Genomic DNA, 57,421 nt, shown 5'->3' with positions numbered 1-57,421 from the left:
GCCGAGCACCTGTTCCTTCTCGTACGAGTACACGTCATTGGCCCAGCAGACGTGGTTGCAGGACGCTTCGAGGGCGGTGATGAACCGGGGGTCGTTGTGGATCGAGGAGGGCGCCTCGATGCCCGCGACGATCTCTATCAGGTCCATGCAGACGATGATCGCGCCGGTGTGGCGGCGCTTCTCTATGTACAGCTCCTCCGACGGCACCACGCCCGCGGCCCGGTTCCCGGCCTCCCAGGTGGTGGCGGTGGTGAGGTACTTCTTCAGGTGCCAGGCGAACCTGCGCCGCCAGTGCACCGCCGCGGTCGGCGTCGTGCGTTGCCACAGGTCGATGAGGGCCACCACGGCGGCGGGCAGCTCCTCGCTCTCCAGCACCCCGGTGCGGGTGCCCTCGACCACGGACAGCATCAGCGCGACGACATCCCGCACCCGCTCCGGGCTCCGGCCGAGGTGGCCGTCGTCGAGCTGGTCGTCCACGAGGAAGAGCCAGACGAACCAGTCGGCGACCAGGTCCAGATTCTCGCTGTCGGCGGTCGGGTAGACCATGCCGACGAACGCGCCGAAGTCCGCCTGCTCGAAGCGCTTCCTGGCCGAATCCCGGTGTACAAGACCGGTGTTGCGGGTCCAGGTGTCCAGATGCTCCCGTACGTGAGCGACGTGCGGGTTCATCCGCTGGGGGAACGGGCAGTAGATGTCCGGCAGTTCGATCTCCACGGGCGGGGCGTGATCCTCTCCGGTCGTACGGGTGACGGAAGTTGAGCATGATCCGTCCGTTCCTCCGGGGCGTTGTGGTGACCCACGGGACCTGCGGGTTTGAAGCTACCTGACCCCCTGTCACCAGGTCCAGGGCAGATGATCGGGAATGGTTGAAAGCTGTTCGGGTAAGGTCTCGGGGCAAGGCAGGTGGCACTTGCCCGGGACTCCCGCAGCGGTTCCTTCCTCTTCTTTCGTAGGAACATACGAGCGTGGGAGTCATTTGCTGTGTCTTCGTGGGAGCGACCTGCGCCATTTCGTATGAAAAAATGAGTGTTATGCGTTTTCTTGAGCCCGGCACCGGTCGCTATACAGGGTCCCCCTCGGTCCCGTACGACCTCACGTACGACGACGTCTTCATGGTCCCGGGCCGCTCGGCGGTCGGATCGCGCCAGGGTGTCGACCTCTCCTCGCCCGACGGCAGCGGCACCACCATCCCGCTGGTCGTCGCGAACATGACCGCCATCGCGGGCCGCCGGATGGCCGAGACCGTCGCCCGCCGCGGCGGCCTCGTCGTCATCCCGCAGGACATTCCGATCGAGGTCGTCACCGAGGTCATCTCCTGGGTCAAGACGCGCCACCTGGTGCTCGACACGCCCATCGAGCTGTCGCCGGGACAGACCGTCGCCGACGCGCTGTCCCTGCTGCACAAGCGCGCGCACGGCGCCGGAGTCGTCGTGGACGCCGACCGTCGGCCCGTCGGCGTGGTCACCGACCACGACCTGTCCGGCGTGGACCGCTTCACCCAGCTCTCCGAGGTCATGTCCAAGGACCTGGTCCTGCTGGACGCGGACATCGACCCGCGCGACGCCTTCAACAAGCTGGACGGCGCCAACCGCAAGCTCGCCCCCGCCGTCGACGCGGACGGCCGCCTCGTCGGCATCCTCACCCGCAAGGGCGCGCTGCGCGCCACGCTCTACACCCCCGCCACCGACGCGGCCGGCAAGCTCCGGATCGCCGCCGCCGTCGGCATCAACGGCGACGTGGCCGGCAAGGCGAAGCAGCTCCTCGACGCCGGGGTGGACACCCTCGTCGTGGACACCGCGCACGGCCATCAGGAGTCCATGATCAACGCGGTGCGCGCGGTCCGGGCGCTGGACCCGCAGGTGCCGATCGTGGCGGGCAACATCGTCGCCGCCGAGGGCGTGCGCGACCTCATCGAGGCCGGCGCGGACATCATCAAGGTCGGCGTCGGACCCGGCGCCATGTGCACCACCCGCATGATGACCGGCGTGGGCCGCCCCCAGTTCTCGGCCGTGCTGGAGTGCGCCGCCGAGGCGAAGAAGTACGGCAAGCACGTCTGGGCCGACGGCGGGGTCCGCCACCCGCGCGACGTGGCCATGGCCCTCGCGGCCGGCGCGTCCAACGTGATGATCGGCTCCTGGTTCGCCGGTACGTACGAGTCCCCGGGCGACCTCCAGCAGAGCGCCGACGGCCGCTTCTACAAGGAGTCCTTCGGCATGGCGTCCGCGCGCGCCGTGAAGAACCGCACCTCCGACGAGTCCGCGTACGACCGGGCCCGCAAGGCGCTCTTCGAGGAGGGCATCTCCACCTCGCGGATGTTCCTGGACCCGGCGCGGCCCGGTGTCGAGGACCTGGTCGACTCGATCATCGCGGGCGTCCGCTCCTCCTGCACGTATGCGGGCGCGGCCTCCCTCGCTGAGTTCGCCGAGAAGGCCGTCGTCGGCGTCCAGAGCGCGGCCGGCTACGCGGAGGGCAAGCCGCTGCACGCCAGCTGGAGCTGACCCGTGGTCTACTGCCGGGGGGCGGCACGCGCCGTCCCCCGGCACAGTCATGCCCGGCTCCGTCCGCGCCCCGCAGAGAAGTGACCCGTACGACGTGCGACTGAACGACCTCGACGAACGCATCGTCCACGCCCTGGCCGAGGACGCCCGCCGCTCCTACGCCGACATCGGCTCGATCATCGGCCTGTCCGCGCCCGCCGTGAAACGCCGGGTGGACCGGCTGCGCGCCGAGGGGGCCATCACCGGGTTCACCGTGCGGGTCGACCCGGCCGCGCTCGGCTGGGAGACCGAGGGGTACATCGAGATCTACTGCAGCCGCAACACGTCCCCGGAGTCCATCAAGCAGGGCCTCGCCCGCTACCCCGAGGTCGCCTCCGCGTCCACGGTCACCGGCGACGCGGACGCGCTGGTGCAGGTCTTCGCCGCGGACATGCGGCACTTCGAACAGGTCCTGGAGCGGATCGCGGGGGAGCCGTACGTGGAACGGACGAAGTCGGTGCTGGTGCTTTCGCCGCTGTTGCGGCGGTATCCGGGGTAGCGGCCGCCCGCTGGGTGGGGCCGGTCCTCCGGCGGCGCGCAACGAATCGCCGCATCCCGCGCGATCCGCGCAACGGATCGCCCGTCGGTGCGCAACGGTCGCGCCTTGTCCGGGCCGAACGGCTGAACGTACCGTTTCTACGTCCCCGCCCCGCCCGTATCGTCCGAGGTCAGCCATGCCGTCGTTGCGCACCGCCCTGCTCCAGAGCTCCGGGCGTCCCGGCTCGGTCGCCGGCTCCGTCGAGCTGCTGGCGGACGCCGCGCGCCGTGCCGCCGGCACCGGGGCCCGGCTCCTGGTCTGCCCCGAGCTGTCCCTCACCGGGTACGCGATCGGCGACGACGTCCCCCGGCTGGCCGAGGCCGCCGACGGGCCCGCCGCCCGCGCCGTCGCGGAGATCGCCGTGCGGCACCGGATCGCCGTGCATTACGGCTACCCCGAGCGCGACGGCGACACCCTGTACAACTCGGCGCAGCTCATCGGCCCCGACGGCACCGCGCTCGCCAACTACCGCAAGACCCACCTCTTCGGGGACTTCGAGCAGCGCTGGTTCACCCCCGGGGGGCAGCCCGTGGTCCAGGCCGAGCTGGACGGCGTCCGGATCGGCCTGCTGACCTGCTACGACGTCGAGTTCCCGGAGAACGTGCGGGCGCACGCCCTGGCCGGCACCGACCTCCTGCTGGTCCCGACCGCGCTGATGCACCCCTTCTCGTTCGTCGCCGAATCCCTCGTCCCGGTCCGCGCCTTCGAGAGCCAGCTCTACATCGCCTACGTCAACCGGACCGGTCCGGAAGGCGCGTTCGACTTCACCGGGCTGAGCTGCCTGGCCGGTCCCGACGGCACGGTCCGCGCCCGTGCGGGGCGCGGCGATGAGCTGGTCACCGCCGACGTCGACCTCGCCCTGCTCGCGGAGTCGCGGGCCGCCAACCCGTATCTCCGCGACCGCCGCCCCGGCCTGTACGGCTCCCTGGTCTGAGCCCGCCAGCCCCGTTCACGTCTTCGCCCGTCCCGCAAGGAGCCCGTACCCCATGACCGCCGTGCCCCCCGCCGTCCAGCACACCGAGGAAGCGGCCCCGCCGATCACCATGTTCGGGCCGGACTTCCCGTACGCGTACGACGACTTCCTCGCCCACCCGGCGGGCCTCGGCCAGATACCGGCGACCGAGCACGGCACGGAGGTGGCCGTCATCGGCGGCGGGCTCTCCGGCATCATCACCGCGTACGAGCTGATGAAGATGGGCCTGAAGCCGGTCGTCTACGAGGCCGACCGCATCGGGGGACGGCTGCGCACGGTCGAGTTCGAGGGCTGCGCGACCGACGGCGAACCGCTCACCGCCGAGATGGGCGCGATGCGTTTCCCGCCCTCCTCGACCGCCCTCCAGCACTACATCGACCTCGTCGGCCTGGAGACGAAGCCGTTCCCGAACCCGCTCTGCCCGGCCACCCCCTCGACCGTGGTCGACCTCAAGGGCGAGTCCCACTACGCCAGGACCATCGACGAACTCCCGCAGGTCTACCGCGATGTGATGGACGCCTGGAACCGCTGCCTGGAGGAGGGCGCCGACTTCTCCGGCATGAACCGGGCGATGCGCGAGCGCGACGTTCCCCGGATCAGGGAGATCTGGTCCCGGCTGGTCGAGAAGCTGGACAACCAGACCTTCTACGGCTTCCTCTGCGACTCCGACGCCTTCACGTCGTTCCGGCACCGCGAGATCTTCGGCCAGGTCGGCTTCGGCACCGGCGGCTGGGACACCGACTTCCCCAACTCGATCCTGGAGATCCTGCGCGTCGTCTACACCGAGGCGGACGACCACCACCGCTCCATCGTCGGCGGCAGCCAGCAGCTCCCGCTGCGCCTGTGGGAGCGCGAGCCGCGGAAGATCACACACTGGCCGCTCGGCACCTCGCTGTCCTCGCTGCACGGAGGCGAGCCGCGCGGGGCCGTCACCCGGCTGAACCGTACGGCCGGCAACCGGATCACCGTCACCGACGCCTCCGGCGACATCCGCACCTTCCGCGCGGCCGTCTTCACCGGGCAGTCCTGGCTGCTGCTCTCCAAGATCGCCTGCGACGACGCGCTCTTCCCGATCGACCACTGGACGGCGATGGAGCGCACCCACTACATGGAGTCGTCCAAGCTGTTCGTGCCCGTCGACCGGCCGTTCTGGCTGGACAAGGACGAGACCACCGGCCGCGACACGATGTCGATGACGCTGACCGACCGGATGACCCGGGGCACGTACCTGCTGGACGACGGGCCGGACCGGCCCGCGAGCATCTGCCTCTCGTACACCTGGTGCGACGACAGCCTGAAGTGGCTGCCGCTGTCGGCGGCCGAGCGGATGGACGTCATGCTGAAGTCGCTCGGCGAGATCTACCCGAACGTCGACATCCGCAGCCACATCACCGGCAACCCGGTCACCGTCTCCTGGGAGAACGAGCCGTGGTTCATGGGCGCGTTCAAGGCCAACCTGCCCGGGCACTACCGCTACCAGCGGCGCCTGTTCACCCACTTCATGCAGGACCGGCTGCCCGCCGACAAGCGGGGCCTGTTCCTGGCCGGTGACGACATCTCCTGGACGGCCGGCTGGGCCGAGGGCGCGGTGCAGACCGCGCTGAACGCGGTGTGGGGCGTGATGACCCACTTCGGCGGCGCGACCGACGCGACCAACCCCGGCCCCGGCGACCGCTTCGACGAGCTGGCCCCGGTCGAACTCCCCGAGGACTGAGCGGGCGCCCGGTTCACGAGTCCGTGGCCGGGCGTTCCTCGTCGTAGGCGGACGTGCCCGAGTCGAGCAGCGGCTCCTGCGTCTTGAGGTGCGCCGGGGCGAACGCCCGCAGCACGTGGTAGCCGGTGATCACGACGATGGTGCCGAGCGCGATCCCGCTCAGCTCGAAGTTGTCCGTGATCTTCAGGCTGACCCCGCCGACACCGATGATGATCCCCGCCGCCGCCGGCACCAGGTTCAGCGGATTGCGCAGGTCCACCTTGGCGTTCAGCCAGATCTGGGCGCCGAGCAGGCCGATCATGCCGTACAGGATGACGGTGATGCCGCCCAGCACCCCGCCGGGGATCGCGGCGACGACGGCGCCGAACTTCGGGCAGAGACCGAAGAGCAGGGCGAAGCAGGCGGCGGCCCAGTAGGCGGCGGTGGAGTACACCCGCGTCGCGGCCATCACGCCGATGTTCTCGGAGTACGTGGTGTTCGGCGGGCCGCCCACCGCCGTCGACAGCATCGACGCGGCACCGTCCGCCGCGATCGCCGTGCCCAGCTTGCCGTCCAGCGAGCGGCCGGTCATCTCGCCGACCGCCTTCACATGGCCGGCGTTCTCCGCGATCAGGGCGATGACGACGGGCAGGGCGACCAGGATCGCCGACCACTCGAAGCTCGGCGCGTGGAACGAGGGCAGCCCGATCCAGTCGGCCTTCCCGACGCCCGAGAGGTCGAGGCGCCAGTGGTCCACCGACTCGGCGCCGCCGGCGGGGGAGTGGATCTTCCCGAAGACCCGGTCGAGCAGCCAGGACAGCACGTAACCGAAGACCAGCCCCAGGAAGATCGCGATCCGCGAGAAGAAGCCGCGCAGGCACACCACGGCCAGACCGGTGAACAGCATCACCAGCAGCGCCGTCCACTGGTCCTGCGGCCAGTACGTCGACGCGGTCACCGGCGCCAGGTTGAACCCGATGAGCATGACCACCGCGCCCGTCACCACCGGCGGCATCGCCGCGTGGATGATCCGCGCACCGAAGCGCTGCACCGCGAGGCCGGCCAGGAAGAGCACCACGCCGACCACGAAGACCGCGCCGGTCACCACCGCGCTGTCGCCGCCGCTCGCCCGGATCGTCGCGGCGACGCCGACGAACGAGAGCGAACAGCCCAGGTAGCTCGGCACCTGGCCGCGCGTGGCCAGCAGGAAGATGGCCGTCGCGACACCGGACATCATGATCGCCAGGTTGGGGTCGAGCCCCATGAGGACGGGCGAGACGAACGACGCGCCGAACATGGCGACCACGTGCTGCGCGCCGAGCCCGAAGGTGCGGGGCCAGGTGAGCCGCTCGTCGGGGCGGACCACCGCTCCCGGTGCGGGCGTCTTCCCGTCGCCGTGCAAGGTCCAGCGCACGCCGAGGCCCATGGTTGCTCCCTGTGTGTAGGTGCGTGAGCCCGTGCCACCGGGGCACGGCGCTCATCGCGGAAAAGATCAGCGCCATGGTAGTGGTGCCCGGCCCGCGCGCCCCGGCCGGACCCGCCTGTTCCGGTTCTCCGGTGCCGTGGCTCCCGGACAGGGGTCAGGCGCCGGGGTTGCCCGCCGCCGTGTCCGGTACCGCCGCGCCCCGGGACACCGGCTTGCGGTCACCGGCCCGCAGCACCCCCGCCCCCAGGACCAGGCCGAACGCCAGCACCGACACCAGGCCGAACGACACGACCAGCGAGGTCGCCTCGGCCAGCGAACCGATCGCCGACGGGGCGATGAGGCCGGAGGTGTACGTGATCGTCGCGACGCCCGCGATGGCCTGGGCCGGCTTGGGCCCGCTGCGCCCGGCCGCCGCGAAGGCGAGCGGGACCACCACGGCGATGCCGAGTCCCATCATCCCGAACCCGCACATCGCGAGCGCGGCGTGCGGAGCGGTGACCACCAGGACCCCGCCGGCCGTGGCCAGGACGCCTCCGGCCCGTACGGTGCGCACCGCGCCGAAGCGGTCGACGACGCGGTCTCCGGCGATCCGGGCGATCGCCATCGTCAGCGCGAACGCGGTGGTGGCCACCGCGGCGAGGCCGGCCGAGCTGTCCAGCGTGTCGCGGAGGTAGACCGCCGACCAGTCGAGGCTGGCCCCCTCGGCGAACACCGCGCAGAAGCCCACCGCACCGATGATCAGGGCCGACCTGGGGGGCAGCGCGAAACGCGGCGGCGGCTCCTCGTCCGGCTCGCTGCGCAGGTCGAACACCCACTGGCACGCGATCAGGCCGAGCAGGGTCAGCACCACGGCGGCTATCACGTGGTGCAGTCGGGCGTCGGTGCCCGCGTGGGCGGCGACCGTGCCCGCCGCCGACCCCAGCAGGGCGCCCACGCTCCACATGCCGTGCAGCCCGGACATGATCGACTTGTCGAGGCGGTTCTCCACCTCGACCCCGAGCGCGTTCATCGCCACGTCGGAGACGCCCGCCGACGCGCCGTACACGAACAGCGCCGCGCACAGGGTGACCAGGTTGGGCGCCAGGGCGGGCAGGATGAGCGACAGCGTCCACAGGGCCAGCAGCCCGCGCAGCGCGGTCCGGGCGCCGAAGCGGTGGCTCACCGCGCCGGCCAGCGGCATCGCGACCGAGGCCCCGATCGCGGGGAAGGCGAGCGCGAGGCCCAGCTGGCCCGCGCTCACGCCGGCGTGGTCCTGGATCCAGGGGACCCGGGTGGCGAAACTTCCGGTCACCGACCCGTGCACGGTGAAGACCGCCGCGACGGCGTACCTGGCCCGCCGCACCTCCCTGGTGCTGAAGACCGGAGCCGTGGATGTGGTTGTCATATCGCCGTGCCCTCCCCTGAGGTCCTGTTCCATGCTGCGGGTGATGATGCGGGCGCTAAACTATCAGGAACCCTGCCTGATAAATAGACCGTCCGTACGCCTCGGGTCCGGCGGTCATCTGGAAGGATTCCGGCATGCCCGCATCACCGAGCACCGCCCGGGCCATCAACGACCGGCTCGCCCTGCGGCACCTCCAGCAGGACGGCCCCCTGACGGCCACGCAGTTGAAGACTTTGACCGGGCTCTCCCGGCCCACCGTCGCGGACCTGGTGGAGCGCCTCCAGGGCGCGGGTCTGATCCATGTCGTCGGCGAGACGGGGGCCGACCGCCGGGGTCCCAACGCCCGGCTCTACGGCATCGTCGCGGACCGCGCGCTGCTGGCCGGGCTCGACGTGCGCACCGACAGTGTCGCCGTCGTCGTCGCCGACCTGCTGGGCGCGACGCTCGCCGAGGCGGTCCTGCCCATCGGCAGCGAGACGGCGGCCGACGACGCCGTCGAGCAGGCGGCGGCCCTGCTGGCCTCCACCGCCCGCAGCGCGGGCACGGCGCCCCTGCACAGCGTGGGCATCGGCGCGCCCGGGCTGATCGACCCCGTCACGGGGGAGCTGCGGGACAGCGGCGGGCTGCCGTCCTGGCACCGCAGCCTGGTCCGGGCGCTCCAGGAGCGGCTGCCGGCGACGGTACTCATCGAGAACGAGACGAACCTCGCCGCCGTCGCCGAGCACCGCGTCGGCGCGGCCCGCGACCACGACACGTTCGCCCTGCTCTGGCTGGGCCACGGGGTGGGAGCGGCGGTCGTTCTCGACGGCAAGGTGCGCCGGGGGGCCTCGGGCGGCGCGGGGGAACTCGGCTTCCTGCCGGTCCCGGGCACGGCCGGCACACCCTCGGCCGTCAACTGCGACGGGGGCTTCCACTCACTGGTCGGCTCGGCGCCGCTGTGCGAGCTGGCCGCCCGGTACGGGATCACCGTCACGGAGAAGGGCCAGGAGCCCGGTGCGGCGGCGGCCGTCCGGGCGGCGCTCGCGGGGGAGGGCGACAGCGAGGGCTTCCTCGGTGCCCTGGCCGACCGGGTCGCGCTGGGCGCCGCCGCGGTGGCCTCGGTCCTCGACCCCGGGCTCGTCCTGCTCTCCGGCGAGGTGGGCCACGCGGGGGGCGGCGCGTTGGCCGCCCGGGTCTCGGGGCGGCTGGAGGCGATGTCCCCGCTGCGGACGGAGGTCCGGGCGGGGCTGCTGGGCGGCACGGCGGTCCTCCGGGGTGCGCTGCTCGCGGCGCGGGAGGCGGCGCAGGAGGCGCTTTTCGCGCCGAGCGCCTGATCCCGGTCCCGGCCCGGGGCCCTCGCGAGTCGCCCCGGGCCGGCGAACCGGGTCCGTCCTCAATCGCCGGACGGGCCCGGGTGGTCCGGGGCGGGGCCCAGCGGCCCCGCCCCGGAGTTCAGCAGGCGCCGAGGTCCTGCCAGACGCCCCATTCACCGGTGGAGCCGGGCTTCTCGCCCTTCGTCCACCACTTCGCCTTCCACTGGTGGCCGTCCTGGCTCACCGTCGTACCGGCGCCGTAGGCGGTCTCCGCGCTCCACGCCGCCGCCGCGCACGTGCCGCCCGACGGGTCGGGGCTCGGGCCGGTGGAGCCGGACGGGCCGGGCGTCGGGGTGGTCCCCGTACCCGGCTCGACCACCGTCGTGCCCCGGGCCAGGTCGGCCGCCAGCGCGTAGGACGTGCCGCCGAACGTCACCGTCCAGTTGGACGGCGTGGACGTCGGCAGGTAGTACACGAAGTCGACCTGGACCGACGCGCCGGGCGCCAGGCTCTGCCAGGACGGCAGCTTCAGCGACACGCGGTTGTAATCGCCCTTCAGTCCGCCGACGTTGTTCGCGGCGGTGTGGTCGCTGCGCACGAGCGTCGTGCCGAAGCCCGACTGGTCCTTGGCGTTGGCGGGCGCCGAGGTGGAGTAGTCGAACTGGAACTCCGTACCGCCCGGCAGCGTCGCCTTCGTGTGGTTGGTGATCGTCAGCTTGGGGCTGATCGGGTAGTTGGAGTCGCCCAGCGGGAACTGGCCGAAGGAGACGTCGATGTCGAGCGCCTGCGCCGGCAGGTCGATCGTGGAGCGCTTCGCCCCGTAGGGTGCCGCCTTCTTGAAGGTGTCGTACATGGTCGAGGTGAGCGTGGAGCCGGGCCCGTACTGGCCCTTGGCCGCGTCCCACCCGTAGTCGCCGGCCAGCTCCCAGATCATGGTGCCGCCGATGCCCTTGCCGGCCACGTAGTCCGCCTTGGCCCGCACGGACTGCTCGTCCTCGGTGGAGAGGAAGACCTTCTTCTCGGCGTTCCACAGCCACGGCGCGACCAGCGTCGAGTCGTAGTTGCGGACGTAGGTGCCGGTCAGCTTCGTGTCCGCGGGGAACCCGTAGTCCGTGACGTAGTCGCCGACGATGCCCTTCTCCAGGTTCTTGGCGTGCCACATCGGGTTGGAGCCGGCGGGCGACTCCTTGCCGTTGGTGTCCAGGTCGTGCCAGAGGTTGTCGATGCCGACGGCACCGTCACCGCACTTGGTCAGCCCCGCACCGGCCGGGCAGTCGGTCGAAGCCGCCTTGCCCCACAGGCCGTTGGTGCCGCCCTGCACGTTCTTGAAGCCGCGGGTGTAGTACGGCAGGCCGATGTTGATACGGCCCGACGGCATCGAGCCGCGGAAGTAGTGGTAGGCCCAGTCCGTGTTGAGGTAGCCGGTCCCGCCGTACTGCGAGGTCGAGTAGACGCTCGCCTGGGCAAGCTCCGCGTCCTTGCCGTCGTCGAAGAGCGCGGCGTTGGGTCCGACGTACTCGTTCCAGGCGCCGTGCAGGTCGTAGGACATGATGTTGACGTAGTCCAGGTACTTCTGGACCTGGAACGTCTCCATGCCGCGCAGCAGGTAGCCCGACGAGGGGGCGGCGACGCTGAGCAGGTAGTGGTGGCCGTCGGCGGCGGAGGCCCGGTCCAGCTTCTCGCGCAAGGTCTTCATCAGCGCGGCGTAGCCCTTGACCAGACCGGCGCGGCGGGCGTTGGACAGCGTCCAGTCCAGCGGGTTGCCCGCGTCCTTCATGGTCGTCGGGTACTCGTAGTCGATGTCGACGCCGTTGAAGCCGTACTTCCGGACGAAGTCGACCGCCGAGTCCGCGAAGGTGTCGATCCCGGCCTGGTTGACCGAGCCGTCGGCGTTGGTGGCCATCGAGTAGAAGCCGCCCGAGCCGACCCGCTCGCCGTCGTCGCCGAAGTAGCCGCCGGTCTCGGCCCAGCCGCCGACGGAGACCATCGTCTTCACGTTCGGGTACTGCTTCTTGAACTTGTTCAGCAGGTTGAAATGGCCCTTGTAGGGGAGGCCGGGGTCCATTTCGGCGCCCTTGACGCCCGGCCAGGTCATGCCGGTGGAGGCGTTTTCCGGCCCATCCGCGCCGACCGAGAGCTTGTTGGCTCCGTCGACGTGGGCGAAGGCGTAGTTGAGGTGGGTGACCTTGTCCCAGGGGATGTCGGAGGCCAGGTAGGCGGGCTTGCCGTCCTTGCCGGTGCGCCAGTTGGTGAAGTAGCCGATGACGCGCCGGGGGTGGTCGGCGCCCATCTTCTCGCGGCCCTCGGAGTCGTACACGGAGCAGTAGGGGACGGCGACGCCCGGTGTCTCGTAGAGCCCGTCGGGGCGACAGGACTCCTGGTCGGCGGCTTGCGAGGGGGTCGCGGAGAGCGAGCCGATCAGCAGCGCGGCGATGCCCGCGCCGGCGGCGAGGAGCGAGGCTCTCGCACGGGTGGGGGACAGCACGTTCGGTTCCTCCTGGGGAGGTCGGCAGAACACAACTGAACAAGGGGGTGGGTCGTGCCTGGTCCCGGGCGTGCGCACACCGCGGAACCGCTCCTCGGAGGTGACGCAGAGATTAAGAGGACTAGACCAGTGCGTCAATAGGTCTGGACCAATCGTGGTCTATTCCTGTGCGGATGTCCGAAAGGGGTCTTGTCACATGCTGTCTGTGAGCCACTCCACAGCGTTCACCCGGTCGGCCCCCGCCGGGTCGTGGCACACTGATCGGGTACCAGCAGCAGCGCACTCCGGGGTCGGTGCAATTCCGAACCGGCGGTTACAGTCCGCGACCCGTCCGCATCCAGCGGCCGGTTGACCAGGTGAAATTCCTGGACCGACGGTTAAAGTCCGGATGGGAGGCAGTGCGCGGCGGGCCGTATCGCGGGTACGCCGCCGTCGGCGGAGGTTCCGGGTCACCGGACCCCTCCGTGTTTCCGGCATCAGGCGTCCCTGCCGTGCGTTCCGCTCCTTCTGTCGTCATCGACAGGCCCCGGAGTCCGTGCCCGAAGAGGCAGGAGGACCCGGTGGCCACCGCAGCCGACACCACCGCCATGCGCCGAGCGATCGCCCTCGCCGCCCGCGGCCTCGGCTCCACCAGCCCCAACCCGGTCGTCGGATGCGTCGTCCTCGACGCCGCCGGCGAGAGCGCGGGCGAGGGCTTCCACCAGCGCGCCGGCGGCCCGCACGCCGAGATCCACGCCCTGCGCGCGGCCGGCGACCGGGCCCGGGGCGGGACCGCCTACGTCACCCTCGAACCGTGCAACCACACCGGCCGCACCGGCCCCTGCGCCCAGGCGCTCGTCGAGGCCGGGATCGCCCGTGTCGTGTACGCGGTCGGCGACCCGGACCCGCAGGCCACCGGCGGCGCCGACACGCTCCGCGCCGCCGGGGTCCGGGCCGAGGCGGGCCTCCTCGCCGACGAGGCCGAGGCGGGCAACGCCGCCTGGCTCACCGCCATCCGCCGGGGCCGCCCGCACGTCACCTGGAAGTACGCGGCGAGCCTGGACGGCCGGGTCGCCGCCGCCGACGCCACCAGCCGCTGGATCAGCTCCGCCGAGTCCCGCGCAGACGTGCACCGGCTGCGCGCCGAGGCCGACGCGGTCCTCGTCGGCTCCGGCACCGCCCGCGCCGACGACCCCCAGCTCGGGGTGCGCGGCGTCGACGGCGCCGTCCAGCCCCTGCGCGTCGTCATGGACACCCGCGCCGCCGCCGTACGGCCCGGCGCCCGGGTCCTCGACGGCTCCGCGCCCACCCTGGTCGCGGTCGCCGAGGACGCCGACGCCCGTCACCTGCCCGACGAGGCGGTCCTCCGCCTCCCGCGCGCCCACGGCGGCTCAGGCCTCGACCTGACCGCCCTGCTCGCCGCCCTCCACGAGCGCGGCGTGCGCTCCGTACTCCTCGAAGGCGGCCCCGTCCTGGCCGGCGCCTTCGTCGCCGCGGGACTCGTCGACAAGGTCGTCGGCTATCTCGCCCCCGTCCTCATCGGCGCGGGCCCCGCCGCCCTCGCCGACGCCGGAATCTCCACGATCACCGAGGCGTTGCGCCTCGACGTGACGGAGACCGTCCGCATCGGCCCCGATCTGCGCGTCACCGCCGTCCCCGGCCCCGCCCGGAAGGAGAACTGAATGTTCACCGGAATCGTCGAAGAACTGGGCGAGGTCACCGCCGTCGAGCAACTGGACGACGCCTCCCGCTTCCGCCTGCGCGGACCCGTCGTCACCGAGGGCGCCAAGCACGGGGACTCCATCGCCGTGAACGGCGTCTGCCTGACCGTCGTGGACCTCGGCGAGCACGAGTTCACCGCCGACGTGATGGCGGAGACGCTGAACCGCTCCAGCCTCGGCGCCCTGACGGCCGGCTCCCGCGTCAACCTCGAACGCCCCATGGCGCTCGGCGGACGCCTCGGCGGCCACATCGTCCAGGGCCACGTCGACGGCACCGGCCGCATCCTGGAGCGCCGGCCCTCCGAGAACTGGGAGATCGTCAAGATCTCGCTCCCGGCCGCCTTCACCCGGTACGTGGTGGAGAAGGGCTCGATCACCGTCGACGGCGTCAGCCTGACCGTGGTGGACGCCGGACCCGACTACTTCACCATCAGCCTCGTCCCCACCACCCTCGCGCTGACCACGCTCGGCATCAAGGGACCCGGCGACCCGGTCAACCTCGAAGTGGACGTCATCGCCAAGTACGTCGAGCGGCTGCTCGGCGACTCCGCGCCGCAGACCGGGGAGGACCCGAAGTGAGCGCCCTGCACTGGCTGAACTCCGAGGCATTCACCGTCCTCGACCAGCACATCATCTGGTCCGACATGATCGGCAACACCGTCGGCCTGATCGCCCTCGCGCTCGGCTGGCTGCGCTCGATCTGGACCTGGCCCGCCCAGCTCCTGTCCGGCGTCGTGCTGGTCGCCGCCAACGTCTCCGTCCAGCAGGCGGGCAGCGTCGGCAAGCAGGTCATCGTCATCGCGGTCGCCGTCTGGGGCTGGCAGCAGTGGACCCGGGGCAGGCAGCAGGCGCAGGACGGCTCCATAGCGGTCCGCTTCGCCACCTGGCGCGAACGCGGCTACCTGGTCGGCGGGGCGGCCCTCGGCACCCTCGCGGTCGGCGGCCTGTTCACCGCCTTCCCCTCGCTCTCCTGGAGCCCGTGGGCGGACGCCTACATCTTCGCGGGCACGCTCGTCGCGATGCTCGCCCAGGCGCGCGGCATGGTCGAGTTCTGGTTCGCCTGGCTCCTGGTCGACCTCGTCGGCGTCCCGCTGAACTTCCACAGCGGACTCGCCTTCTCCGGTCTCATCTACGTCGTCTACGGCGCCCTCGTCCTGTGGGGCATGCGCGACTGGTGGCTGCGCACGCGGACACCCGCTCTGGAAGGAGCCACGGCATGACTGCCCAGCCCGCCTGGTTGCACCCGGACCACGACGTGCCCGCCGAGGACCTGGCCCTCGACCCCGTCGAGCAGGCCATCCGCGACATCGCGGCGGGACGGCCCGTCGTGGTCGTGGACGACGAGGACCGCGAGAACGAGGGCGACCTCGTCATCGCCGCCGAGAAGGCCACACCCGAGATCGTCGCGTTCATGATGAGCGAGTGCCGCGGACTGATCTGCGCACCCATGGAGAGCGACGAGCTGGAGCGGCTGGAACTGCCCCAGATGGTGGACCGCAACACCGAGTCGATGAAGACCGCCTTCACCGTCTCCGTCGACGCCACGGCCGCCCACGGCGTCTCCACCGGCATCTCCGCCGCCGACCGCGCCACCACGCTCCGCCTGCTCGCGGGCGGCGCCGCGGGCCCCGGCGACTTCGTGCGCCCCGGTCACGTCTTCCCGCTGCGCGCCCGCTCCGGCGGGGTCCTCGTGCGCAACGGCCACACCGAGGCCGCCGTCGACCTCGCCCGGCTCGCCGGACTCCGGCCCGCCGGGGCGATCGTCGAGATCGCCGGCGAGGACGGCGTCATGCTGCGGCTGCCCCAGCTGGTGCCCTTCGCCCGCAAGCACGGCCTCACGATCATCTCCATCGAGGACCTGGTCGCGTACCGGCGCAGCAGCGAGCCGACCGTCCGCCGCGAGGCCGAGGTCCGGCTCCCGACCCGCTTCGGCGCGTTCACCGCGTACGGCTACCGCTCCACCGTGGACGGCGTCGAGCACGTCGCGCTGGTCCACGGCGACCTCGGGGACGGCGACGACGTGCTGGTGCGCGTCCACTCCGAGTGCCTGACCGGCGACATCTTCGCCTCCGAGCGCTGCGACTGCGGGCCCCAGCTGCACGCCTCCATGGAGCGCATCACGGACGAGGGACGCGGCGTCGTCGTCTATCTCCGCGGCCACGAGGGCCGGGGGATCGGCCTGCTCTCCAAGCTCCGCGCGTACGAGCTCCAGGAGCGCGGTGTCGACACGCTCGACGCCAACCTGGAGCTCGGCCTGCCCGCCGACGCCCGGGACTACGCGGCGGGCGCCCAGATCCTCGCGGACCTCGGCGTGCGCAGCCTGCGCCTGATGACGAACAACCCGGACAAGACCGCCGCGCTCACCCGGCACGGCCTGACCGTCACCGGGCGCGAGCCGATGCCCGTCCAGGCCGGCGAGCACAACCTGCGGTACCTGCGCACCAAGCGGGACCGCATGGGACACGACCTGCCCTGGCTCGACGCGGTCCCCGCGTCCGCCTGCGGCAACCAGTAGGACGACCAGCAGACACCCGTACAGAAAAGCCAGGAGAGACATGAGCGGCAAGGGCGCACCCGAACTGTCCGTACGCAACTGCGGGGACCTCCGTGTGGCGGTCGTCGCCGCACAGTGGCACGAGAAGGTCATGGACGGGCTCGTCGACGGCGCCCTGCGCGCCCTGCACGAGCTGGGCATCGACGAGCCGACCCTGCTGCGGGTCCCGGGCAGCTTCGAGCTCCCCGTCGTCGCGAAGGTGCTGGCCGGGCGCGGGTACGACGCGGTCGTCGCCCTCGGTGTGATCATCCGCGGCGGCACCCCGCACTTCGAATACGTGTCCCACGGCGTCACCAACGGCCTGACCCAGGTCGCCGTCGAGACCGGCGTCCCGGTCGGCTTCGGCGTACTCACGTGCGACAACGAGGAGCAGGCGCTCGACCGCGCCGGTCTCGAAGGGTCCAACGAGGACAAGGGGCACGAAGCGGTCACCGCGGCGGTCGCCACCGCCGCCACGCTGCGCTCGGTCAGCGAACCCTGGCGCTGAGTGCGGCCCGGACACCCCGTATTCTGAGCACATCATGGCGAACAAAACCTTCGAAGAGCTCTTCGCCGAGCTGCAGCTCAAGGCCGCCAACGGCGACCCCTCCACCTCCCGCACCGCCGAGCTGGTGGAGAAGGGGGTCCATGCCATCGGCAAGAAGGTCGTCGAGGAGGCCGCCGAAGTCTGGATGGCCGCCGAGCACGAGAGCAAGGACGCCGCCGCCGAGGAGATCTCGCAGCTGCTGTACCACGTCCAGGTGATGATGGTCGCGCGCGGGATCTCCCTGGACGACGTCTACGCCCACCTCTGAGCCAGGCCCCGCACCCTCCCGTACGTCATCCCGTCTCACCCTTCGCAAAGGAAACCCGACCTCATGCTGCGCATCGCCGTCCCCAACAAGGGTGCTATCTCCGGGCCTGCGATGGCGATGCTCCATGAGGCGGGCTACAAGCAGCGCAAGGAGTCGAAGGAACTCGTCCTCGTCGACCCCGCCAACGAGGTCGAGTTCTTCTACCTGCGCCCCCGCGACATCGCGATCTACGTCAGCTCGGGCCGTCTCGACATCGGCATCACCGGCCGCGACCTGCTGCTGGACTCCGGCGCCGAGGCCGAGGAGATCCTCCAGCTCGGCTTCGCCCGCTCCACCTTCCGCTACGCCACCAAGCCCGGGACCGTCACCGGACCCGAGGACTTCGGCGGCCTGACGATCGCCACCTCCTACGAGGGCATCGTCGCCAAGCACCTCGCCGAGGCCGGCGTCAACGCCTCCGTCGTCCACCTCGACGGCGCCGTCGAGACCGCCATCGAACTCGGCGTCGCCCAGGTCATCGCGGACGTCGTGGAGACCGGCACCAGCCTGCGCAACGCCGGCCTCGACGTCATTGGCGAGCCCATCATGACCTCCGAGGCCGTCGTCATCCGGCGCACCGGCGCCCCGGCCGACGAGCCCAAGGTCCAGCAGTTCCTGCGCCGCCTCCAGGGCGTCCTGGTGGCCCGCAGCTACGTGATGATGGACTACGACTGCCGCGTCGAGCACCTGGAGCGCGCCGTCGCCCTCACCCCGGGCCTGGAGTCGCCGACGATCTCCCCGCTGCACCACGAGGGCTGGGTCGCCGTCCGCTCGATGGTCGCCGCCGCCGAGGCGCAGCGGATCATGGACGACCTGTACGACCTCGGCGCCCGCGCCATCCTCACCACCGCGATCCACGCCTGCCGTCTCTGACGGCGGGAGACGGAAGAAGAGCACGATGTCAGCCCCCGCACCCCGGCCCGGCCCGGCCCTGCCGGTCACCTTCCGGCCGACCCGCACCCGGGTGGTCCTGCTGACCGTCGGCGTGGTGATGTTCGCCGTCATCACCGTCGTCGCCTTCACCCTCGAACAGCTCAGCGGGGGAGAGCGGGCCAGCTTCGTCTTCACCGCGCTGCTCTTCTTCGGCGTCCTGGCGCTGCTCAGCCGCCCCAAGGTCGTCGCGGACGAGGAGGGCGTGACGGTGGTCAACCTCACGCGCAGCCGCCGTCTCTCCTGGGCCCAGATCGTCCGCGTCAACCTGCGGGTGGGCGACCCGTGGGTCTTCCTCGACCTCAGCGACGGCACCAGCATGCCCGCCCTCGGCATCCAGCCCGGGATCGCCAAACAGCGCGCCATCCAGGACGCCCGCGCCCTGCGCGCCCTCGCCGAGAACCATGGCACCGGCACGGACCACAACGGCTGAGCCCCTTGCCCCGTACGGCCTCCCGTTGATTACTCTGGAGGTCGGCGGCGCCCTGTGCGCGCCCCGCCCCGCCCGAAGGCCCACGCGGCCGGCGGGGATTTTCCTGCGACCCGAGGAGTGACTCCCTCCAGCAATGGACGGATCGTCCGGTAGTACCTGCGCCGCCCCTTCCGTGGAGGCGGCGGCATGACAACCCCCCTGTTGCTGCTCTGCGCGGCATTCCTTCTCATCCTCGCCAACGGATTCTTCGTGGCGGCCGAATTCGGTCTCGTCACCGTGGAACGCGCGGACGCCGAGCGCGCCGCCGCCGAAGGCGACCGGCGGGCCCGCTCGGTCACCGAGGCCCTGCGCGAGCTCTCCTTCCAGCTCTCCGGCACCCAGCTCGGCATCACCATCACCTCTCTGGTGGTCGGCATGCTCGCCGAGCCGGCGCTCGCCCAGCTGCTGGACGGACCCCTCGCCCTGACCGGGCTGCCCGGCGGCGCCGTGCCCACCGTCAGCGTGGTGGCCGGCATGCTGCTCGCGGCGGCCGTCCAGATGGTCATCGGCGAACTCGTCCCGAAGAACTGGGCGGTCTCCCGCCCGCTCACGGTCGCCCGGTTCGTCGCCGGACCGCAGGCCCGGTTCACCCGGCTCTTCCGGCCGGTCATCGGCGCCCTGAACACCGCGGCCAACCGGCTCGTACGCCTCCTCGGCGTCGAGCCCACCGAGGAGCTGGCCTCCGCCCGCACCCCCGGTGAGCTGGTCTCCCTCGCCCGGCACTCCGCCGAGGCGGGCACCCTCGAACAGGACACCGCCGACCTCTTCGTACGCACCCTGTCGCTCGCCGGGCTCACCGCCCAGCACGTCATGACCCCGCGCGTGAAGGTCAGCGCCCTCCAGACCTCCGCCACCGCGGAGGACGTCCTCAACCTCACCCGCGCCACCGGCCTGTCCCGCTTCCCCGTCTACCGGGAACGCATCGACGAGGTCGTCGGCATGATCCACCTCAAGGACGCCCTGGCCGTCCCGGCCCCCGAACGGCTGCGGACCACGGCCGGCCGGATCGCCGTGCCGCCGCTCCTGGTGCCCGAGACGCTGCCCGTCGAGCAGCTCCTCCAGCGGCTGCGCAAGGAGCAGCCGATCGCCGTCGTCGTGGACGAGTACGGCGGCACCGCCGGGGTCGTCACCCTGGAGGACATCATCGAGGAGCTGGTCGGCGAGGTCCGCGACGAGCACGACGCCGAGGGGGCCGACCGCCCCGAACTGGCCCCCGCCCCGCCCGAGGACGGCAGCCCCGCCTGGGACGCCGAGGGCAGCTGCCGGGTCCTCACCCTGCGCCGCATAGGACTCGACGTGCCCGACGGCCCGTACGAGACGGTCGCCGGGCTCGTCGCCGATCTGCTGGGCCGCATCCCCGCGCCCGGCGACCGGGCCGAACTCCCCGGATGGCGGATCGCGGTCCGCCAGGTCGGCCACTACCGGGCCGAGAAGGTCCGCTTTGTCCGCACCACCGGGACCCCGGGCGCGGACGCCGCGGAGCCGGCGGTCCTGGAGGCGGCGCGATGAGCCTCGTCCAGTTGGTGTTCGCCGGACTCCTGGTCCTCGCGAACGGCTTCTTCGTCGGCGCCGAGTTCTCGCTCGTCTCCGTACGCCGCAGCCAGATCGAACCCCTCGCCGCGGCCGGTTCCGGCCGCGCCCGCCAGGTGCTGTACGGCCTGGAGAACCTGCCGCAGATGATGGCCGCGGCCCAGTTCGGCATCACCGTCTGCTCCCTGACCCTGGGCGCCGTCGCCGAACCCACCGTCGCCCACCTCCTGGAGCCGGTGTTCGCCGCCGTGCACCTGCCCGAGGGGCTGATCCACCCGCTCGGATACGTGCTCGCGCTCGTCCTGGTCGTCTTCCTCCACCTCGTCATCGGCGAGATGGTCCCGAAGAACCTGGCGATGGCGGCGCCCGAGAAGACGTCGCTCTGGCTGAGCCCCGGCCTCGTCGGCTTCGCCCGGCTCTGCCGCCCGGTCACCGCGGCGCTCGGCGCCTGCGCCCGGCTGGTGCTCCGCCTCTTCGGCGTCGAACCGAAGGACGAGGTGGAGGCCGTCTTCACCAGCGAGCAGCTCAACCGCCTCGTGGAGGACTCCGGGCAGGCCGGTCTCATCGAGCCCGAGGCGCAGGAGCGCCTGGAGGACGCCCTGGAGCTGGGCAGCCGCCCGGTCACCGACGTGCTGCTGCGCCGGGCGTCCCTGGTGACCGTGGACCCCTCGGTCACCCCGCGCCGCATCGAGGAGCTGACGGTCCGCACCGGCTTCTCGCGCTTCCCGGTCTGCGCCGAGGGCGGCGGCCCCTTCATGGGCTACCTGCACGTCAAGGACGTCCTGGACCTGGAGGACGGCGAGCGCGCGGTGCCGCAGCAGCTCTGGCGCCCGATGGCCACCGTACGGGCCGAGCTCCCGCTGGACGACGCCCTCACGGTGATGCGCCGCGCCGCCACGCACCTCGCCCAGGTCGCGGACGCCTCCGGCCGGGTGCTCGGCCTGGTCGCGATGGAGGACGTCCTGGAGACGCTGGTCGGCGAGGTCCGCGACCCGGCGCACCGGGTGGCGGCGCCGCGCCGCACGGAGGAGCGGACGACGGACCCGGACGGGGCGGGGGCCCTGGTGGGCTGAGACCCGTCCCGGCCGCCGGACCCCTCCGGCGGCCGGAACGGGCACCGCTCACGGCCCCGGCGGCTCCTGCTGCCCCCGGCCCACCGGTCCGCGCCCCGAAAGGACCTCGCCGTACGCCTGCATCAGGTCCGCCAGCCGCAGCGTGGCCAGGTCGTCCCTGGTCGGCACCGTCGTGCAGCCGGAGAGCCGGAGATCGCGGTAGGCGCAGCTCTTCTCGTACAGCGTGCGCAGGAAGCGGCCGTTGCCCAGCTCGTCCAGCCAGCCCTGGTCCACCACATGGCCGCTGATCGAGCGCAGCTCCTCCAGCGACTCCTCGTCCCACACGTCGCCGTTCTCGGCGGCCAGCACCTCGCCGATCGCGGTGAGTTCGAGAGGCCGGTAGCTGGGGAAGTCCACCCGGGTGGTGAAGCGGGAGGAGAGCCCGGGGTTGGTGGACAGCAGCCGGTCCATGCCCTCCGGATAGCCGGCCAGGATGACGACGAGGTGGTCCCGGTTGTCCTCCGCCCGCTTGAGCAGCACCTGGAGCGCTTCGTCGCCGTACGCGTCGCCTTTGCTGTACCCGGTGTTGGACAGGCTGTACGCCTCGTCCACGAACAGCACCCCGCCCAGCGCCGAATCGATCAGCTCGTTGGCCTTCACGGCGGTCTGGCCCAGGAACTCGCCCACCAGATCCGCCCGTTGCGCCTCCACGAGGTGGTCGCCGCCGAGCAGGCCCAGTGCGTAGAAGACCCGGCCCAGGATGCGGGCCACGGTCGTCTTGCCGGTGCCGGACGGCCCGGAGAACACGAAGTGCCGCTTCGGCGGCTGTACGGGCAGCCCCTGGCCCGCCCGCAGGCGCGCCATGTTGAGCTGTGCCGAAAGGGCCTTGACCTGGCGCTTCACCGGTTCCAGACCGACCATGCGCTCCAGCTCGGCCAGCGCCTCGGCCAGCAGCGCCGGGTCGCTGGGGCGGGCCGGGAACGGCTGCGGCGCCGGGGCCTTCGCCCGCACCCCGCCGGGCAGCGGGGCGCCCCCGGCCCCGAGTACGTCCTGCGGTTCCCCGCCAAGCGGCAGCTCCCGCCCGTCCGCCGGGTCGGCGCCCGGCGGCGGGGCGCCCTCCGCGTAGAACGCGTCCGCCTCCAGGCCGGTCAGGGACACGGCCGCGAGCCCGGGCACGTCGTCGGAGCCGTCGAGTCCGTCGTAGTCCGCGATGGCCGCGAGGCGGGCGGAGGTGTCCATGAACGAGGGGTCGATGCGGTGCACGGCGCGGTAGAGGGGGAGGGCGGCGGCGCTGCGGCCGGTGCCCTCGTGGGCGCGGGCCAGCCAGTAGCGGAGCTCCTTGCGCTGCGGCTGCTCGCTGCGGCACCGCATCAGGGCCGTCGCGAGCATCGGCTCCGCCTGCCCGTACATCTCCAGACGCACCCGGGCCATCCCGCCGAACAGCCCCGCCTCGATGCCCAGCAGGGGGTCGTCGATCAGCTGCTCGGTGTGGCGCACGAGCTGGTCCCAGTCCTTGACCAGGTAGGAGCGGCAGGCGTGCAGGAAGCGGACCTGGGGGTCGGTCTCCACCGGCGGCAGGGCGGCCAGCGCCCGGTCGAGCTCCGCGACATGGCGGCCGTCGAGCCAGTGCGAGGCGTGCGCAAGGAGCAGGTCGCGCGGGCTTTCGAGGACCGGTTGCACCCACCAGCCCAGCCAGTACCAGGAGTTGAGTGTGCGCCGGTAGCGGGTGCGCTGTTCGCCGAAGCGGTCGCGGTGGCGGTGCATGTGCAGCAGCGCCGACGCGGTGTCGACGCGCAACGCGTGCAGTCCGAGCCAGGCGTCCGCCATGCCGGGGTCCTGTCCCACCGCCGACCGGAACTCCTCCTCGGCCTGCGGATACGCGCCCATCGTGTAGGCGTCCACGCCCCGCAGCCAAGCGAGGTCGGCCGGGGCCTGCGCGCCCTGCGTACCGAAGTCCATCAGGTCCCCCACAAACGTGCCCCCAGGATGTCCCGCCGCCCGAAAGCCCGCCCAGGGCCTGTCGAGGCGCGCCGAATCGCTGTGCCGTGGACGGGAATTGACCGCACCGAGAGGCATCGTACCTGTGCGTTGCGTATCCGACGAAGGGTGCCGCAGGGCGGAGAGGCGCCGTGACCCAGGGTGAGGAGGGGCGCGCCGTGCGGGGCCGGGGAGGCGGGGGCCGCACAGGACGAAGCCCCCGGTCACGGGGGAACAACCGGGGGCTTCGCGTCTGTGGGGGCTCCGAAAAGCCGCACATTGAGAACGTAAGACCTGTACCGCCCCCGGGTCAAGCGGAGTTGAGGCACTTCCGAGCGGTTTTCCGGCGGTGCCCCAGGGCGGCGCGAGCCGGTCACACCGGGTGACGGAACGGTTCAGCGCCGCTCCCGCACGGGTCCCTCCAGCCACTCGTACCCCACAGGCGACTGCCGTACCAGAGCGTCCGCCCAGGGGCGCGACGGATCGGCCGAGAAGTGCGCGGTCTCGGCCGCCGTCCAGCCGTCCCAGAAGGAGCGCAGCGCCGGTCCGTCGCGTCGCCGGCCGCGCGCCCAGGACTCCTCGGCGGGCAGGTCCATCCACAACAGCCGTGCCAGCAGCGGTCGCACGGCGCGCCGCCCGGCGCCGACGCCCTCGATCAGAACAACGGGGACGGGCTCCAGGTGTTTGGCCGGTCCGAAGGTCCGTGCCGTCCAGTCGTACGGCGTGTACCGCGCGGGTTCGCCGCGCGACAGCGGTCCCGTCACCTGCTCGCGGAGCCGGGCCGTCCAGGCGAACAGCTCCTCGTGCGTGGCCAGATCGTCCAGGTGCAGCACGGGCGCCCCGCCGAGCGCCGCCGCGAGCCGGCCGGCGAACGTGCTCTTGCCCGATCCCGCGTGGCCGTCGACGGCGACCAGCCGCACAGGGCCGCAGGACGGCGGGAGGGCGGAGAGCCGCGCGGCGTGGAGCGCGAGATCGTTCATGCGTCCAGCCTAGGGCCGGTAGGCCGTTCGGCCCAGCCGCAGGTCACGCCAGTGGTAGAGACCAATATTGATCGACCGGCGCGGGTCGAATCGCTGGCCGAACCGGCACGCGAGCCGCGATAGTTGGCGCACTGTCGTGCACCGCAGCCCCATTCCGCAGACGACGACCGGGGGTCTCGCCCATGCCCAGTCCCACCTCACGCCGCACCGTGCTCGCCGCCGCCGTCGTGGCGGCCGCCGGTGCCGGAACGCTGTCGTCCGCCGCCACCGCGGCGGCCGCCCCGCGCCGCGCCCGGCCCGCGCCGCCCTCGGTGGACAACCACGCCTGGACCACGTACACCGACTGGCGCTGCGGCGACCGCGCCGGGACCCGTGCGGTCGCCGGCCGCCGTGCCGGTCTCGTCATCGCCCACCCGCTGGGCCGTACGGACTACACCGACCCGCACACCGGCACCACCGGCGCCTGGGAGTACGCGACCTGGACCTCGCCCGTGCACCGCTCCTCCGTCCCCGCGACCGAGGTGATCGCCTCCTGGAACGCGGACACCCCGGCCGGCACCTGGATCCAGATCGAGCTGAGCGGCGGCTACTCGGACGGCACCGAGACCCCGTGGTACGTGATGGGCCGCTGGGCAGCCGGGGACGCGGACATCCGCCGCACCTCGGTGGACGACCAGAGCGACGGCAAGAGCTCCATCTGGACGGACACCTTCTCGGTGGACGACGCGGCGAGCGGCCTGCGCCTGCTCTCGTACCGCCTCCGGCTGACCCTGTACCGCGCCCCGGGCAGCCGCCTCACCCCGACGGTGTGGCGGGTGGGCGCGATGGCCTCGGACATCCCGGACCGCTTCACGGTGCCCGCGAGCACCCCGGGCCTGGTCCGGGAGCTGCCGGTGCCGCGCTACTCGCAGAACGTCCACGTGGGCCAGTACCCGGAGTACGACAACGGCGGCGAGGCGTGGTGCAGCCCGACCTCCTCGCAGATGATCATCGAGTACTGGGGCCGCGAGCCGTCCGCCGACGACCTGGCCTGGGTGGAGCCCGGCATCCCGGACCCCTCGGTCTGCCACGCCGCCCGCTTCACGTACGACAACCAGTACGAGGGCTGCGGCAACTGGCCGTTCAACGCCGCCTACGCGGCCACGTACGACGACATGAGCGCCGCCGTGACGCGCCTCGGCTCCCTGAACGACGTGGAGACGCTGGTCCGCGCGGGCATCCCCGTCATCACCTCGCAGTCCTTCCTCAAGGAGGAGCTGACCGGCGCGGGCTACGGCACGTCCGGCCACCTGATGACGGTCATCGGCTTCACCGCCGACGGCGACGTCATCGCCAACGACCCCGCGTCCCCGGACGACGACGCGGTCCGCCACGTCTACCGGCGCCACGAGTGGGAGACGATCTGGCTGCGCACGAAGCGGTACGACGCGAACGGCAAGGTCAGGAGCGGGACCGGCGGGGTCTGCTACGTGTACTGGCCGGCCCGCCCGACCCCGGCGCAGCGGCGGGCGCTGAGGACCTTCGGGCTGGTGTGAGCCGCCGGGTCCGCCGGTCGGCGCAATCCGGGGGCGTACCGGCCGCCGGGGCGCAAGATCGGCGGGCGACCGGGCGACCGGGCGACCGGGTGACCGGGCAGCGGGTGAGCGGCCGGGAGCGGCCGGCGCCGCTGCCCGCGTGCTCGAAAGGGCTACCGACGCGTGCCGTTACCGTACGGCCTTCGGCCGGCAGGAGCCTTGAGGCGTGCGAGGTGCCCGACCCGGTGCCGGGCCCCGGCGAACTCCTGGTGGAGGGGCTCCGGGCGGGGGGCTGCGGCACGGACAAGGAGATCGCGGCCGGCGATCACGGCTGGGCGCCGAGCGGCGAGGACCGGCTGATCACCGGTCATGAGCCGCTCCCCGGGTGCGCCAGGCGCACCCGGGGAGCGGCTTGGACCGCGAGCTACGGGATCGTCTGCCTGACCGGCGTGTCGCCCAAGGGGTGCCGGCGGTCGGTGGACGCCGGCACGCTCAACCGCGCACTCGTGCTGGAGAACGACGCCGTGGTGGGGTCGGTCAACGCCGATCCGCGCCACTACCGGGCGGGCGCGGAAGCCCTCCGCCGCACCGACCCGGACTGGCTGGAGCGGATGATCACCCGGCGGGTGCCACTGCGGGACGCCGACGCGTTCACCGCCCAGGACGGCGACATCAAGGTCGTCATCGGTCTCGGCTGACGCCCCCGGCGCCCCGCGCGCCCTCAGTCGATGCCGTAGGCCGCCGCGATGCCCGCGATCACCAGGTCGAGCGCTTCCGCGTAATGCCGCTCGTAGTCCGCGAAGATCTCCGCGCCCGCCGCGGCCGCCAGTGGGTAGGCGGCCAGCAGCCGCGCGCGCTCGGCCACGTCGAAGCCCTCCCGGCGTAGGCCCGGCAGCGGCTCGGCGCCCTGCTGCTCCATGACGGAGCCCAGGGTGAACATCTGCGTCGTCGTGGCGGCCCGCACCGCCTGGGCCAGGGTGAAGCCGACGGCGGTGAGCAGCCGCAGGCTCTCCTCCATCTGCTCGGCGTGCACCGCGCCCGTGAAGCGCGAACCGCTGAACACCTTGGCGCCGTCGCGGTAGCCGAGCAGTGAGGTCCGCAGGGCGTGGTTGGTCGTCCGCAGCCGCTCCCGCCAGGTGTCGGCCGGGTCGAGGGGCGTCCCGGCGACCATGCGCCGGTACATCTCGGTCGCCATCTCGTCCAGCAGGGCCTGCTTGTCCTTGAAGTGCCAGTAGAGGGCGGGCGCCTTGACGTCCAGCTCCCGCGCGATGGCGCGCAGGGTCAGACCGTCCAGGCCCACCTCGTTCAGCAGCCTCAACGCCGTGTCCGCGACCCGTCGGCGGTCGAGGGGGGCGCGTCGTCCGGTACTCACGCTTGACAGCTTAACGCCGTTAAGGCCATGCTCGGGACCGTCGAGCGCTTAACAACGTTAAGGAGAATCGTCATGGACACGGATGTCCTGATCGTCGGCGCGGGCCCCACCGGTCTCGCCCTCGGAGTGGACCTGGCCCGGCGCGGCGTGGACGCGCTCGTCCTGGAGCGCGCGGAGGCGCTGTTCCCCGGCTCCCGGGGCAAGGGGCTCCAGCCCCGCACCATGGAGGTCTTCGACGACCTCGGCGTCATCGACGCGATCCACGCGGCGGGCGGCACCTACCCGGTCGGCATGGTCTGGCGAAACGGCGAGCGGGCCGGCGAGCACCACATGTTCGACCCGGTCGAGCCGAGCGAGGACTCGCCCTACGACAAGCCGTGGATGGTGCCGCAGTGGCGCACCCAGGAGATCCTGGCGGAGCGGCTGGCGGAGCTGGGCGGCCGGATCGCCTTCGGCCGGGAGGCCGCCGGTCTCACGCAGGACGAGGAGGGCGTCACCGCCCACCTCTCCGGCGGCGGCACGGTGCGCGGCCGCTACCTCGTCGCCGCCGACGGCGGCCGGTCGGCGGTGCGCCGCACGCTGGGCGTCGGGATGACCGGCGAGACCGTCGACCCGGGTCCGACCCTGGTCGCGGACGTCCGGATCGCCGGGCTGGACCGCGACAACTGGCACATCTTCCCGCCCCACGACGGAGCCGGCCTCCTCGCCGTCTGCCCGCTGGCCGGCACGGACGACTTCCAGGTCACCGCCCGCTTCCCGGAGGGGACCGACGTCGACCCCACCCCGGACGGCGTCCGCAAGGTCATCGCCGAGCGCTCGCACCTCCCCGCGGAGGCCGTGACCGAGGTGCGCTGGGCCTCCGACTTCCGCCCTCGCGCCGCCCTGGCCGACCGCTTCCGCGCGGGCCGGGTCTTCCTCGCCGGGGACGCCGCGCACGTGCACTCCCCGGCGGGCGGACAGGGCCTGAACACCAGCGTCCAGGACGCCTACAACCTGGGCTGGAAACTGGGCGCGGTCCTGGCGGGCGGCGCCCCGGCCGCTCTCCTGGACAGCTACGAGGAGGAGCGGCGCCCGGTCGCCGCCCAGATGCTCGACCTGTCCACCGGCGTCCACCGGGGCGAGGTCCGCCGAGGCGGTGCCACCCGCCAACTGGGCCTGGGGTACCGGGAGTCGTCGCTCACCGAGGAGACGCGGGAATCGGTACCGGAGGGCGCGCTCCGCGCCGGCGACCGCGCACCCGACGCGACCGTGGACGGTGTACGGCTCTTCGACGCCTTCCGGGGACCGCACTGGACGCTGCTCGCGCTGGGGACCGGCGCACCCGGCGGCGCGGGCGGAGCCGTGGCACGGGTGGTGAGCGGGAGTGCCCCCGGCGCGTACGGCGCCGGGCTCTTCCTCGTAAGGCCGGACGGGTACATCGGGTGGGCCGGGACCACGCCGGACGGGCTCGACGCCTACCTGCGCCGCTTCGGCCCGACCGGCTGAGGGCGCTGAGGTCCTAGGAACGGTCCGACGCCGGCCACACGTACGGCAGGTCGTCCGGCACGCCGGGGAAGCGGCCCCGGTAGTGCTCCGGGTCCTTGCGGAGCAGTGCCGACTGGTGGCTCCGGTGGAAGTCCGGGTTGCCCAGCCACGGGGGCAGTTCCCCCTCCGCCGCCAGCTCGGGCTGCGGGCGGACCGGCGCGTCGCCCGTGTGGGCCCGGAAGTCGCGCACAAGGGTGCCGGCGCAGGTGTCGGCGCGCCCCTCGGCCGTCCAGAGCGCGCAGACGTCGAGACCGTACCGGACGAGCGCTTCCTCGTACCCCGTCCACATGCGGACCGCCGGATGCCTGCGCCACCCGTAACCCGGCACGGTCAGGCCGCGGAACACCTGGAGAGCCTCCACCCGCTGCTTGCCGAGCCGTCTGGCGTCCAGGACGGCGGCCGACTCCGTGAAGCCGGGAAAGGGGAGAAAGGTCTGCATGCGACCTGTCTACCCGGGCGGCCGCCGGTCCGCCCTCCGCGCACCGGCGCACCCCTTCTCGGTTGGCTATCGAGAAACGATAGATTAGGATCGCCTTTCGATAGGTTGGAGGAGGGGTCATGGGAAAACTGACCGACATCACGCTGCGGTGCGTGATCGCGGCACTGCTCGCCGGTGCCTTGTTCCTGCAGGTGCTGATGCTGGTCCTGCTCTTCCGCGGCTCGGGGGATGCCGGCGACGCCGGGGAGCTGCCCCGTGTTCCGGTCGCGCTGCTCATCGTCCTGGGGATCGGCTGCGCCGAGACCGTTCTGGTGTGCGTCTGGCGACTGGCCGCGATGGCCCGCCGGGGGACGGTGTTCTCCAGCTCCGTCTTCCGGTACGTGGACCTCGTGACCGGTGCCTTCGCCGGCGCCGCGCTCCTGCTCTGGACGCTCGGGACCGTTCTGGCGCCCGGTGAGGCCGTCGCGCCCGGTGTCGTCCTCCTGATCGGCGTGGTCGGCCTGGCGGTGTTCGGAGTCGCGCTCGTCGTGCTCGTGCTGCGCACCCTGCTCGCCCAGGCGGTCGCCCGCGACGTTCAGGCGACGCGGATGCAGGCCGAGCTGGACGAGGTGATCTGATGCCGATCGTCGTCGACATCGACGTGATGCTGGCCCGGCGGAAGATGTCCGTGGGTGAGCTCGCCGACCGGGTCGGTATCACCCCTGCCAACCTGGCGGTCCTCAAGAACGGCCGGGCCAAGGCCGTGCGCTTCGCGACGCTCGCCGCACTCTGCGAAGTGCTCGACTGCCAGCCGGGGGACCTGCTGCGCTGGGAGGCGGCGGGCGAGCCGGACGGCGTCCCCGGTCAGGACGCACCGCTCTCCCGCTGACCCGCCGGCGGAGCATGCGCGCCGCCCTCCCCGCCACCGGGCGACCGGCGGCGGGGAGGGCGGGTGAGGGAGCCTCAGGAGGGCAGCTCGGCCAGGACGACCTTGGTGGAGCCCTCGTCCTCCACGTCCATGGCGTAGTAGGCCACCTGGCCCCGGTTGTTGATGCTGATCCCTTCCAGCGGAACGAAGCGCGAGGAGCCGGTCATGGCCGACAGCTCGTACATGCGGCCCTGGGGGTCCCAGACGACCGCGGTGTCCACATCGGGCGCCGTCTGCGCGGTGCCCATGATCCAGCCCGCGTCGTTCACCTGCAGCGCCTGGGCGTCGAAGCCGAAGTCGGGCAGCCGGGTCATGGTGCCGCCGGGCTTGAGCACGAACGCGTCGTCGCCGCTGGTTCCGACGATCGTGCCCGAGGCGTTGACCGACTCGGCGTAGCTGTCGGCCATGCCCGGGAGCGTGCCCAGGTCGCTGATCCTGCCGTCCGCATCCCACTTCACGGCGCGGCGCCTGCCGTCCTTCGAGGAGTGGCCGACCACCACCCCGGCGTCGTTGATGGCGAGCGGCTCGGTCAGGTGGCGGCTCTCGGTGAGGTGCGGCAGCTTCCGGAAGCCGTCCGCCGCGCTCCAGACGAAGCCCTCGTTCACTTCGAGGCTGCGACCGGTCGCCGGGTCGGGGACGTTGCCCGTGGCGTTGCCGACGACCGTACCGGAGTCGTTGACGGCGAAGCCGCGCGCGAAGCGGTAGTTCTCCCAGCCGGGCAACGGCAGCGTGGTCAGCTTGCCGTCCGCGTCCCAGACACCCGCCCGGGTGCCCTCGGCGAGCGTCAGCTGACCGGTGGCGTACCCCTTGGTCCGGCTCTGGCCCAGGACGTGGCCCTCGCGGGCGCCGCTGTTGTCGAGCAGCGCGACGCCGTTGTCGGCGTCCCAGCGGATCGGCTGACTCCGGCCGCTGACCTGCTTCGACCCGCCCATGCGGCCGTTGTCGTCCAGGCTGAAGGCGATCGCCGGGCCGAACGAGGCGGTGATCTCCGCGTGCGGGGTGACCACCTTGCCGAGCAGCACGTCGGCGCTGCCCAGCGTGGCGCCGGTGTCGCTCGCCAGCGAGAACCGCCCCACCAGGCGGCGGCCCGCCGGAGGCACGGTGTCCGCCACCAGACGCCCGCCGACCTTCATCGACTCGCCCGACGCCAGACGCACCGGCTTGTCCTGGTCCACGGTGACCGCGCCGAGCGACGAGGAGAACATCGTGTCCTGGATGTCGAACGAGGTGCTGCCCGACGGCACGTCCGTACCCGCGATGTAGAGCAGGTAGAAGCCGGGCGTCGGCTTGTCCACCACGATCGACTCGCGGGAGCCGCCGTTGGTGGAGGACGCGACGAGCTGCCCCGACTGGGTCAGCAGGTACAGGTCCAGGTCGGCGTCCGGATCGGAGGCGTTGCCCATCGACACCTCGAAGCGCGTCGCGTCCCGGGGGACCGTGACCTGCTTACCGGTCATGTCCTGGTCGGAGACGGTCGGGTGGGCCTCGGACAGCGCGCCCAGCGAGCCGCCCACCGCGTGCGCGGTCACCGGTGCGAACCGGTTGACGGCCGTGAAGCTCTTCTCGGCCGCCGCGTGCAGCGCCGCCTCGTCGATCACCGAGGACGCCGGGTCGAGCGTGGCGCCCTGCACGGTGGCGGTCAGCCGGTACGGGTTGCTGAGCGCGGGCGAGGTACGCCGGGCCTCGACCTCGAACTCCCAGACGCCGGGCATCGGCTGCTCGTACGCGCGCGAGCCGGAGGCGCAGTCCGCCTCGTCCGAGAAGTGGGTGTAGCAGCGGCTCACGGCGGTGTCCTCGACCGGCATGCCCTGCGGGTCGATCGCCAGGAACCGGGTCTGGCTGTCGCCGGCGACGCCGGACAGGTCCACCTTCAGCGCCGCCGCGCCCTTGGGGACGGAGACGAAGAAGGAGCGGGTGGCGTTGCGGTCGACCGAGCCCGCGGTGGACACCGCGTACGACGGCTCCGCCGGGTCGGCGGCGGCCACGACGGTGACCGGGACCAGCCGGTCGACGCCGGGCGTGACCGGGTCGTCCACGCGCAGCAGCGCCGAGTGCGCGCCGGCGGACTTGGCCTGGGCGCGGACGGTGATGCCGGTGGCCCTGCCCTCGGTGAGCTCCACCGTGCGCGGGGCGCTGAACGTACCGTCGTTGCCGACCCAGGACAGGCGGGCCTCACGGCTGCCGGTGCCGGTCCGGGTGAGCTTCACCGTGTAGTTCTTCGGGCGGTGGAGCGGCTGCCCGCCGTCGTCGGGGGAGCAGCGGTTGTACACGCCGGTGCCGGACTCGGGGGTGGCCAGCATGCCCGCGAGGACACCGCAGACCGGCGCCTCGACGGAGTACGCCGTCGGCTGCACGCCCTTCGCCAGCAGCTTCCACGCCGCCGGTACGGAGACGAGGCCGGCGCCCTGCGCGTAGGCCGGCTGCTCCGGCAGATACGTCGCCGAGCTGGTCAGCGCGGACCGCATCCCGGCGGGCGACACCTTCACGTGCGAGGCGGACGCGGCGGAGAGCAGGACGGCGACGGCACCCGCGGCCTGCGGCGACGCCATCGACGTACCGTTGAACATGCCGTAGCCCGGGGGCAGTTCGTAACCGGCCTGGGGCACGCCCTCGCCGGGCAGCCAGGTCGGGATGGAGGAGACGGCGGCGCCCGGGGCGACGATCTCCGGCTTCATCCCGCCGTCCTCACGCGGACCGCGCGCCGAGAACGGGAACAGCGACTGCCGGTCCTTCACCTCGGAGCCGTAATCCGCCCACCAGGTGTCCTTGCTGACCGAGGCGCCGACCGCGATGACCTTCTCCGTCACCGCCGGGTCGGACACCGTGTTCATGCCGGGACCGTCGTTTCCGGCCGACGAGACGATGTGCACGCCGTACTCGTCGATCAGCCGGTTGTAGAGGACCGAGCGGACGTCGGTGCCGTCGTTGAGCGCGGGCAGCCCGCCGATCGACAGGTTGACGACGTCGGCGCCCTTGTCCACGACGACATCGATCATGCCCTCGGTGAGGGCGTACGAGGTGCAGCCGGCGGCGAAGAGACAGACGCGCTCGGAGACGATGCGGGCGCCGGGGGCGGCGCCGTCCATCTTCCCGCCGAACAGCCCGTGGCCCGCGGTGATGCCGGCGACATGGGTGGCGTGGGCGCCGGAGACGATGCCGATGCTGACGAAGTCGGCCTTCTTGCCGGTGCTCGTGCCGCCCCGGGCCGACAGGTCCACGTCGTCGCGGTACTCGACGGTGAACGGCATCGACTCGGCCACGGCCGTCTTCGGGTCGTCCTTGCCGAAGGCGGACCAGGTGCCGGACTTCGCGTACGGCTCGACCACATCGGCGTCGCCGAAGGTCTGGTCGAGATCCGCGTCGACCCACACCCGGTGGTCCGCCTCGCGGTACAGGACGCCGAACACGTCCTTCGTGTCGCCGTCCCGGTTGACGTCCCCGCCCAGCTCGCCGCCCCAGGTGTCGGCCTCGTCGAAGAGCTGGAACTCGTAGTCGCCGTCGGCGGCCTTGTAGTCGACCCCGCCGTACCGGAAAGTACCGTTCTTCGCGGTGACCTTGAGCCGCATCTCCAGCCACGTCGGGTCGCCGTCGGTCACCGGGTCGGTCGCGGTGACCCAGTCCTTGATCTTCGGCTGCCCGGTCGTGGTGGTGCGCAGGGCCGGGTGGGCGATGTCGACCCCGGTGTCCAGGATGCCGACGGTGACGCCCCGGCCGTCCCAGGTGCGGTGGTCCGCGGTGAAGCCGGTCGCCCCCGTCTCGGCCACGGGCAGGTACGGGTTGTCGGCCGGGGTGGTGCGGCCGGGGGCCTTCGGGGTGCTGGACCCCTGGTCGTCGTGGTTCTTGTCCCTCTTCTCGTCCTCGGTGGTGACCGGTGACGGGTCGGGGATCTTGTACGTCTCGTTGAGGTCGACGGCCCGGACCGAGGAGAGCGCGGCGAGCGCCGTGACCTTGCCGGTCGGGACGGTGGCGCGGACGTAGCCCAGCTTGTCGTCGGCCCTGGCGACCCGGCCGCCGAGGGCCGCGACCTTCTCGCGCAGCGCCTCGGTGTCGCCCTCGCCGGTGGCCAGCAGGACGGTGACCGTCTTCGCCTTCTTGCTCTCGGCCTTCTGGAGCAGCGTGCGGTCGTGGGCGCCCAGCTTGTCGCGCTGGGAGGTCAGGGCCTTCTTGGGTGCGTCCGGGACGGCCGCGCCCAACGGGTGCGGCACGTCGGCGGCTTGCGCGGGCAGTGCCGACAGGCTCATCAGTGAGCCGGTCAGGCCGGCCGCGAGGACGACGGCGGTGAACCGGCGTCTGCGGCGCGTGGTGGTGGGGCGGGACATGGGTGCCCTTTCGCATGGCGGGGGCCTCGGCAGGGCCGGGACCACGTCGGGGACCTTCGGCCGGGGCGACGGGCCCGGGCGGGAGGTCGTGAGCACGGGTCTACCGAGCCCCGCCGGGGTGGCGCAGCACACACGGGTGGCGGATGTATGACACGGCGTGTTGTCGCCAGAACCCGGACTCGCCGGATCCGGTGGCGACTTGACGACAGGCGGGATCTCGCCACCGGTTTCCCTTTCCAACCGGAGGGCCACGCCCCGACGATCATGCGATATCCGTCCTCCGCAGCCCACGAGGTGAGGAGGACAACGTCCGACCCTCCCAGAGCGGAGCCACGAACCATGACGCACCCCCCAGGGCGCAGAAACCTGGCCCTGGCCGCGGCGGCGACCGTGCTCGCCACCCTCGCGGCCACCGCCCCCGTCGCCCTCGCCGCACCCTCTCCGGCCGGTACGCCGAGTGCCGCGGCCCTGCTCGCCTCCCTGGACGACCAGGAGCTCACGGCCCTGCACCGCATGGCCTCCCTGGACCTGGGCGGCCTGCACATCACCGACAAGGCCGCGCTGCGCAGCGGCAAGCCCGTCGACGTCATCGTCCAGCTGAAGACCCCGCCCGCCCGGACCGCCCGCCTGCTCGCCGCGGCCGAGGGCCGCACGGTCAGCGAGGCCGCCGCCCAGGACGCCGTGACGCAGGCGCACCAGCGCTTCCGCACCGCGCTGGACGGCATGTTCGAGCGGCCCGCCGACAGCGGGGGCAAGGGGAAGAAGGCGGCCGCCCCGAAGCCCGGGCGCACCTACACCCACAGCTTCGACGGGGTCAGCCTCCGGCTCCCCGGCGACCGCGTCGCCGAACTCCTCGACAACGACGAGGTCACCGCCGTCTGGCCGGACACCACCGTGAAGGCGCTCGACCGCCCCGCCCCCGCCGACGGCGGCGGGACCACCGGCGCCACCGGGGACGGCGACGACGGGGTGGCCCGGCTGCACGCCGAGGGCATCACCGGCAAGGGCGTCAAGGTCGGCATCATCGACACCGGCATCGACTACCACCACCCGGACCTCAAGGCCGCCTACAAGGGCGGCTACGACTTCGTGGACGACGACGCCGACCCGATGGAGACCACGTACGCCGACTGGAAGGCGTCCGGCCGCGCCGAGACCAACCAGGGCTCGACGTACTACACCGAGCACGGCACGCACGTCGCCGGGATCGTCGCCGGACGGGGCGCGGAGTCCGAGGAGCGCGCCGCCCACGGAGTGGCGCCCGACGCCTCCGTGTACGCGTACCGGGCGCTGGGCCCGTACGGCGGCGGCCGTACCAGCGACATCATGGCCGCGATGGACCGGGCGGCCGACGACGGCATGGACGTCGTCAACATGTCGCTCGGCGCCGCCGTCAACGATCCGATGAGCCCGCAGGCGATAGCCGCCGACAACCTCGTGCTCGCCGGCATCACCACCGTCATCGCCGCCGGAAACAGCGGACCCAAGAGCAACACCCTCGGCACCCCGGGCGCCGCAGCGCTGCCGCTCACCGTGGGCGCGCACGACGAGGCGATGACCCTGCCGGAGTACCGCATCGGCGCGGGCACCACCACGGCCATCGGCCGGCTGCTCGCCCGGCCCTTCGGCGACGCGCTCGACCACCTGACCTCGGGCAGCTACCCGGTCGCCGACGTCGCCACCGGTACGGCCGCCGGCTACAACGGCAAGGACGTCAAGGGCAAGGCCGTCCTCGTGAAGCGCGGCGGGATCACCCTGGACGAGAAGGTGCGCCGCGCCGCCACCATGGGCGCCGTCGCCGTCCTCCTCGTCAACGACAACGCGGACGAGGGGCACATCCCGAACTACATCGGCGAGAGCCCCTCCTACGTGCCGGCCTTCTCGCTCACCGCCGCCGAGGGCGCCGCGCTGGCCGCCGGAACAGCCGATTCCACCGCCCGCCTCACCTTCACGGAGGCCGGCACGTTCGTGCTCGGCAGCGGAGACCTCGCGGACTTCAGCTCGCGCGGCCCGGTCTACGGCACCGGTGCCATCAAGCCGGAGATCACCGCGCCCGGCGTCAGCGTCCTCTCGTCCGTCCCGGCGGACACCGTCGCCCCGGAGACCGGTGACTACTCCGCCGCGTACGCCCGGCTCAGCGGCACCTCCATGGCCTCGCCGTACGTCGCCGGCGCCGCCGCACTGCTCCTCCAGCACGACCCCCGGCTCACCCCGGACGCCGTCAAGGTGGCGCTGATGAACACCGCGCGCCCGATGCCGGGCAAGGTGAGCGTCTTCGACGCGGGCGCCGGCGCGATCGACCCGTACGCCGCCGTGCACACCGAGACCTCCCTCCAGGTGCCGGCCAAGACCCCGTACGTCGCCCTGGACGGCACCCGGTCCGAGCTGGACCACCGCACCGGCGCGCTGGACCTCGGGGTGCTTCCGGCCGGCCGGTCCACCCGCGTCGAGAAGCGGCTGAACCTGGTCAACGACACCGGCGCCAAGGCGCGTTACGAGGTCGCCGCCGAGTTCACCCGGGGCAACGGAGCCTCCGGTGACGCCGGCGCCGCCGGCATCACGCTGTCCACCGACGACCACGTCACCAGCAAGCCGCACGGCAGCACGCCCGTCGGCACCACCCTGCGGGTCCCGGCCGACGCACCGGCCGGCTACTACGAGGGCTTCGTCACCCTGACCCCGGCCGACGGCAAGGGACCGCACACCCTGCGCGTGCCGTTCGGGCTGCGGGTCGCCGAGTCCGGCTTCGCCGAGATCGACATGACGAAGCCGGTCATCTCGACCAACCAGTTCTCCGACGCCGGGTCCGTGGGCGGCGGCGCCGCCAACTTCAACCTGCGCATGGCCGGGCAGTTGACCAGCGTCGACGTCTTCCTCGCCGACACGCACGGCAAGGAACTCGGCTACATCGGCGGGATCAACACGACCGGCCTCACCGAGGGTGTGCTGTACGGCCCGGCGACGGTCGGCGGCTGGTACCACCCGGTGACCGGGCGCGAGGCCACCCCGTTCGACCCCCGGGGCCGCTGGATCGACGACGGAGCCTACAAGCTGCGGATCGTGGGCACCGACGCCTTCGGCGGCACCGACTCGGTGCTGCGTGACATCTACGTCGACTCGCACGCCCCGGCGTACGACGACGCGTACGGCGCCTGGGACACATCCCACCCCGTGGTCGTCGAACGACCGGCCGACGCCACGTCGTTCGCCGTCTCCGGCCGGTTGCGTGACGCCGAGGCCGGCGCCATCCACGACGCCGGGCTCGACATCGGCCAGGACGACAACACGTTGTACTACTCCACGTACAGCCCCAACACGCCGACGGGACACGTCAACGCCGACGCCGACGGCAACGTCGACGTCCGCATTCCGATCTCCGCCGCGCCGCCGACCACCTACGTCAAGCTGTGGCCCACGGACGCCGGCGGGAACATCGGGGACGTGCGGGTGCTGAACCTGATGAAGGAGGGCATCCCGTATGTCGTCGCCGACGCCGACAAGGCGGCCGTGCGCGCCGGGGACCGGGTCACGTACACCCTGACGGCCCACGACCTGAAGCACTGGAAGTCCTTCACCTCCCAGATCCGCTACGACGACCGCAACGTCCGGATCACCGGCATCGAGCCGACCGCCGAGCTGGCCGCCCACGGCCCGTCCGCGATCAGGACCACCGAGGTATCGGCCGACGCGTCGTCGTACACCACCGTCTCCTTCGACGTCTCGGACGCCAAGGGGCTCACCGCCGACTCGATGCCGCTGCTCAAGGTGACGTACGAGGTGACGGGGGAGCACTGGACGGCGGCTGCCGGGCTCAACACCGGGTCCACCAGCGCCATGGACACAGCGGGCACGAAGGTGCCCCTGAACATCCAGTTCTACGGCGGGGTCCGGATGCTCAACGACGAGTCCTCCTTCAACGCCCGGCCCGCCGCCGAGGCGCTGCTGACCAGGGACTACGCCTACGACAACAAGCGCGACTACAGCCTGGACGGCATCAGCACCGAGCTGACCGCTCCGGACGGCACCCGGCACACCCTGACGGCCGATTCGGCCGCCCGGGTCTCGGCAGGCGGGCTGGCACCCGCCGAGAAGCCGTACCGCCTGGAGGTCCGGGTTCCGGGCCACTTCGCCTGGACCGAGGACATCGACCTGGGCCTCACCGGCTACGGTGCCGTCGCCGGGACGAGCGGTTCGTCGGTGGCGTCCCTGGTCGCCGGTGACGTCAACGGCGACGACGTCATCGACGTACGCGACGCCGCCGCCGTGTACGAAGCCCGCGGCACCGCGAAGCGTGCCGCGGACATCAACCACGACGGGACCGTGGACGGGAAGGACCTGACCTGGGTGGTGACCAACTACCTCCAGCAGAACACCATGACGGACCGCTTCACCGACCCGGTGAAGCGGCTGCACGGCCGGACGCTGGAGTACTACACCGCCCGGATGTGACGACCCGCCGCCCGGGGTGCCACGCGCCCCGGGCGGGCCCGCTCAGACCCAGTTGTTGCGCATCGCGTACCAGCCGAGCTGGACGCGGGAGGAGACCGAGGCCGCGTCCATCAGGGCGCGCAGCCTCCGCTGGACCGTACGGGGCGACGTGCCGAGCTGGTGGGCCGTCGCCGCGTCCGTGAGCCCGGACAGCATCAGCTGGAGCAGCCTGCGGTCGGCGGGGTCCAGGTCGCCGTCCTCCCGCAGATAGGGCCGGGAGCGCTGCCAGACCGACTCGAACAGCTCGACCGCCAACCGGACGAGAGGCGGCCCCAGGACGATCGACCTGCCCGCCTCCAACTGCACCATGGCGGTCTCGCTGTCCGCTATGAGGAGCTTGATCAGGGGCTGGTCCACCACCCGCACCTGATGACCGGCCGCGAGCCGCTCGTCCAGCGCGCGCAGCGCCGCCGGCTCGGTGAGGAAGGCCCGGTCCACGACGACGCGGTACGCGGCGAGGGGATTGCCGTCCTTGCGCAGCGGGGGCTCCGCGTCGGCTTCCCGCACCCCCTCCTCCTCCCGCTCCTCCGACTCCGCCAGCGTGGACGGGACGGGGGCGACCGTGTTGGCCCCCGACTGAAAGCCCATCAGGGACTCCCGGGCCCCGTACTCCAGCTCGTACAGACGGCGGGCCTGAGCCTCGCGCCCCTCCCAGAACTCGACGAACTGTCCGGGTGTCTCACGGCCGTCGGGCCGCCACGCCGCGAGCAGCCGCCCCAGCGAGTCATCGGCTCTGCGCAGGTCCTCCTGCAACCGGATCAGGGAGGAGCGCGCGGCGGCGGGCGGCTCGGCCGACGGGAACGGTGGCACTTCTGGAGGGGACGACATGGCACAAGTGTCGCCACCTGCGGAGCAGCCTGGCAACGGACCCCCCGCACGCTGCGGGCGACCGGCTCGTCGTGGGTGTCGGGATTACGTCATGGCAGCCATTCGCCAGCCCCAAGGCCCCCACATAGCCGTCGCGTTGGCCAATCTGCTGGTCACCGGGTCCCTCCCTCCGAGGTCACCGGACACCTTCCCTCCTGGAGACCAACGATGAGACGTACGAGGCCATGGCGCCGGGCAGCCGCCGGGCTCGCCTCCGCCGCCCTGCTCGCGGCGGCCGCCCCCACCGCCTCCGCGGGCACCCCGGCGGACACCACCCAGCCGCTCACCGCCGGCCCCGGCCGCGCGGTGGCCGTCACCCTGATCACCGGTGATGTGGTCGAGGCCCGTGTGGACGGCGCCGGCCGGGTCCTCTCGGCCGCCCTGCGCGACGCCGACGGCACCGGGCACGCCGCCGCGACCTGGCAGGACGGCAAGCGGACCTACGTGTTCCCGCAGGGCGTCGAGCGCCTGGTGGACGCCGGGCTCGTGGACGCCGCGCTCTTCGACATCGGGCGGCTCGTCGCCGACGGCTACGACGACGCGCACACGGACACCCTTCCCGTGGTCGTGGAGTACGCGAACGGCAGCGCCCGGGGCCTGCGCGCCGCCGCCGTCCCCGGCATCCGGACCACCGCGACCCTGGAGTCCATCGGCGGAGCCGGACTCGCCGTCAGCAAGGAGTCCGCCGCCGACGCCTGGCAGAAGCTCGCCCCCAGCCCCGCCCGCGGCACCGCCCGGACCGCCACCGCAGGCGCCGTCAGCAAGATCTGGCTCGACGCCAAGGTCAGCGGCACCGCCGTCAGCGGCCTCGGCACCCCGACCGTGCCCCTCACCGGCGCGACGACCGCGCACCGGGCCGGGCTCGACGGCTCCGGGGTCAAGGTCGCCGTCCTGGACACCGGCGTCGACGCCGGCCACCCCGACCTCGCCGGACGCATCGCCGGAAGCAAGACCTTCGTCGGCTCCCCGGACACCGACGACCGCACCGGTCACGGCACCCACACCGCCTCCACCGTCGCCGGTACCGGCGCCGCGTCCCACGGCACCTACGCCGGCATGGCCCCCAAGGCGGACCTGCTCATCGGCAAGGTGCTGGACGATGACGGCTCCGGCACCCTCAGCGGCATCGTCAACGGCATGGAATGGGCGGTCGGCCAGGGCGCCCGGGTCGTCTCCATGTCGCTCGGCTCCGACGGCGACACCGCCTGCGCCGGACCCGGCGTCGACGCCGTGGAACGCCTCAGCGACAAGGCCCTGTTCGTCATAGCCGCCGGCAACGCCTCGCTGCACGGCACCGTCTCCACGCCCGGCTGCGCGCCCAGCGCCCTCACCGTCGGCGCGGTGGACCGCGAGAACGCCACCGCGTCCTTCTCCAGCCGGGGCCCCTCCGTCGACGGCGTGAGCGCCAAGCCGGACATCGCGTCCCAGGGCGTCGGCGTCGTCGCCGCCAACTCCGGCGGCCGGGGCGACCAGGCGTACCAGGAGATGTCCGGCACCTCCATGGCCACCCCGCACGTCGCGGGCGGCGCCGCGCTGCTCCTCCAGCAGCACCCCGAGCTGACCCCGGCCGGACTCAAGGCCCTGCTCACCTCGTCCGCGAAGTCCACCGACGCGCCGGTCCTGGAGCAGGGCGCGGGCCCGATGGACGTCGCCCGTGCGGTGTCCCAGCCGGTCACCGCCCCGCCCATGCCGCGCCTGGGCGACTTCGCCTACCCGCAGCGCGACCTGGACCCGGTCGACAGGACGGTCACCCTCACCAACCTCACCGGCCAGGACGTGCGCCTGAGCCTGCGCGTCGAGGACGTCCGGGGCGACGACGGCAGCCGCGTCCCCGGCTTCGCCCGTCCGGCCCGCACCACGGTCACCGTCCCGGCCCGGGGGAACGCCGACGTACCCGTCCGCATCGACCCCGGTACCCGCCTGACCGCCGGCGCCTACGGCACCGTCACCGGCCGCCTCGTCGCCACCGGTGCGCACGGGGTGCGCGTCACCGTCCCGTTCGGCGTGCACATGGAGGTCCCGTCCGCCGACCTCACCGTCAAGGGCCTCGACCGGCACGGCGACCCGGCGTCCTCCCCGTCCGCCTTCCAGCTGTTCGACGACCACCGCGACACGGCGAAGCGCTACACCATCGGCTACCCCGAAGCGGGCAGCACCACGATCCGGGTGCCCTTCGGCACGTACGCGCTGAGCGGCATGATCATGACGCGTGACGAACCCGGCGACATCGGCAGCGTCGACTCCGTCAGCCAGCTCTACCGCGAGAAACTGACCGTCTCCGGCGACACCGAGGTCACCCTCGACGCCCGCGAGGCGCGGCGCATCTCCTGGGACACCGAACACCCCAGCCAGAGCGCCGGCTTCTCCATCGGCATGGCCCTCGGCCTGGACGACACGCGCCGCCTCCAGGCGGGCTACTTCACCTCTGTCCCGTCCTACGTCAAGGCGCTCTACGCCGAGCCGGTGCACGGTGACGACCGGCTGACCTTCCTCGCCTCCGCCCGGCAGACCGCGCCGCGCGCCGCGCTCACGATCACCGGTGGCCGGGTCCTGGACTCGCTCCCGGTGCAGAAGGGGACCGAGTTCGACGGAAAGGGCTCGGCTCCGGTGACGTACATCGGCAAGGGCACCGACGCGAACTTCGCCGCCCACGACCTCACCGGCCGGATCGCCCTCGTGGACGCGGGCACCGGTGGCGGCAACGCCTTCACCTGGGACGCGGCTGCCCGGAAGGCCGGCGCCGCGGGTGTGCTCGCGGCGGTCCCGGACGCCGAGGGCCGGTTCCAGCTGACCGGCCCGGCGGGAATCCCGCAGGCCACCATCACGGCGGCCGACTCGCGGGCGATCAAGGCCCGGCTGGACGAGGGCGACGTCCGCGTCTCCTGGTCCGGCACCGCGACCGACCGCAGCCCGTACGTCTACAACCTCGCGCTCACCGGGCACGGCTCGATCCCGACCGGCACCCAGCGCGTCCGTGACCGCGACCTCGCGGCCACCGACGCCCGCTACCACGTGCAGGGCGCCGACGACGCGACGTACTGGTCGGACGTCAAGGTCGGCCTGCCGGGCATCCCCGCGGTCTGGGCCGGCGGCACCGCCCTGCCGCTGCACGCGCCCCAGCAGCGCACCGAGTACTTCACCCCGGCCGGCGGCGACGGGCTGACCTGGACCACCCTGATGCGCCGGGACCTCGGCCCGTACGGCAGCACCGCCTACGACGGCCCGCGCGAGATGGCCAAGGGCCGCACGACGTCCCAGTGGTACAAGACGCCCTACGGGCCGGTCCGCAACACCTACGCCCAGCCGCTGATGACCCGGGAGAGCAACCGCCTGGGCTTCGCGATCGCCCCGTTCGGCGACGCGGGCGGGCACGACTCCACCGTCGGGCCGACGGACTACGGCACCCGGCAGCTGCTGATCGGCGGCGAGCCGCAGTACCTGGTCTCCGGCACCTTCGACCTTCCGCGCGAGAAGACCGAAGTGACGTTCCGGCAGCAGTGGCAGCGCCGTGCCGGTGTGCTCGACCGCACGGGTCTCGCCTACGCCACCGAGTGGGCCTTCACCACCGACGCGTCCGTCCAGGGTGCACAGCACCTGCTGGTCCCGGTCCTCGACGTTCCGTCCGACCTGCGCAACTCCCGCCCGGCGGGGGAGCCGACCACGATCGGCCTGAGCGCCGTCACCGACGACGCGGCACGGCCGGCCGCGCTGCGGAACGTGAGCCTGGAGTACGCGTACGGCACCGAGTCCACCGTCGACGCGGTCACCGGCTGGCACCAGGCCCGCGCCACGTCCACCCGTGACGGATGGCGGGTCCGGCTCCCGGGCGACGCTCCCGCCGGAAGGTTCGTCCACCTGAAGGTCACCCTCACCGACAAGGAGGGCGCCCGGGTGAGCCAGACCATGATCAGGGCGTACGAGGTGCGCTGACCGCCCGGTGTGGTCTGCGGCACACGCGCCACCGCCCTCACGGACGGTTTCCGCACGTCGTGGGGGCGGCGGCATGGGCCGACCGCCCGCCGCAGTGACGGACATCTCTACCCCCCGGGCCGTCCGGGGTGGCACTGTGGTCGGGTCCCGGCCGGGTGCTGGGCGCACACCCCCTGCCGGCCGACCGAACGAGATGCCATGACCGCGACTGCCGCCTCCTTCACCGCCGCCCGCCGCCGCGCCCGCACCGGCGGCCCCGACGACGGCCCCAAGCTGCTGGAGCACGTCCTCGGCTGGACCCTCGTGGTCGTGGTCGCCATGCTCGTCACACAGCTCGGTCTGCTCTAGTACGCACGTCAGGGGCGGGGAGTCCGAAAGGCTCCCCGCCCCTGACGTTCACCACGTCACCGGATCAGTCGATCGCCTTGATCAGCTCGCCGTCGGTGGTGTCACCGCTCAGCTCCCAGAAGAAGGTGCCGCCCAGGCCCTGCTGGTTCTTGTACGCCATCTTGGTGCCGATGGTGGCGGGGGTGTCGTAGCTCCACCAGTTGCCGCCGCAGTGCGCGTACGCCGTGCCCGCGACGGTGCCCGTGGTGGGGCAGGTGTTCTTGAGGACCTTGTAGTCCTCGATGCCCGCCTCGTACGTGCCCGGGGCCGCGCCGGTCGCCGTACCGCCCGGCTCGTCCTGCGTGACGCCGGTCCAGCCGCGCCCGTAGAAGCCGATGCCGAGCAGCAGCTTCGAGGCCGGGACGCCCTGCGCCTTCAGCTTCTCGATGGCCGCCTCGCTGTTGAAGCCCTCCTTCGGGATGCCCTCGTAGGAGGTCAGCGGGGAGTGCGGGGCGGTCGGGCCCTTCGCGTCCCAGGCGCCGAAGAAGTCGTACGTCATCGGGTTGTACCAGTCGACGTACCGCGCCGCGCCCCCGTAGTCGACGGCGTCCAGCTTGCCGCCCTCGGAGCCGTCCGCGCTGATCGCCGACGTGACCAGGTTGCCGCCGCCGAACTTCGAGCGGAGCGCCGACAGCAGGTTGCCGTAGGCGTCCCGGCCGCTGGTGTCGCACGTGAGGCCGCAGGCGTTGGGGTACTCCCAGTCGATGTCGATGCCGTCGAAGACATCGGCCCACCGGGGGTCCTCGACCAGGTTGTAGCAGGACTCGGCGAACGCGGCCGGGTTCTTCGCGGCCTCACCGAAGCCGTCGGACCAGGTCCAGCCGCCGAAGGACCAGATCACCTTCAGGTCCGGGTGCAGCTTCTTCAGCTTGCGCAACTGGTTGAAGTTGCCCCGCAGTTCCTGGTCCCAGGTGTCGGCGACCCCGTCGACGGACTGGTCGGCGGTGTACGCCTTCTGGTAATCCGCGTACGAGTCGCCGACCGTGCACGCGCCGCCCTGGACGTTGCCGAAGGCGTAGTTGATGTGCGTGAGCTTGTCTGCCGAGCCCGAGGTCTCGATGTTCTTGACGTGGTAATTACGCTGATAGACACCCCAGTTGGTGAAGTATCCGACCACCTTGTCACCGGCCGCTGTGGGGGCGGCGGGCGCTGCTGGCGGTGCGGCGGCCCGGGGCGCGGCGGGGGCCGCGCCGGCGGACCCGGTGCCGGCGACGCCGAGCAGGGCCGCGCCCAGGGCGGCGGTGCACGCGGCGGCGGTGAGGGCCCTGAGGCGGGCTCCCGGGCGATGCGGTCCGGTCATGGTTGCTCCTCGTGGGGGAGGGGACGTGCCGATGGACCCCCGGCTTCCGGCGCCCTGATTGGCATGAACGCGTAAAGCCGGTTCGCTGGAACGGTAGATGGACTAGACCAGTGGGGTCAATGGTTCGGACCAATCTCGGTGATCTCCGGGGCGGACGAAGCGGGGTGCCCGAAGCCCGTTCATGCGTATGTTCGGTCAACCGGTGACGGATGCCATCCGATCGGGCATACTCGTCCCGCCACAGCCTCCTGCCTGCGCCTCTCGTAATCCGGGAGGGCAACATCGGCTGGGCAGCAGTGATTTCGGGCATCGCCCGGAGATCCCCCCGGCGGCGCCGCTCCCACCCCGCGCGCGCGACCGCCGCAACGCCCGACAGGGAGGAGAGCGCCGTCATGTCCGACCGTGCCCCGCAGTGGGTCGAACGCCGTCTGCCCACCGAGGAAGCCAGCCAGCTGATCGACCTCGTACGGGACATCGCCCAGCGGGAGATCGCGCCGAAGGCGGCCGAGGAGGAGGAAGCGGGCCGCTTCCCCCGCGAGGTCTTCACCCTGCTCTCCGAGTCCGGCCTGCTCGGCCTGCCCTACGACTCCGAACACGGCGGCGGCGACCAGCCGTACGAGGTCTACCTCCAGGTCCTCGAAGAGCTCAGCGCCGCCCGGCTCACCGTCGGCCTCGGCGTCAGCGTCCACTCCCTCGCCTGCCACGGCCTCGCCGGCTTCGGCACCAGGGAACAGCGCGCCGAACACCTCCCGTCGATGCTCTCCGGCGGCCTGCTCGGCGCCTACTGCCTCTCCGAACCCGCCTCCGGCTCCGACGCCGCCTCGCTGCGCACCAAGGCCGTACGGGACGGCGGCGACTGGGTGATCACCGGCACCAAGGCATGGATCACGCACGGCGGCATCGCCGACTTCTACACCGTGCTGGCCCGCACCGGCGCCGAGGGTGCCCGGGGCATCACCGCCTTCCTCGTCCCCGGTGACGCCGCCGGGCTGAGCGCGGCCGTCCCCGAGAAGAAGATGGGCATGAAGGGCTCGCCCACCGCCCAGCTCCACTTCGACGGCGTCCGCGTCCCCGACGCCCGCCGGATCGGCGAGGAGGGCCAGGGCTTCGCGATCGCCCTCTCGGCCCTCGACTCCGGCCGTCTCGGCATCGCCGCCTGCGCCATCGGCGTCGCCCAGGCCGCGCTGGACGGGGCCCTCGGATACGCCACCGGCCGCAAGCAGTTCGGCCGCCCCATCGCGGACTTCCAGGGCCTGCGCTTCATGCTGGCCGACATGGCGACCCGTATCGAGGCCGGCCGCGCGCTCTACCTGGAGGCCGCCCGGCTGAGGGACGCCGGCCGCCCCTTCTCGCGCCAGGCCGCCATGGCCAAGCTCTTCTGCACGGACGCCGCGATGCAGGTGACCACCGACGCCGTCCAGGTGCTCGGCGGTTACGGCTACACGCAGGACTTCCCCGTCGAACGCCTCATGCGCGAGGCCAAGGTGCTCCAGATCGTGGAGGGCACCAACCAGATTCAGCGGATGGTCATCGCGCGCCACCTCGCGGGCCCTGAGTCCCGCTGACCCGCAACGGCCGTTCGGACCACACGGGCGTCGTCATGATCCGGTTCCAGTCCTGGTCATGACGGCCCGGCAGGGTGCGGCCCGTGCTCTCCCAGTGCCGCAGCAGCGCCCGGTAGATCGGCGGATCGCTCGCCTGGGGCACCGCGCGCGGCACCGACCGGGGCGGTTCGGACTGGGAAGCCGGTACGGAACCGGAATGCGGAACCGATTCTTCGGAGGGCGGAGGGGCGAGCCTGCGGCGTCCGGGGCCGGCCGTGGAATGCAGCGGGGTCATACCGGGGCAACGCCGCGGGACGCGGTGGGGTCACTGGCTGTTCGATTCGGGCGAATGTTCACCCGGTTCTCCCCGGCTGCCGGGTTGCTCGCGCACCCCGGCCGCGCGTTCGGGAGGTGAGGCTCAGGCGGCCTCGCGCCGGAGCGGGTGGGCCACTCGGATCGGACGGGAACCGGCACCGCCGGCGTGCGAGAAGGGCTGCGTCCGCCAGTCGAGCCCCTGCGGGAGCGTCAGCAGCAGGGCCGTCTCCTGCTCCTGCACGCCGTCCGCCTCGGCGGGCCGGGCGCCGGCGGCACGCCCCGTACCGGGGCACACGGTGAGCACGAACGGGTTCCACGGGGACGGGCACAGCGCGTGCTCCGGGAGCACGTCCTCGTCCGCCAGGAGCGCGATGGGCTGCGCGCAGTCCGGGCAGACGACCCGGTACATCTCGAAGGTGTCGTACGCGTCGGGAGCGGTGTCCTCGAACGGATCAACGGGCTCCGGTTCGGTACGTCCGGTGAGCTTCAGGTGTGGCATGGGAAATCCCCCCTCGGATGGGCCGGCATGACGCTGTGGCCTCGGCCACAGCAAGCATTTCCCGCCGCTGATCGGCCGTAACCGTTCCGTGTCCCACTACTGACGCGTAAACCTGTGGTGTTGGTCACATGCCCGGCGCAGGTGCCGTCCCAAGGGCTGGGCAGCTGTGCCGGGAACGACTCATGGCCATAGATTGATCCATATGGAGGAGCTGGACCGTCACATCGTGGAGTTGCTCGTCAAGGACGGGCGGATGAGCTACACCGACCTGGGCAAGGCCACCGGCCTGTCCACCTCGGCGGTTCATCAGCGCGTCCGCCGGCTGGAGCAGCGCGGGGTGATCCGCGGTTACGCCGCGGTCGTGGACCCGGAGGCGGTGGGCCTGCCGCTGACCGCGTTCATCTCGGTCAAGCCGTTCGACCCCAGCGCCCCGGACGACATCGCCGAACGGCTCGCCGGGGTCCCCGAGCTGGAGGCGTGCCACAGCGTCGCCGGGGACGAGAACTACATTCTCAAGGTCCGCGTGGCGACCCCGCTGGAGCTGGAGAACCTGCTCACCCGCATCCGCTCGCTCGCCGGAGTCTCCACCCGCACCACGGTCGTCCTGTCCACCCCGTACGAGGCACGTCCGCCGCAGATCTGAGGGGGTCGCGCACGGAGTACGTGCGTACAGGCGGGAGACTGGTGCTCATGACCGAGAGCACCGCCCCCCAGAGCGAACACCGCACCGTGCTGCTGCGCGGTGGAGACGTCCACAGCCCCGCCGACCCCTTCGCCACCGCCATGGTGGTCGAACGGGGCCATGTCGCCTGGGTGGGCTCCGAAGGCGCCGCCGACGCCTTCGCGAGCGGCGTCGACGAGGTGATCGACCTCGACGGGGCGCTGGTCACCCCCGCGTTCGCCGACGCCCACGTCCACACCACGTCGACCGGCCTGGCCCTCACCGGGCTCGACCTGTCCGGCGCCCGCACCCTCGGCGACGCCCTCGCCCGCGTCCGCGCCCACGTCGCCGCCCACCCGGCCGACCGGGTGGTCCTCGGACACGGCTGGGACGCCACCCGCTGGCCCGAGCAGCGCCCGCCCTCCCGCGCCGAGCTGGACGAGGCGGCGGCCGGCCGCCCCGTCTACCTGCCCCGGGTCGACGTGCACTCGGCGGCCGTCAGCACCGCCCTGCTCGACCTCGTCCCCGGCGCCACCACGATGGCCGGATACCACCCGGACGGCCCGCTCACCGCCGCCGCCCACCACGCCGTGCGCGCGGCCGCCCACGACGCCGTCACGCCCGCCCAGCGCACCGCCGCCCAGCGTGCCGCGCTGCGCCACGCCGCCTCCCTCGGCATCGGCAGCCTCCACGAGTGCGGCGGCCCCGACATCTCCGACGAGGACGACTTCACCGGGCTGCTGAAGGTGGCCGCCGAGGAGGCTGGGCCCCGGGTCTTCGGCTACTGGGCCCAGGAGGTGGCCGACGAGAAGGACGCCCGGCGCGTCCGCGAGCTCGGCGCGGTCGGAGCGGGCGGCGACCTCTTCGTGGACGGCTCGCTCGGCTCGCACACCGCCTGCCTGCACGAGCCGTACGCCGACGCCCCGCACACCGGGACCGCCCACCTGGACGCCGCCCGGATCGCCGCCCACGTCGCCGCCTGCACCGAGGCGGGGCTCCAGGCGGGCTTCCACGCCATCGGGGACGCGGCGCTCTCAGCGGTCGTCGAGGGCATCAGGGCCGCGGCCGGGAAGGTGGGCCTCGCCCGGATCCGCGCCGCCCGGCACCGCGTCGAGCACGCGGAGATGCTCACCCCCGAGACCGTCGCGGCCTTCGCGGAACTGGGCCTGACCGCCTCCGTCCAGCCCGCCTTCGACGCGGCGTGGGGCGGCGAGGAGGGCATGTACGCCCAGCGCCTGGGCGTCGTGCGGGCCGCCACCCTCAACCCGTACGCGGCGCTCCTGCGGGCCGGTGTGCCGCTCGCCTTCGGTTCGGACAGCCCGGTGACCCCGCTCGACCCGTGGGGGACCGTGCGGGCGGCCGCCTTCCACCGGACGCTGGATCACCGCGTCTCGGTCCGGGCCGCCTTCACCGCGCACACCCGGGGCGGCTGGCGGGCCCTGGGGCGGGACGACGCGGGGACCCTGGTGCCCGGCGCCCCGGCCGACTACGCGGTCTGGCGCACCGACGAACTGGTGGTCCAGGCACCGGACGACCGGGTGGCGCGCTGGTCGACCGACCCCCGGTCCGGGACGCCGGGACTGCCTGACCTCAGCCCCGGTGCCGACCTCCCGGTCTGCCTGCGCACCGTGGTACTCGGACAAACTGTCTACGTAAGGCCGAACGAGTGACGTGCGGACACTCCGGTCCGCCGATCGAAGGCGGGCCGGCTCTTCCGTCACCTGGGGATCTTCGGGACTGACCAGGCAATTTCGGTAATCGATGCAGGTCAGGCAAGTATTGACAGAATGCGGCCATCGGCCGGTAGGTTCGGCCGAGTCCACCACAGGACGTCCGACCGGTGAAGCCTCCACGCAGTCGTCGAACGCCGCTGGGTCACGGGGTGGTGTGCCGCACCGGCGCACCACCACTGACAGCCAGGTTCAGCGCCCGCGCCTCGGGGGCGAGGGAAGGCTTCAGCCGGACGGAGGGTGCGACCCGGGTGGGGCCCGGACGTTCAGTAGACAACGGCTCTAGGTCGACCCGCAGCCAGCGGGTCCCAGGTCGGCCCGAAGGACACCGGGCCCCGATCCGCACTTCTGTCCCCGATTCCGCTCTTCTGTCCGCCGCGACTCCCGCGCCACCCGGACCGGGTCGGCATTCCGCGCCGCCGCGCTCGATATGGTGTGCACCTGTGTACGGACGTGAGGGGCAGTAAGTGAACGACGGCGGTCAGCGGCAATTCGGCCCGCTCGGCAGTGTCTTGGTGATCATCCCGACGTACGACGAGGCCGAGAACATCAAGCCGATCGTGAACCGGGTGCGCGCCGCCGTGCCGGAGGCCCACATCCTCGTCGCCGACGACAACAGCCCCGACGGCACGGGCAAGCTGGCCGACGAGCTCGCCGCGGCCGACGACCACGTCCACGTCCTGCACCGCAAGGGCAAGGAGGGGCTCGGCGCGGCCTATCTCGCCGGCTTCCGCTGGGGCATGGACCACGGCTACGGCGTGCTGGTCGAGATGGACGCCGACGGCTCCCACCAGCCCGAGGAGCTGCCCCGGCTGCTCACCGCGCTCAAGGGCGCGGACCTGGTCCTCGGCTCCCGCTGGGTGCCCGGCGGCCGGGTGGTGAACTGGCCCAAGTCCCGCGAGTTCATCTCCCGCGGCGGCAGCACGTACTCCCGGCTGATGCTGGGCCTGCGGACCCGGGACGTCACCGGCGGCTACCGGGCCTTCCGCGCCGACACCCTGAAGGGCATCGGCCTCGACGCGGTCGCCTCACAGGGCTACTGCTTCCAGGTCGACCTGGCCCGCCGCGCCGTCGACGCCGGCTTCCACGTGGTCGAGGTGCCGATCACCTTCGTGGACCGTGAGATCGGCGACTCCAAGATGAGCAAGGACATCCTGGTCGAGGCGCTGTGGCGGGTGACCGCCTGGGGCGTCGCCAGCCGGACGAACAAGGTGCTCGGCCGCCGTACGAGCTGAGTCGGCCGCTCACCCCGCTTACGGCGTACGGACGGGTGGCCAGGCACACTGGGGGCATGACGACCGGCACACCGCCCCCGACCGCCCGCAGGCGCTCGCGCGCCCGGACCTTCGTACCTCTCGCCGTCGCCGCCTGGGCGGTGCTGGAGATCTGGCTGCTGATCCTGGTGGCCGATGTCGCGGGCGGGCTGACCGTCGTGATCCTGCTGGCCGCCGGGATCGTGCTCGGGGCCGCGGTGATCAAGGGCGCGGGCCGTCGGGCCTTCCGCAATCTCACGGAGACCCTCCAGCGGATGCCGGGGCAGCCGGGAGCCGACGGCTCCGCGCCCGTCGCCCCCGAGAGCGGCCGGGGCAACGGCTTCCTGATGCTCGGCGGCCTGCTGATCATGATCCCCGGCCTGGTCTCGGACGTGGCCGGGCTGCTGCTCCTGGTCCCGCCGGTGCGCACGGCGCTCAGCCGTTACGCGGAGCGCTCGCTGGACCGGCGCATGCGGGCGGCCGCCCCCGGCGGCTTCTCGGACGCCTTCCAGCAGGCCCGTATCCACCGCCCCGACGGCAAGGTGGTGCAGGGCGAGGTCATCCGCGACGAGCCGCCCCGCGACGACCCGGGCCCGAACGACGGGCCCCGCCCGCCGCTGACGCCGTGACCTCCCGGGCCCGCGGCCGCATCAGGCCCGTCCGGCGATGAGGGCGGTCTGTGCTGATCCCAGCGGGGACGGGCCCGCCACGGTACGACAAAGCCGCGGGCCCGGTACGCAATGTGTACCGGGCCCGCGGCTTTGTCGCGCTAGCGGGTCACGCAGACTTCCTGCTGTCCCGAGGATGCACGGCGATGTTCATCGCCCCGGAGCGCAGGACGGCCAGCCGTTCGGCCAGCACCTCCTCCAGCTCCTCACGCGTGCGCCGCTCCATGAGCATGTCCCAGTGCGTACGCGCCGGCTTGCCCTTCTTCTCCTCGGGGCCATCCCCGTCCACCAGGAGTGCCTGGGCGCCGCACGCCTTGCACTCCCACTCCGGCGGAATTTCCGCCTCTACCGAAAACGGCATCTCGAATCGATGTCCGTTCTGGCATGCGTACTCCACCGCCTGGCGCGGGGCCAGATCGATGCCGCGGTCCGTCTCGTAGCTGGTAACCACGAGTCGCGTGCCGCGGAGAGCTCGCTCACTCATGAATCGTGCCTCCCGGGCTTGTCGCCCACAGGACAGGTGTCGCTGTCGTCGTCAATCGGTCAACGTCCGGTCGGCGGCAAAGATTCCCGTTGCCGGTCATGCGTCGCCCGTCGAACCGCTGATTTTCAGGTTTCCCAGGGTTCAAGTACCCGCCCGTACCCGGTTTGTCACCTTTGACGGAAGTTGTCACCCAACGGTTCGCGAAGTTCCACTCGCCGTAACGGTCACCCGGGGCAGGCCAAAGGCGTACACTACCGGCCTTTTACTTCAACGTCTAAATCCGCTCGGGTACGGGGTTTCCCGCCGCCGCCACCGCCCGCCTGAGCGGGACCCGCGCGAGCAGCACCGAACCCACGACGAAGAAGACCACCAGCGAGATGATCGCGTCCCGGTAGCTGCCGGTCAGCTGGTAGGCGAGACCGAACACCAAGGGGCCCAGCCAGCTCAGCCCGCGGTCGCTCATCTCGTACGCCGAGAAGTACTCGGCCTCCTTGCCGCGCGGCACCAGGTGCGAGAACAGCGAACGGGACAGCGCCTGGCTGCCGCCCAGCACCAGGCCGATCGCCGCCGCCAGCACATAGAAGAAGACGGGCGACCCGGCCGGCAGGAAATAGCCGGCGACCAGGATCAGCGTCCACACCACCAGCGAGCCCAGGATCGTGCGTTTCGCGCCGTACACCCGGGCCATGCGGCCCATCGCCAGCGCCCCGGCCACCGCGAGCACCTGCACCAGCAGCACCGCCGTGATCAGCGTCGACTGGCCGAGGCCCAGCTCCTCGGAGCCGTACACCGACGCCTGCGAGATCACCGTCTGCACGCCGTCGTTGTAGACGAGGTAGGCGAGCAGGAAGGACAGGGTCAGCGGATGACGCCGCATGTCCGCCAGCGTGGCCCGCAGCTGCCGCCACCCGGAGCCCGTCGCCGCTCCCCGGCCGCCCGGTGCCACCCGGCGGTCGCGCAGCCGGCGCAGCGGGATGACGGTGAAGACGCCCCACCAGAGGCCCGCCGACGCCAGGCAGATCCGTACCGCCTCGGACTCGGACAGGCCGAAGGAGTCGTGACCCGAGTACAGGATCAGATTCAGTACGAGGACCAGTGCCCCGGAGGTGTAGCCGAACGCCCATCCCCGCGAGGAGACGGCGTCGCGCTCCTCGGGCTCCGCGATCTGCGGCAGGTAGGAGTTGTAGACCATCATCGCCACCGCCGTCGCGGCGTTCGCCACGATGAGCAGGAAGGCACCGAGCAGATAGCGCTCCCCGGCCAGGAAGAACATGGCGGTCGTCGCGGCGGCCCCGGTGTACGCCGTCGCCGCGAGGAGCGGCTTCTTGCGGCCCGTGCGGTCGGCCGCCGCGCCCACCACGGGCATCAGGACGATCGCCAGGACGAGCGAGGCCGACACCGCGTACGCGAACAGCGACCCGGCGCGCACCGGGACGCCGAGCGGGTGGACGAAGCCGTCGGAGTCCGCGGCGGCCTTGGCGACCGAGGTCAGGTACGGGCCGAGGAAGACCGTGACGACGCTCGTGGAGTAGACGGAGCACGCGAAGTCGTAGAAGTACCAGCCGCGCTGCTCCCTGCGCCGCGCGGCCGGGCCGTCCGGGCCAAAGGTGCCGTCGGCCGGCTCGGCGGTGTCTGCGGTCTCGGCCGTCATGGCGCCCCCTGGAATCTCCCCGTGCGGACGCCGGCCGCACGGCGGCGGGTCAGGCCCAGGCCCCCCGCTCGCTCAGCACCGTGCGCAGCGTCCCGATGTGATCGGTCATGATGCCATCCACCCCGAGGTCCAGGAGAGCGGCCATCCGCTCCGGTTCGTTCACCGTCCACACATGCACCTGGAGCCCGCGCGCGTGGGCCTCGCGCACGAAGCGGCGGTCGACCACCCGGATGCCGTTCTGGCTCTCCGGCACCTGCGCGCACACCGCTCCGGCGCGCAGCGCGGCCGGAATGCCGTACGAGCGCAGCCGCAGGCCGAGCACCCCGCGCACGCCGTACGAGGTGGCCAGGCGCGGGCCGCCCATCCGGTGCGCCCGGGCGACCCGGGCCTCGGAGAACGAGCCGACGCACACCCGGTCCCAGGCGCCCGTCGACCTGATCAGCTCCAGGAGCGGCCGGAGGGCGGCCTCCGCCTTGACGTCCACGTTCCAGCGGGCCTCGGGGAACGTCTCCAGCAGCTCCTCGAACAGCGGCAGCGGCTCGCGCCCCGCGACCCGGGCCCGGCTTATCTCGCTCCACGGCAGCTCCGCCAGGCGGCCCCGGGCGTCCGTCACCCGGTCGAGCGTGGCGTCGTGGAAGGCGACGAGCCGGCCGTCCGCCGAGGCGTGCACATCGGTCTCGAAGTAGCGGTACCCGGCGTCGGCGGCGCGGCGAAAGGCGGCCGCCGTGTTCTCGGCGCCGTCCGCCGCGCCGCCCCGGTGGGCGAACGCGAGCGGGGCGGGGTGGTCCAGATACGGGTGGCGTTCGGAAGTCACCGCCGCAGTATGGACCGCCGGGGCGCGGACGTCCCGGCCGAGGGGGCGCCTTCCCCGGGGATCGCGAAGACCCGCAGGAAGACCTGCGCGAGGGGGCCGATGGCCAGGGCGTACAGCACCGTGCCCACGCCGAGGGACCCGCCGAGCAGGAAGCCGGTGACCACGACGGCGCTCTCGATCGCCGTGCGCACCAGCCGGATCGACCTGCCGGTCCGCCGGTGGAGCCCGGTCATCAGCCCGTCCCGGGGTCCCGGGCCGAACCGGGCGCTGATGTACAGCCCCGTCGCCACACCGTTCAGCACGATTCCCGCCACCATCACCCCGGCCCGCGTCACGAGGCCGTGCGCCTCGGGGACGAGGGCGAGCGTGCCGTCCATCGCGATGCCCACGGCGAACACGTTGGACACGGTGCCGAGCCCCGGCCGCTGCCGCATCGGGATCCACAGCAGCAGCACGATCGCGCCGATGATGATCGAGACCACACCGATGCTGATCCCGGTCCGCTCGGCGAGCCCCTGGTGCAGCACGCCCCATGGCTCCAGGCCGAGACCGGCGACGACCAGGAGGGCCGAGCTCGCCCCGTACATCGCGAGCCCCGCGTACAGCTGGACCAGCCGACGGGTGAGGATCTTGGACAAGACGGGCCCCCTGGTGTGGTGGTGTTGGACTGCTCCGTGTCACTCTGTGGCAGGGGATTGGCTGCCGAACATGGCCAATCCGAGGAAGGTGGACTGATTCTCATGGCGCAGTGGACTTCGGCGGTCGGTGCGGCCCAGCTGGCCCGGCAGCTCCAGGCCCAGCAGCGGCCGGCGGGCCCCGGCAGCCGCCGCCCGCCCGCCTACCGCGCCCTCGCCGACGGTATCCGGCTGCTCGTCCTGGAGGGCCGGGTCGCGGTCGCCGCCCGCCTCCCCGCCGAACGGGAGCTCGCCCTCGCCCTCGCCGTCAGCCGCACGACGGTCGCCGCCGCCTACGAGGCGCTGCGGGCCGAGGGGTTCCTGGAGTCCCGGCGCGGCGCGGGCAGCTGGACGGCGGTCCCGGCGGGCAACCCGCTGCCCGCCCGCGGCCTGGAGCCCCTGCCGCCCGAGGCCCTGGGCTCCATGATCGACCTGGGCTGCGCCTCGCTGCCCGCGCCCGAGCCCTGGCTGACCCGGGCCGTCCAGGGCGCTCTGGAGGAGCTGGCCCCCTACGCCCACACGCACGGCGACTACCCCGCCGGGCTGCCCGCGCTGCGCCGGATGATCGCGGACCGCTACACCGCCGACGGCATCCCGACCATGCCCGAGCAGATCATGGTCACCACCGGCGCGATGGGCGCCATCGACGCCATCTGCCACCTCTTCGCCGGACGCGGCGAACGCATCGCGGTGGAGTCCCCGAGCTACGCGAACATCCTCCAGCTGATGCGGGAGGCGGGCGCCCGCCTGGTCCCGGTCGCCATGGAGGAGGGGCTCGCCGGCTGGGACCTCAACCGGTGGCGCCAGGTCCTGCGGGACGCCGCGCCCCGGCTCGGATACGTCGTGGCGGACTTCCACAACCCGACCGGGGCGCTGGCCGACGAGGAGCGCCGCCGGGCGCTGGTGGACGCCGCCCGCTCGGCCGGCACGGTCCTGGTGGTCGACGAGACGATGCGGGAGCTGCACCTGGACGAGGACGTGGCGATGCCGCGCCCGGTCTGCGCGTTCGACCCGGCCGGCAGCACGGTCCTGACCGTGGGCTCGGCCAGCAAGGCGTTCTGGGCCGGCATGCGGATCGGCTGGGTACGGGCCGCGCCCGACGTGATCCGGAGTCTGGTGGCCGCCCGCGCGTACGCCGACATGGGCACACCCGTCCTCGAACAGCTCGCCGTGAACTGGCTGATGCGCACCGGCGGCTGGCAGAAGGCCGTGCGGCTGCGCCGGGAACAGGCCCGGGAGAACCGCGACGCGCTGGTCGCGGCCGTGCGCCGGGAGCTGCCGGAGTGGGAGTTCTCCGTGCCCGGCGGCGGGCTCACGCTCTGGGTGCGGACCGGCGGCCTCTCCGGTTCCCGGCTCGCGGTCGCCGGGGAGGGGGTCGGGGTGCGCGTGCCGTCCGGGCCCCGCTTCGGGGTGGACGGCGCCTTCGAGGGCTATGTGCGGCTGCCGTTCACGGTCGGCGGCCCGGTCGCGGACGAGGCGGCCCAGCGCCTGGCCCAGGCCGCCCGGCTGGTCGGCTCGGGCGCGGGGGCGGGCATGGAGGCACCGCGCACGTTCGTGGCGTGAACGGGGGAGTGGGGGGGGGGGGGGGGGGGGGGGGGGGCCCCGGGGGGGGGGGGGGGGGGGGGGGGGGGGGCCCCCCGGGGGGGGCCGCGCCCGCGGCGGGCCCTGTCCCCTGCCCGCCCCTTCCCGAAACCGGGGGGCTCCGCCCCCGGGCCCCCGCTCCTC

Annotated in this window: 45 protein-coding genes and 1 riboswitch (1 of these 46 cut by a window edge); of the genes, 29 read left to right on the top strand and 16 right to left on the bottom strand. The window is 72.5% G+C overall.

Annotated elements, in window-relative coordinates; genetic code table 11:
- On the bottom strand, positions 1–714 hold the 5' portion of the coding sequence (locus ACLQ2N_RS31080; protein ID WP_425818272.1) for a terpene synthase family protein. It extends 309 nt beyond the left edge of the window; 714 of the gene's 1,023 nt are visible here — the first part of the coding sequence; it begins with the start codon at positions 712–714; its stop codon lies off the left edge, out of view.
- A 317-nt stretch (positions 715–1,031) separates the two neighbouring features.
- On the opposite strand from ACLQ2N_RS31080, the gene ACLQ2N_RS31075 reads away from it, so the two are divergent.
- The 4 genes from ACLQ2N_RS31075 (at position 1,032) to ACLQ2N_RS31060 (ending at position 5,762) form a co-directional block, all read left to right on the top strand.
- Positions 1,032–2,498: a GuaB1 family IMP dehydrogenase-related protein gene (locus ACLQ2N_RS31075; protein ID WP_425818270.1), complete on the top strand. Its 1,467-nt coding sequence runs from the start codon at positions 1,032–1,034 to the stop codon at positions 2,496–2,498.
- Between the two features lie 94 nt (positions 2,499–2,592).
- Complete coding sequence (locus ACLQ2N_RS31070; protein ID WP_161208500.1) at positions 2,593–3,036, top strand: Lrp/AsnC family transcriptional regulator; 444 nt, start codon at positions 2,593–2,595, stop codon at positions 3,034–3,036.
- Positions 3,037–3,211: 175 nt separating this feature from the next.
- Positions 3,212–4,009, top strand: coding sequence for a carbon-nitrogen hydrolase family protein (locus ACLQ2N_RS31065; RefSeq protein WP_425818268.1), 798 nt, complete (start codon positions 3,212–3,214; stop codon positions 4,007–4,009).
- A 52-nt stretch (positions 4,010–4,061) separates the two neighbouring features.
- Positions 4,062–5,762, top strand: a complete 1,701-nt coding sequence (locus ACLQ2N_RS31060) for a flavin monoamine oxidase family protein (protein WP_425818266.1) — start codon at positions 4,062–4,064, stop codon at positions 5,760–5,762.
- Positions 5,763–5,775: 13 nt separating this feature from the next.
- Here the strand turns inward: ACLQ2N_RS31060 and ACLQ2N_RS31055 are convergent, their stop codons facing one another.
- Both ACLQ2N_RS31055 and ACLQ2N_RS31050 read right to left on the bottom strand, forming a co-directional pair.
- Complete coding sequence (locus tag ACLQ2N_RS31055; RefSeq protein WP_425818264.1) at positions 5,776–7,167, bottom strand: uracil-xanthine permease family protein; 1,392 nt, start codon at positions 7,165–7,167, stop codon at positions 5,776–5,778.
- Between the two features lie 154 nt (positions 7,168–7,321).
- A complete protein-coding gene (locus ACLQ2N_RS31050) occupies positions 7,322–8,551 on the bottom strand; it encodes an MFS transporter (protein ID WP_425818262.1) in 1,230 nt (409 codons plus the stop codon).
- Positions 8,552–8,685: 134 nt separating this feature from the next.
- Here ACLQ2N_RS31050 and ACLQ2N_RS31045 point away from each other — a divergent pair, with 134 nt between their 5' ends.
- Positions 8,686–9,864, top strand: coding sequence for an ROK family transcriptional regulator (locus tag ACLQ2N_RS31045; protein WP_425818260.1), 1,179 nt, complete (start codon positions 8,686–8,688; stop codon positions 9,862–9,864).
- A gap of 118 nt (positions 9,865–9,982) precedes the next feature.
- Here the strand turns inward: ACLQ2N_RS31045 and ACLQ2N_RS31040 are convergent, their stop codons facing one another.
- Positions 9,983–12,328, bottom strand: coding sequence for a chitinase C-terminal domain-containing protein (locus ACLQ2N_RS31040; protein ID WP_425818258.1), 2,346 nt, complete (start codon positions 12,326–12,328; stop codon positions 9,983–9,985).
- 275 nt (positions 12,329–12,603) lie between these two features.
- Positions 12,604–12,734: riboswitch (FMN riboswitch) on the top strand.
- Between the two features lie 154 nt (positions 12,735–12,888).
- On the opposite strand from ACLQ2N_RS31040, the gene ribD reads away from it, so the two are divergent.
- The 10 genes from ribD (at position 12,889) to ACLQ2N_RS30990 (ending at position 21,420) form a co-directional block, all read left to right on the top strand.
- Positions 12,889–13,989: a bifunctional diaminohydroxyphosphoribosylaminopyrimidine deaminase/5-amino-6-(5-phosphoribosylamino)uracil reductase RibD gene (gene ribD, locus ACLQ2N_RS31035; protein WP_425818256.1), complete on the top strand. Its 1,101-nt coding sequence runs from the start codon at positions 12,889–12,891 to the stop codon at positions 13,987–13,989.
- Positions 13,990–14,607 carry a riboflavin synthase gene (locus tag ACLQ2N_RS31030; RefSeq protein ID WP_425818254.1) on the top strand — a complete coding sequence of 206 codons (618 nt, stop codon included), beginning with the start codon at positions 13,990–13,992 and terminating at the stop codon, positions 14,605–14,607. It abuts the gene before it with no gap.
- The gene (locus tag ACLQ2N_RS31025; RefSeq protein ID WP_018103934.1) at positions 14,604–15,248 is read left to right on the top strand and encodes a nicotinamide mononucleotide transporter family protein; all 645 of its coding nucleotides are present in this window, start codon (positions 14,604–14,606) and stop codon (positions 15,246–15,248) included. Before ACLQ2N_RS31030 ends, ACLQ2N_RS31025 begins: the two co-directional genes overlap by 4 nt.
- Positions 15,245–16,543, top strand: a complete 1,299-nt coding sequence (locus tag ACLQ2N_RS31020) for a bifunctional 3,4-dihydroxy-2-butanone-4-phosphate synthase/GTP cyclohydrolase II (RefSeq protein ID WP_425818252.1) — start codon at positions 15,245–15,247, stop codon at positions 16,541–16,543. Before ACLQ2N_RS31025 ends, ACLQ2N_RS31020 begins: the two co-directional genes overlap by 4 nt.
- Positions 16,544–16,583: 40 nt before the next feature.
- Positions 16,584–17,069, top strand: coding sequence for a 6,7-dimethyl-8-ribityllumazine synthase (gene ribH / locus ACLQ2N_RS31015; protein WP_425818250.1), 486 nt, complete (start codon positions 16,584–16,586; stop codon positions 17,067–17,069).
- Between the two features lie 34 nt (positions 17,070–17,103).
- Positions 17,104–17,376, top strand: coding sequence for a phosphoribosyl-ATP diphosphatase (locus ACLQ2N_RS31010; protein ID WP_018103937.1), 273 nt, complete (start codon positions 17,104–17,106; stop codon positions 17,374–17,376).
- A 63-nt stretch (positions 17,377–17,439) separates the two neighbouring features.
- Positions 17,440–18,288, top strand: coding sequence for an ATP phosphoribosyltransferase (hisG, locus tag ACLQ2N_RS31005; protein ID WP_425818248.1), 849 nt, complete (start codon positions 17,440–17,442; stop codon positions 18,286–18,288).
- Between the two features lie 25 nt (positions 18,289–18,313).
- The gene (locus tag ACLQ2N_RS31000; protein ID WP_425818246.1) at positions 18,314–18,778 is read left to right on the top strand and encodes a PH domain-containing protein; all 465 of its coding nucleotides are present in this window, start codon (positions 18,314–18,316) and stop codon (positions 18,776–18,778) included.
- Between the two features lie 186 nt (positions 18,779–18,964).
- A complete protein-coding gene (locus ACLQ2N_RS30995; RefSeq protein WP_425818244.1) occupies positions 18,965–20,326 on the top strand; it encodes a hemolysin family protein in 1,362 nt (453 codons plus the stop codon).
- On the top strand, positions 20,323–21,420 hold the full coding sequence (locus ACLQ2N_RS30990) for a hemolysin family protein (RefSeq protein WP_425818242.1): 1,098 nt from the start codon (positions 20,323–20,325) through the stop codon (positions 21,418–21,420). Before ACLQ2N_RS30995 ends, ACLQ2N_RS30990 begins: the two co-directional genes overlap by 4 nt.
- 48 nt (positions 21,421–21,468) lie before the next feature.
- Here the strand turns inward: ACLQ2N_RS30990 and ACLQ2N_RS30985 are convergent, their stop codons facing one another.
- Positions 21,469–23,358 (bottom strand): AAA family ATPase, encoded by a 1,890-nt coding sequence (locus tag ACLQ2N_RS30985; protein WP_425818240.1) that lies wholly within the window; start codon positions 23,356–23,358, stop codon positions 21,469–21,471.
- Positions 23,359–23,771: 413 nt separating this feature from the next.
- A complete protein-coding gene (locus ACLQ2N_RS30980) occupies positions 23,772–24,356 on the bottom strand; it encodes a uridine kinase family protein (protein ID WP_425818238.1) in 585 nt (194 codons plus the stop codon).
- A 182-nt stretch (positions 24,357–24,538) separates the two neighbouring features.
- On the opposite strand from ACLQ2N_RS30980, the gene ACLQ2N_RS30975 reads away from it, so the two are divergent.
- The gene (locus ACLQ2N_RS30975; protein WP_425818236.1) at positions 24,539–25,891 is read left to right on the top strand and encodes a peptidase C39 family protein; all 1,353 of its coding nucleotides are present in this window, start codon (positions 24,539–24,541) and stop codon (positions 25,889–25,891) included.
- A gap of 212 nt (positions 25,892–26,103) precedes the next feature.
- A complete protein-coding gene (locus ACLQ2N_RS30970) occupies positions 26,104–26,568 on the top strand; it encodes a hypothetical protein (protein ID WP_425818234.1) in 465 nt (154 codons plus the stop codon).
- Positions 26,569–26,591: 23 nt separating this feature from the next.
- Here the strand turns inward: ACLQ2N_RS30970 and ACLQ2N_RS30965 are convergent, their stop codons facing one another.
- Positions 26,592–27,242 (bottom strand): TetR/AcrR family transcriptional regulator C-terminal domain-containing protein, encoded by a 651-nt coding sequence (locus ACLQ2N_RS30965; protein WP_425818232.1) that lies wholly within the window; start codon positions 27,240–27,242, stop codon positions 26,592–26,594.
- Between the two features lie 72 nt (positions 27,243–27,314).
- On the opposite strand from ACLQ2N_RS30965, the gene ACLQ2N_RS30960 reads away from it, so the two are divergent.
- A complete protein-coding gene (locus ACLQ2N_RS30960; RefSeq protein ID WP_425818230.1) occupies positions 27,315–28,727 on the top strand; it encodes an FAD-dependent oxidoreductase in 1,413 nt (470 codons plus the stop codon).
- A gap of 13 nt (positions 28,728–28,740) precedes the next feature.
- On the opposite strand, the gene ACLQ2N_RS30955 is transcribed toward ACLQ2N_RS30960, so the two are convergent.
- Complete coding sequence (locus ACLQ2N_RS30955; protein WP_425818228.1) at positions 28,741–29,205, bottom strand: MSMEG_6728 family protein; 465 nt, start codon at positions 29,203–29,205, stop codon at positions 28,741–28,743.
- Between the two features lie 119 nt (positions 29,206–29,324).
- Here ACLQ2N_RS30955 and ACLQ2N_RS30950 point away from each other — a divergent pair, with 119 nt between their 5' ends.
- Both ACLQ2N_RS30950 and ACLQ2N_RS30945 read left to right on the top strand, forming a co-directional pair.
- Positions 29,325–29,822, top strand: a complete 498-nt coding sequence (locus ACLQ2N_RS30950; RefSeq protein ID WP_425818226.1) for a DUF2975 domain-containing protein — start codon at positions 29,325–29,327, stop codon at positions 29,820–29,822.
- Positions 29,822–30,073 (top strand): helix-turn-helix domain-containing protein, encoded by a 252-nt coding sequence (locus tag ACLQ2N_RS30945; protein ID WP_425818224.1) that lies wholly within the window; start codon positions 29,822–29,824, stop codon positions 30,071–30,073. Before ACLQ2N_RS30950 ends, ACLQ2N_RS30945 begins: the two co-directional genes overlap by 1 nt.
- A 74-nt stretch (positions 30,074–30,147) precedes the next feature.
- Here the strand turns inward: ACLQ2N_RS30945 and ACLQ2N_RS30940 are convergent, their stop codons facing one another.
- Positions 30,148–34,431, bottom strand: a complete 4,284-nt coding sequence (locus tag ACLQ2N_RS30940) for a S8 family serine peptidase (RefSeq protein WP_425818222.1) — start codon at positions 34,429–34,431, stop codon at positions 30,148–30,150.
- Positions 34,432–34,770: 339 nt separating this feature from the next.
- Between ACLQ2N_RS30940 and ACLQ2N_RS30935 the strand changes: the two genes are divergently transcribed.
- Entirely contained in the window at positions 34,771–38,880 is a 4,110-nt protein-coding gene (locus ACLQ2N_RS30935; RefSeq protein ID WP_425818220.1) for a S8 family serine peptidase, read from the top strand.
- A 42-nt stretch (positions 38,881–38,922) separates the two neighbouring features.
- Here ACLQ2N_RS30935 and ACLQ2N_RS30930 read toward each other — a convergent pair whose 3' ends face one another.
- Positions 38,923–39,747 carry a helix-turn-helix transcriptional regulator gene (locus ACLQ2N_RS30930; protein ID WP_425818218.1) on the bottom strand — a complete coding sequence of 275 codons (825 nt, stop codon included), beginning with the start codon at positions 39,745–39,747 and terminating at the stop codon, positions 38,923–38,925.
- 207 nt (positions 39,748–39,954) lie between these two features.
- Between ACLQ2N_RS30930 and ACLQ2N_RS30925 the strand changes: the two genes are divergently transcribed.
- A complete protein-coding gene (locus ACLQ2N_RS30925; RefSeq protein ID WP_425818216.1) occupies positions 39,955–43,716 on the top strand; it encodes a S8 family serine peptidase in 3,762 nt (1,253 codons plus the stop codon).
- A 198-nt stretch (positions 43,717–43,914) separates the two neighbouring features.
- Entirely contained in the window at positions 43,915–44,064 is a 150-nt protein-coding gene (locus tag ACLQ2N_RS30920; RefSeq protein ID WP_361025406.1) for an SCO1431 family membrane protein, read from the top strand.
- 64 nt (positions 44,065–44,128) lie between these two features.
- Here ACLQ2N_RS30920 and ACLQ2N_RS30915 read toward each other — a convergent pair whose 3' ends face one another.
- Positions 44,129–45,403 carry a glycoside hydrolase family 18 protein gene (locus ACLQ2N_RS30915; protein WP_425818213.1) on the bottom strand — a complete coding sequence of 425 codons (1,275 nt, stop codon included), beginning with the start codon at positions 45,401–45,403 and terminating at the stop codon, positions 44,129–44,131.
- Positions 45,404–45,795: 392 nt separating this feature from the next.
- Between ACLQ2N_RS30915 and ACLQ2N_RS30910 the strand changes: the two genes are divergently transcribed.
- Positions 45,796–46,968, top strand: coding sequence for an acyl-CoA dehydrogenase family protein (locus ACLQ2N_RS30910; RefSeq protein WP_425818211.1), 1,173 nt, complete (start codon positions 45,796–45,798; stop codon positions 46,966–46,968).
- Positions 46,969–47,365: 397 nt separating this feature from the next.
- On the opposite strand, the gene ACLQ2N_RS30905 is transcribed toward ACLQ2N_RS30910, so the two are convergent.
- Positions 47,366–47,761, bottom strand: coding sequence for a hypothetical protein (locus tag ACLQ2N_RS30905; protein WP_425818209.1), 396 nt, complete (start codon positions 47,759–47,761; stop codon positions 47,366–47,368).
- Between the two features lie 202 nt (positions 47,762–47,963).
- Here ACLQ2N_RS30905 and ACLQ2N_RS30900 point away from each other — a divergent pair, with 202 nt between their 5' ends.
- The 4 genes from ACLQ2N_RS30900 to fxsA all read left to right on the top strand — a co-directional run bounded on the left by ACLQ2N_RS30900 (position 47,964) and on the right by fxsA (position 52,034).
- A complete protein-coding gene (locus ACLQ2N_RS30900) occupies positions 47,964–48,404 on the top strand; it encodes an Lrp/AsnC family transcriptional regulator (RefSeq protein WP_018103953.1) in 441 nt (146 codons plus the stop codon).
- 47 nt (positions 48,405–48,451) lie between these two features.
- A complete protein-coding gene (locus ACLQ2N_RS30895) occupies positions 48,452–50,092 on the top strand; it encodes an amidohydrolase (RefSeq protein WP_425818207.1) in 1,641 nt (546 codons plus the stop codon).
- A gap of 527 nt (positions 50,093–50,619) precedes the next feature.
- The gene (locus ACLQ2N_RS30890) at positions 50,620–51,387 is read left to right on the top strand and encodes a polyprenol monophosphomannose synthase (protein WP_425818205.1); all 768 of its coding nucleotides are present in this window, start codon (positions 50,620–50,622) and stop codon (positions 51,385–51,387) included.
- 56 nt (positions 51,388–51,443) lie between these two features.
- Positions 51,444–52,034, top strand: coding sequence for an FxsA family membrane protein (gene fxsA / locus ACLQ2N_RS30885; protein WP_425818203.1), 591 nt, complete (start codon positions 51,444–51,446; stop codon positions 52,032–52,034).
- Positions 52,035–52,182: 148 nt separating this feature from the next.
- On the opposite strand, the gene ACLQ2N_RS30880 is transcribed toward fxsA, so the two are convergent.
- The 4 genes from ACLQ2N_RS30880 to ACLQ2N_RS30865 form a co-directional block, all read right to left on the bottom strand.
- On the bottom strand, positions 52,183–52,557 hold the full coding sequence (locus tag ACLQ2N_RS30880) for an RNA polymerase-binding protein RbpA (RefSeq protein WP_003959706.1): 375 nt from the start codon (positions 52,555–52,557) through the stop codon (positions 52,183–52,185).
- 274 nt (positions 52,558–52,831) lie between these two features.
- Positions 52,832–54,208: an MFS transporter gene (locus ACLQ2N_RS30875; RefSeq protein ID WP_425818200.1), complete on the bottom strand. Its 1,377-nt coding sequence runs from the start codon at positions 54,206–54,208 to the stop codon at positions 52,832–52,834.
- Positions 54,209–54,257: 49 nt separating this feature from the next.
- On the bottom strand, positions 54,258–55,022 hold the full coding sequence (locus ACLQ2N_RS30870) for a glycerophosphodiester phosphodiesterase (RefSeq protein WP_425818198.1): 765 nt from the start codon (positions 55,020–55,022) through the stop codon (positions 54,258–54,260).
- Positions 55,019–55,609, bottom strand: coding sequence for a YczE/YyaS/YitT family protein (locus ACLQ2N_RS30865; protein WP_425818460.1), 591 nt, complete (start codon positions 55,607–55,609; stop codon positions 55,019–55,021). Before ACLQ2N_RS30865 ends, ACLQ2N_RS30870 begins: the two co-directional genes overlap by 4 nt.
- A 153-nt stretch (positions 55,610–55,762) precedes the next feature.
- On the opposite strand from ACLQ2N_RS30865, the gene ACLQ2N_RS30860 reads away from it, so the two are divergent.
- Positions 55,763–57,259 carry a PLP-dependent aminotransferase family protein gene (locus ACLQ2N_RS30860; protein WP_425818196.1) on the top strand — a complete coding sequence of 499 codons (1,497 nt, stop codon included), beginning with the start codon at positions 55,763–55,765 and terminating at the stop codon, positions 57,257–57,259.
- Positions 57,260–57,421 lie beyond the last annotated feature (162 nt).

Origin of the sequence: Streptomyces sp. DT224 (assembly GCF_049844595.1) — a bacterium.
Lineage (GTDB): Bacteria > Actinomycetota > Actinomycetes > Streptomycetales > Streptomycetaceae > Streptomyces.
Note: the sequence above shows the minus strand (reverse complement) of the source record. Positions and strands in the feature narration are given on the sequence as shown.

Coding starts and splice junctions, on each gene's coding strand:
- ACLQ2N_RS31075 (WP_425818270.1), top strand. CDS start 1,032: ATGCGTTTTCTTGAGCCCGGCACCGGTCGCTATACAGGGTCCCCCTCG.
- ACLQ2N_RS31065 (WP_425818268.1), top strand. CDS start 3,212: ATGCCGTCGTTGCGCACCGCCCTGCTCCAGAGCTCCGGGCGTCCCGGC.
- ACLQ2N_RS31060 (WP_425818266.1), top strand. CDS start 4,062: ATGACCGCCGTGCCCCCCGCCGTCCAGCACACCGAGGAAGCGGCCCCG.
- ACLQ2N_RS31055 (WP_425818264.1), bottom strand. CDS start 7,167: ATGGGCCTCGGCGTGCGCTGGACCTTGCACGGCGACGGGAAGACGCCC.
- ACLQ2N_RS31050 (WP_425818262.1), bottom strand. CDS start 8,551: ATGACAACCACATCCACGGCTCCGGTCTTCAGCACCAGGGAGGTGCGG.
- ACLQ2N_RS31045 (WP_425818260.1), top strand. CDS start 8,686: ATGCCCGCATCACCGAGCACCGCCCGGGCCATCAACGACCGGCTCGCC.
- ACLQ2N_RS31030 (WP_425818254.1), top strand. CDS start 13,990: ATGTTCACCGGAATCGTCGAAGAACTGGGCGAGGTCACCGCCGTCGAG.
- ACLQ2N_RS31020 (WP_425818252.1), top strand. CDS start 15,245: ATGACTGCCCAGCCCGCCTGGTTGCACCCGGACCACGACGTGCCCGCC.
- ribH (WP_425818250.1), top strand. CDS start 16,584: ATGAGCGGCAAGGGCGCACCCGAACTGTCCGTACGCAACTGCGGGGAC.
- ACLQ2N_RS31010 (WP_018103937.1), top strand. CDS start 17,104: ATGGCGAACAAAACCTTCGAAGAGCTCTTCGCCGAGCTGCAGCTCAAG.
- hisG (WP_425818248.1), top strand. CDS start 17,440: ATGCTGCGCATCGCCGTCCCCAACAAGGGTGCTATCTCCGGGCCTGCG.
- ACLQ2N_RS31000 (WP_425818246.1), top strand. CDS start 18,314: ATGTCAGCCCCCGCACCCCGGCCCGGCCCGGCCCTGCCGGTCACCTTC.
- ACLQ2N_RS30995 (WP_425818244.1), top strand. CDS start 18,965: ATGACAACCCCCCTGTTGCTGCTCTGCGCGGCATTCCTTCTCATCCTC.
- ACLQ2N_RS30990 (WP_425818242.1), top strand. CDS start 20,323: ATGAGCCTCGTCCAGTTGGTGTTCGCCGGACTCCTGGTCCTCGCGAAC.
- ACLQ2N_RS30985 (WP_425818240.1), bottom strand. CDS start 23,358: ATGGACTTCGGTACGCAGGGCGCGCAGGCCCCGGCCGACCTCGCTTGG.
- ACLQ2N_RS30980 (WP_425818238.1), bottom strand. CDS start 24,356: ATGAACGATCTCGCGCTCCACGCCGCGCGGCTCTCCGCCCTCCCGCCG.
- ACLQ2N_RS30975 (WP_425818236.1), top strand. CDS start 24,539: ATGCCCAGTCCCACCTCACGCCGCACCGTGCTCGCCGCCGCCGTCGTG.
- ACLQ2N_RS30960 (WP_425818230.1), top strand. CDS start 27,315: ATGGACACGGATGTCCTGATCGTCGGCGCGGGCCCCACCGGTCTCGCC.
- ACLQ2N_RS30955 (WP_425818228.1), bottom strand. CDS start 29,205: ATGCAGACCTTTCTCCCCTTTCCCGGCTTCACGGAGTCGGCCGCCGTC.
- ACLQ2N_RS30950 (WP_425818226.1), top strand. CDS start 29,325: ATGGGAAAACTGACCGACATCACGCTGCGGTGCGTGATCGCGGCACTG.
- ACLQ2N_RS30945 (WP_425818224.1), top strand. CDS start 29,822: ATGCCGATCGTCGTCGACATCGACGTGATGCTGGCCCGGCGGAAGATG.
- ACLQ2N_RS30940 (WP_425818222.1), bottom strand. CDS start 34,431: ATGTCCCGCCCCACCACCACGCGCCGCAGACGCCGGTTCACCGCCGTC.
- ACLQ2N_RS30935 (WP_425818220.1), top strand. CDS start 34,771: ATGACGCACCCCCCAGGGCGCAGAAACCTGGCCCTGGCCGCGGCGGCG.
- ACLQ2N_RS30930 (WP_425818218.1), bottom strand. CDS start 39,747: ATGTCGTCCCCTCCAGAAGTGCCACCGTTCCCGTCGGCCGAGCCGCCC.
- ACLQ2N_RS30925 (WP_425818216.1), top strand. CDS start 39,955: ATGAGACGTACGAGGCCATGGCGCCGGGCAGCCGCCGGGCTCGCCTCC.
- ACLQ2N_RS30920 (WP_361025406.1), top strand. CDS start 43,915: ATGACCGCGACTGCCGCCTCCTTCACCGCCGCCCGCCGCCGCGCCCGC.
- ACLQ2N_RS30915 (WP_425818213.1), bottom strand. CDS start 45,403: ATGACCGGACCGCATCGCCCGGGAGCCCGCCTCAGGGCCCTCACCGCC.
- ACLQ2N_RS30910 (WP_425818211.1), top strand. CDS start 45,796: ATGTCCGACCGTGCCCCGCAGTGGGTCGAACGCCGTCTGCCCACCGAG.
- ACLQ2N_RS30905 (WP_425818209.1), bottom strand. CDS start 47,761: ATGCCACACCTGAAGCTCACCGGACGTACCGAACCGGAGCCCGTTGAT.
- ACLQ2N_RS30900 (WP_018103953.1), top strand. CDS start 47,964: ATGGAGGAGCTGGACCGTCACATCGTGGAGTTGCTCGTCAAGGACGGG.
- ACLQ2N_RS30895 (WP_425818207.1), top strand. CDS start 48,452: ATGACCGAGAGCACCGCCCCCCAGAGCGAACACCGCACCGTGCTGCTG.
- fxsA (WP_425818203.1), top strand. CDS start 51,444: ATGACGACCGGCACACCGCCCCCGACCGCCCGCAGGCGCTCGCGCGCC.
- ACLQ2N_RS30880 (WP_003959706.1), bottom strand. CDS start 52,557: ATGAGTGAGCGAGCTCTCCGCGGCACGCGACTCGTGGTTACCAGCTAC.
- ACLQ2N_RS30875 (WP_425818200.1), bottom strand. CDS start 54,208: ATGACGGCCGAGACCGCAGACACCGCCGAGCCGGCCGACGGCACCTTT.
- ACLQ2N_RS30865 (WP_425818460.1), bottom strand. CDS start 55,609: ATGTACGGGGCGAGCTCGGCCCTCCTGGTCGTCGCCGGTCTCGGCCTG.
- ACLQ2N_RS30860 (WP_425818196.1), top strand. CDS start 55,763: ATGGCGCAGTGGACTTCGGCGGTCGGTGCGGCCCAGCTGGCCCGGCAG.